Genomic DNA, 40,518 nt, shown 5'->3' with positions numbered 1-40,518 from the left:
GTTTTTTCAACGCCCCCCCGCTCTTCGCCTCGTCCCCCACACCCCTCAGGTGTGGCCCGCTCTTGGTGCGACTCGTGATGGGACCCCACCGCCAACGCAACCCTCATACGCAACAGGCAGCCGCTCAAAGCAACAGGCGTGCCATCAACCTGCCCCCAGCGCTACCCCCCATTTCAGATTGCCGGGGGTCTGGGGGCAGAGCCCCCAGGGGAAGCACGCAACGCGACCAGGCCGCACGCAAACAACCACCCGCACAAAACGGGCTACTTGTTCTTAGAAGCACCCTGATAGTCATTGGTGACGATCAAAATCACCCCGGAAGCAGCAGCCTGGATCCCGTCGAACCGAGGCTCCACCCGAGCCCGCAACACCGAAGCCAACTCCTTGGCCGCAGCCTCTTCCTCGGTCCCAGGCCGGTAGTAAACGGTGGTGGTGGGAATGGTCCCACCGGCGTAGTTGCCGGTCTCAGCAACCTCCCACCCGTTGGCCCGAACCTCATCAGAAGCCTTGGAAGCCAACCCGGTGATAGTCGAGTTGTTGTAAACCCGAACCGGAGCCTTCGTAACCCCAGGCTGCGTAACAGGCGGAGGCGGCACAGAAGAAGCAGGTGCAGTAGGCGAAGCCGTAGTAGTAACCGGCGACGACGAAGTCGAGGCCGGAGCCTCAGACGAGGAAGCAGAAGAAGAAGTAGAAGCCGGAGGCGCGGTAGACGACCCCTCCGCCACGGGTGGTGTGTCGTCGGAGGAGCCACCGCCGAAGAGCGAGACGACTCCGATCACCAACGCGACGGCGGCGACGCCGAGCAGGGCGAAGCCTGCTGCCTTGGCCGGACGGGACGGGCTTGCGGACTCGGGGGAGGTCATCAGTCCTCGGTGCTCCTGGCGCGGGCGCGAACCCTTTGGCGGCCTGTCCGGACGCCGCGCAGCCGTTTGACGAGCATCGGATCTGCGGCCAGGGCGGCTTCGGATTCAACGAGCGCGTTGAGCAACTGGTAGTAGCGGGTCGCGGACATGTCGAACAGTTCCCTGATGGCCTGTTCCTTGGATCCCGAGTACTTCCACCACTGGCGTTCGAACGCGAGCATCGTGCGTTCGCGGCTGGTCAGCCCGTCAGCGGAGGTGAGCGTCTCGGCGTGATCCATCTGGCTCCCCACGGTCGCCACACCATCTCAGGTGCGGGCAATTCAATCACGTGATCGTTCCAACGTACCGCGCGACACCGACAGTTTTGGACCGCATAAAGTTCAGCCATGGCCGTCCACCGCATCCGCATCGCCGGCGACCCCGTGCTCCACAACCCGACGCGCGAGGTCACCGAGTTCGACACCGAGTTGAAGACCCTCGTCGACGACATGTTCGAGACGATGGCAGCTGCTCGCGGAGTGGGGCTCGCGGCCAACCAGATCGGCTTCGACCTGCGGGTCTTCGTCTACGACTGCCCGGACGACCAGGGTGTGCAGCACCGCGGCGTGATCTGCAACCCGGTGCTGGAGACCTCCGAGATCCCGGAGACCATGCCGGACCCGGACGACGACTTCGAGGGCTGCCTGAGCGTGCCCGGCGAGGCGTACCCGACCGGACGCGCCCAATGGGCGAAGGTGGTCGGCGTGGGCATCGACGGCGAGCCGTTCGAGGCCGAGGGCACCGGCTTCTTCGCGCGTTGCCTGCAGCACGAGACGGACCACCTCAACGGTTACCTCTACACCGACCGCCTCACCGGCCGGTACCGGAAGGAGGCCAAGCGGATGCTGCGCGACAACGAGTGGAACCAGCCGGGCCTCTCGTGGGACCCGAACGACCCGGCCAACTTCGACGAGGACGAGGACTAAGGCCGGAGCACCGTCTCCACCTGGGCCAGTTCCTCGACGCTCAACGGACCGAACTCCAGCGCGCGAGCGTTCTCCTCGACCTGTGCCACCGTCCGCACGCCCGGGATCGGCACCAGGCGGGGAGAACGCGCCCAGAACCACGCCAGCGCGCCCTGCACCAGCGTCCGGCCACCTGACGTCAGCACGTCGCGAACGGCCTCCCGCGCCTCGAAGTACGCGGGCGTCGGCTTGCCGTCCTCGAAGAACAGCAGCCAGGCAGGGTCCGATGCGCGCACGTCGTCCAACGGCAGCTCGGAGAACGTCTCGCGCGCCAGCAGCCCCATCGCGAGCGGGCGGCGGCACAGCACCGCGTACTCCCCCGCGTACATCTCGGGGTTGTCGAACAGCACGTTGATGTCGGCCTGCGCGGCCACGCCGTGCTCGCCCTCGCAGAAGAACCGCGCCCGCTCGGGGTCGTCGGTGCTCCACCCGTAAGCGCGGATCTTGCCCGCGGCCACCAGCGCCTCGCACTCGTCGCGCAGCAGCGCCGCCTCGTCGAGCCCCAGGCCGCCGAGGTGCAGCTGGTACAGGTCGATCCGGTCGGTGCCCAGTCGCCGCAACGACCCCTCGACGGCGCGGCGCAGGTACTCGACGGTTCCGTTGTACCCCGTCAGCTCGCGCTTCGCAGGGTCGAACTCGTCGCCCCACTTGGTCGCGATCACGACCTCGTCCCGCACGTCCGCAAACGCTTGCCCCACCAACGTCTCGGAGTGCCCGCAGCCGTAGACGTCCGCCGTGTCGACCAGTCGAACGCCCAGGTCGAAGCCCCTGCGCAACGCCTTCAGCGACTCGGAGTCATCCGTCGGACCCCAGCCGACCGGCTGCCCCTCGAACGTCATCGGGCCACCCATGGCCCACGTGCCGAATCCCAGCTTCCCCAGTTCCAAGGTCATGGCACCACCGAACATCCTGGAGCGCGCTCCAGGTCAAGAAACAAGTTGCGACCACCAGCCACCATCAGAGGCATGCCACTCGAAAACATCGTCGCCTTCGTCGCGGCCTCGTTCCTCATCGCACTGTCGCCCGGACCTGGCACAGCCATGGTCCTGCGACAGTCGGTGCACGGGCGAAAAGCCGCGCTGGCGACGGTGTTCGGCATGGAGGTCGGCGTCGCCTGCTGGGCGATCGCCGCGGCCTTGGGCCTGTCAGTCCTGCTCACGGCGTCCGAGATCGCCTACCACGGCCTGAGAATCGCGGGCGCGGTCTTCCTGATCTACCTGGGCGTCAAGGCTCTGATCAGCAAGAGCCTGCCCGACGCCGAACCGCCGCCCGCGAGCCACGCGTTCCGCAGCGGTCTGGTCGTGAACCTCGCCAACCCGAAGCTCGGCGTGTTCGCGATCTCGTTCCTACCGCAGTTCGTGCCTGCCGGGGAGGCCGGCAAGGGGGTTCTGCTCTTCCTCGCCGTCGGCTGGGTCCTGATCGACACCGTCTGGTACCTGATCATCGTGTCGGTCCTGCACACCATCCGCGGCTGGCTGAGCAGGCCGCGCGTCCGTCCCGCGCTCGAGAAGCTGTCGGGCGGCGTGCTGCTGGCGCTCGGAGTCCGGCTGGTACTCGACCCGCGTTGAGTTCGGCTCACCGCGACGCCAGAACAGCTCGGGCAGCCCGGCGAGCTCGGCGAAGGTGTGGCAGGCGGCCATCGACGCGTAGCCGCCGGCCAGCACGTGCGCGCGGATGCGGTCCAGGCGCCCGAACTCGATCACCTCACCGGCGATCAGGAACGGCAGCACCAGCTGCCAGGCCTGAACGACGGCCGGACGGCGCCGGTGAGGTGCGCGCAGGGCGGCTCGGGCGACGCGCAGCAGGTGCTCGTTCGCGCTCATCGTGTACGGGTGCGCGGCATGGTCCCAGTTCCACCGGCGCTCCTCGGTGACCGCGCACCGCACGCACTCGACCGGCCCCGTGCCCAGCTCGGCGCCGCAGCGCGAGCACGCCAGCAGCGTCATCGCCCAGTCGACGCACGTCCACGGGTACTGGCCGACGTCCGCCGAGGTCACGAGTTCGGCCAGCTCCCGGTCGGCGAGCTGCGACGACGTCCTCAGCGCCTCCCAGTCGGCGAGCCAGAACTGGTCGAGGAGCTCCGCGCAGAAGCCGCAGTCGGGATAGCCCCGACCAGCGAGTTCGCCGCAGGAAGGGCATGCCGAGACCACGGCGGGTCGCTGACCGCGACGCGCGCCGGGCGGGAACGGCTGGTGATCAGCCACGGGGAAGAGATTAGGGGCAAACGACGCCCTTGGCAGCTGCGGCGCGCTCTGACTATGGTCGGTTCTCGACAACTCAACAAGAACGCGGGAGCTCGCGCCTGAAGCGGGCTGAGAGGGTGACTGGCCGTAGTGCCGGTGTCACCGACCGCCTGAACCTGACCGGGTAATGCCGGCGTAGGGAGGAATGTCGTGACGGCACTTGACGACCGTTCGGTCAAGCCCAGTGTGACCACGGGCCCCATCTCGGGCTCGCGCAAGGTGTACCGCGATGGTGTGCCTTTCCGCAGGGTGGAACTGACCAACGGCGAACATGTCGATCTGTACGACACTTCCGGTCCGTATACCGACGACAACGCGACGATCGACGTCCACAGTGGACTGCCCGGCCTGAGGTCGGAGTGGATCGCCGCACGGGAACCGATCAACGGAGCTGTCAGCCAGCTCGCGTACGCGAAGGCCGGGATCATCACCCCGGAGATGCGCTACATCGCGACGCGGGAGAACCTCGACGCGGAGTTCGTGCGCGAGGAGGTGGCCATCGGACGTGCGGTGATCCCGTTGAACCGCAAGCACCCCGAGGCCGAGCCGATGATCATCGGCAAGAAGTTCCTCGTGAAGATCAACGCCAACATCGGCAACTCCGCGGTGTCGTCGTCGATCGAGGACGAGGTCGACAAGATGGTGTGGGCGTCCCGCTGGGGTGCCGACACGATCATGGACCTGTCCACCGGCAAGCGGATCCACGAGACGCGCGAGTGGATCCTGCGCAACTCGCCGGTGCCGATCGGCACCGTGCCGATCTACCAGGCGCTGGAGAAGGTCAACGGCGATCCGGCGGCGCTGTCGTGGGAGATCTACCGCGACACCGTGATCGAGCAGGCGGAGCAGGGCGTCGACTACATGACCGTGCACGCGGGCGTGCTGCTGCGGTACGTGCCGCTGACGGCCAAGCGCGTCACCGGCATCGTCTCGCGCGGCGGGGCGATCATGGCCGGGTGGTGCCTCGCACACCACAAGGAGAGCTTCCTCTACACGCACTTCGAGGAGCTCTGCGACATCCTGCGCACCTACGACATCACGTTCTCGCTGGGTGACGGGCTGCGGCCGGGTTCGATCGCGGACGCCAACGACGAGGCGCAGTTCGCCGAGCTCAGGACGCTGGGCGAGCTCACGCACATCGCACGGGCGAAGGACGTCCAGGTCATGATCGAGGGCCCCGGCCACGTGCCGATGCACAAGATCGCCGAGAACGTCCGGCTGGAGGAGGAGTGGTGCGGCGAGGCGCCGTTCTACACCCTCGGGCCGCTGGCCACGGACATCGCGCCGGCGTACGACCACATCACGTCCGCGATCGGCGCGGCGCAGATCGGCTGGCTCGGCACCGCGATGCTCTGCTACGTCACGCCGAAGGAGCACCTCGGCCTGCCGAACCGCGACGACGTGAAGACCGGCGTGATCACGTACAAGATCGCGGCGCACTCGGCGGACCTCGCCAAGGGCCACCCCGGCGTGCAGGACTGGGACGACGCGTTGTCCAAGGCGCGCTTCGAGTTCCGGTGGGAGGACCAGTTCAACCTGTCGCTCGACCCGGACACCGCACGCTCGTTCCACGACGAGACACTTCCCGCGGAACCGGCGAAGACGGCGCACTTCTGCTCGATGTGCGGGCCGAAGTTCTGCTCCATGAAGATCACGCAGGACGTGCGGCGCTACGCCGAGGAGCGCGGACTGTCCACAGTGGAGGCGATCGAGGCGGGCATGGCCGAGAAGTCCGGTGAGTTCGCGGACACCGGCAACAAGGTCTACCTGCCGGTCGTGGAGACCACGTGACCGAGGCACCCCCTCGGGTGCTCACCATCGCCGGAAGCGATTCCGGCGGTGGTGCGGGCATCCAGGCCGACCTCCGCACGTTCTTCGCCTGCGGAGTGCACGGCTGCGTCGCGCTGACGGCCGTGACGGTCCAGAACTCGTTGGGCGTCACGGGTGTCGTCGAGATCCCGGCGGACACCGTCGCGGCGCAGATCGTCTCGGTCGCCGAGGACATCGGTCTGCAGGCGGCGAAGACCGGCATGCTGGCATCGGCGCAGATCATCGAGGCCATCACGCCGGCACTGGACCGCGTCGGGATCGGGGCGGGGAGGATCCCGCTCGTCGTCGACCCGGTCTCGGCATCCATGCACGGCAACCAACTGCTGGCCGACAACGCACTGGACGCGTTGCGCGGCCTGTTGTTCCCGCGCGCAACGCTGGTGACGCCGAACCTCGACGAGGTGCGGCTGATCACCGGAATCGCGGTGAAGGACCGCGAGGACCAGCGCGTCGCGGCGGAGGCGTTGCACGCCATGGGTCCGCAGTGGGTGCTCGTGAAGGGCGGCCACATGTGGGACGACCCGGAGTGCCTCGACCTGCTCTACGACGGACGTGAGTTCATCGAACTCCCCGGGCCTCGCTACGACACCGAGCACACGCACGGCAGCGGTGACACGTTGGCGTCGTCGATCAGTTCGGCGCTCGCGAAGGGTGCGACGGTGCCGGAAGCGGTGCGGTTCGGCAAGGAGTTCATCGTCCGCTCGGTGGCCACGGCGTATCCGCTGGGTGCGGGTTCCGGCCCGGTCTCGCCGTTCTGGCGGCTCGAAAAAACCGCTGGACCGGCCCAGCATGCTTGACAACCGTGCAGAACAACGAGGTCAGGACCGAACTGGTCATCCCGGCGCCGATCGACGACGTGTGGCGCGTGCTGATCGACTACGCGGGCTACGCGAGGTGGAACCCCGTCATGGAGTACACGCGGGTCGACGGGGTGAGGACGAAGGTGAAGGCGGCCAAGGGCACGCCGTTCGAACGCGACTTCGACGGTGAGATCACCTCGGCCGAGAAGTACGTGCTGGCCTCCCAGGGCGGCGACCCGGAGACGTTCTTCGGGCGCCACCGCTGGGAGCTCAGCGAAGTCGAGAGCGGCACGCGACTGGTGAACGTGGAGTCGTTCACCGGCACGATGGCCGCGGACGTGCTGGCGCAGACCCGCGAGGTGCTGGTCGCCGAGTTCGACGCCTTCAACCAGGCGCTGCTAGTCCGGGCACAGGCAGAAGGGGTCTGACAGACCGCCGGGATCGGGAGCCTCGGACGAGGTTCCCCACCGCGTGCCGGCGGTCCTGGACTTCGTGCGCTACTTCGACTCCTCGCCGACGAGCGTCTCCAGCGCGTCCAGGGCGCTGACCAGAGCCGCGACGTGTTCCGGCGTCAGCTGTTCGATGCGCCGCTGCAGCTCGCGCACCCGCGCGGACCGCACGCCGGACACCATCGTCTCGCCCTCGGGCGTGGGGGTGGCGAGCCACGCGCGGCCGTCCTGCGGGTCGGGTTCGCGCTTCACGTACCCGGCCTCGACCAGCGCGGCGACGATGCGGGACAGCGTCGGTGGCGCCACGCCCTCCTTGTTCGCGAGGTCGCCGAGGCGCATGGGGCCGCAGCGCGCGAGGGTGGCCAGCGCGGAGACCGCGCCGGGCCCGAGACCGGGGGAACCGGTGCGGCGCAACAACCGGCCCAGCCGGCCGATCGCCAGGTACAGGCGCGCCGTCGCGTCCTCGACCTCGGCGTCAATGGGGGCTGTCACGGCTAGTAGTCCTCCTCGGCGGAAATTACGTAGTGCTCAATCATCCCCCAACACGTGAGTACCCAAGGTAGCGACTCAGAGACCCGGCGAAGACGCTTGGGCCCAAAAGCGCTGCGGAATTCGTCCGGCCAAGCGCGCCAGCCGTCCGCCCTCGACCGCACAACGCATGGCGGCGCCCATCCGTTCCGGGTCCTGGGCTCGTGTGACGGCGGTCGCCAGAAGTACCGCTGAGCAGCCGAGTTCCATCGCCAGGGCGGCGTCGGAGGCCGTGCCGATGCCCGCGTCGAGAACTACTGGAACAGATGCCCTGGAAGTGATCAGCTCGATGTTGTGCGGGTTCCGAATTCCCAGTCCCGTGCCGATGGGAGATCCCAACGGCATGACCGTCGCGCAGCCGATGTCCTGCAGCTTCAAGGCCAGCACCGGATCGTCGTTGGTGTAGGGCAGCACGACGAACCCGTCGTTCACCAACCGCTCGGCCGCGTCCAGCAGCTCGACCGGGTCGGGCAGCAGGGTCTCCTCGTCGTGGACCACTTCGAGCTTGACCCAGTTCGTCTCCAACGCCTCCCGCGCGAGCTGCGCGGTCAGCACGGCCTCCGCGGACGTGCGGCAGCCCGCGGTGTTCGGCAGGACCTCGATTCCAAGGCGCCGCAACAACTCCAGCACACCGGTCTGCCCGGCCGCGTCGACCCGGCGCATCGCCACGGTCGTCAGCTCGGTGCCGGACGCGACCAGTGCCCGTTCCAGCACCGAGAGGTTCGCGGCACCGCCGGTGCCGGTGATGAGCCTGGACCGGAACTCCCTGCCCGCGATGATCAGCGGATCGTCCACGTCAGCCTCCCTGGACCGCGGTCAGCACCTCGACCACGCCGCCGTCCGGCACGATCGTCGAGTCCCACAACGCCTTCGGCACCACGGCGCCGTCCAAGGCCACCGCCACGCCCTTCTCGGGTGCGCCCACCAGCGTCACGACCGCGGCCACCGAAGTGCCCTCGGCCAGGTCGCGGGAGGTCCCGTTCACCTTCGCCCTCACGAACTTCCTCCCTCCAACAGCCCGACCACGAGCCGTGCGGTGTGCGGGGCCAGCAAGAGCCCGTTGCGGTGGTGGCCGGTCGCGGCGATCACGCCGGGCTCAAGCCACCGCACGACGGGAACGTTGTCGGGGCTGCCCGCGCGGAACCCCACGGCGGCCTCGGTCAGCGCGTACTCGGCGATGCCCGGCAGCACGGTTTCCGCGTCCCGCAACAGGTCCCGCACGCCCGCGACGGACACGTCGGTGTCGAATCCCGCCTCGTACTGGGTCGCGCCGACGACCAGTCCGTCGTCGCGCGGCACGAGGTACACCGGGCGGCCGGAGACCAGCGCGCGGATGGTGTGACGGGGTGGCGGCAACGCGCCGGGGCGGTGCGTGAGCCGCAGGATCTCGCCCTTGACCGGCCTGATCACGTCGCGCAGGGCCGGGTGCAGCGACCCGCTCCACGCCCCGGCGGCGATCACCGTGACCCGGCCGTCCACATCGGACAGGACACCGGCCTCGCGACAAGCCTTCCACAGTGCGGAAAGCAGCAGCCTGTTGTCGACGGCGAGGTCACCCGACGCGTACACGCCACCGCGCACGGCCGGGCCCAGCGAAGGTTCGAGCGCCCGGATCTCCCGCGAGGTCAGCAACTCCCCCGCGTGCCGCAGGTCGGCGAGGTCACCTGGCTGCGTCCCGACCGCCAGCGTTCCCGCGTCGAACAGCGGGACTCCGAGGGACGCGGCGAACGACGGCCACAGCGCGAGTGCCTCAACACCCTGCGCCACCACGGCTTCCTCACCCGGCCACGCCTCCGTCAGCGGCGCCAGCATCCCGCCCGCGACCCGCGAACCGGCGTGCGGCGACCCGTGATCGGTCACGGAGACGGAGAACCCGGCCCGTGCCGCGGCCAGCGCCGCGGACAGACCGATGACACCGCCACCCAGGACGGCCACTTCCACACTGCTCAAGGCATTCACGCTCCCTGCGCCGGCATGACCCGGATCAGGTTCGACGGTCGGAGCGAACCACGCTCCCTCTCAGCCCGGTGTTCTCCAGGCTCCCGTGCGGACCGACTTCAACATAACGGTTAACGTGCGTGCGTGCCAGGACTCGACGGAAACCTGATCAGGCAACGACTCGCCGACGCGACCCTCTACCTCTGCACGCCGAACCGGCCTGATCTGGCCGAGTTCGCCGACGCGGTCCTCGCGGGCGGCGTCGACATCATCCAGCTGCGGGACAAGTCACTGGAGGCGAAGCAGGAGATCGAGGCGATCGAACTGCTCGCCGCCGCCACCGAACGCCACGGCAAGCTCCTCGCCGTCAACGACCGCGCGGACATCGCGCACGCGGTCGACGCCGACGTGCTGCACCTCGGCCAGGACGACCTGCCCGTCCCGCTCGCCCGCAGGATCATCGGCGACGAGGTGGTCATCGGCCGCTCCACCCACGACGTCGACCAGATGACCGCGGCGGCGGACGAACCCGGCGTCGACTACTTCTGCACCGGCCCGTGCTGGCCGACCCCGACCAAGCCGGGCCGTCCGGCTCCGGGACTCGACCTCGTCCGCGCCACGAAGACCGACCGCCCGTGGTTCGCGATCGGCGGCATCGACCTCACGAACCTGGACGAGGTGAAGCAGGCCGGAGCCACCCGAGTCGTCGTCGTGAGGGCCATCACGGACGCCGAGGACCCCCGCAAGGCCGCCGAGTTGTTCAAATCCGAACTTGATCGTTGAAATTCGAACTAAAAGGCGTACGCTCGAACCCGTGAGCGCACCTGTGCTGTACCTGAGCCACGGGGCTCCCCCGCTGGCTGACGACAAGACGTGGACCAGAGAGCTCAAGGACTGGTCCGCCACGCTCCCGCGCCCGGAGGCCGTGCTCATGGTCTCCGCGCACTGGGAGGAGGCGCCGACGACCATCGGCGCGACCACCACCGTGCCGCTGGTCTACGACTTCTGGGGCTTCCCGCAGCGCTACTACGACGTGACGTACGAGGCGCCGGGCGCGCCGGAGCTCGCGAACGACGTCCGCAAGCTGCTGGGCGGGCACGTCGAGCAGGACGAGGAACGCGGTCTCGACCACGGCGCCTACGTGCCGTTGAAGGAGATGTTCCCGGACGCCGACGTGCCGGTGCTGCAGATGTCGTTGCCCACGCTCGACCCGCGCGAGCTGCACGAGATCGGCCGCAAGCTGGCTCCGTTGCGGGACAAGAACGTCCTGATCGTCGGCAGCGGGTTCATGACGCACAACCTGAGCTGCGTGAACTTCCCCGCCGGACCGGACTACGAGCCGCCGTCGTGGTCGAAGGAGTTTGACGACTGGGCGCACCAGCAGCTCGCGACCGGCGACGTGGACGCGTTGCTCGACTTCCAGGTGAAGGCACCGGCCGCCGGGATCGCCCATCCGAGGACCGAGCACTTCGCGCCGCTCTTCGTGGCACTCGGCGCCGCGAGCGACGAGAAGGCGCGGACCAGCGTCGAGGGCTTCTGGTACGGCCTGTCGAAGCGGTCAGTGCAGTTCAGCTGAGCCTTCGAGGAACAGGGTCGCGAGCCGCCGCGCGATCGCGGGCGTCCCGTTGCGGACGCCCCCGCTCGCCATCAGCAGCAGCACCACGTCGTCGACCGAGAAGTCGGCCCGCAGCCGTCCGGACGCCTTAGCCCGCCGGATGAGCTCCGCGAGCGAGCGGAACGCCGTGTCGCGCACCGACGCGAAGTCGATCGCCCTCGGGTAGGTGGCGCTGAACGCCGCCGCGAACCCGCGGTCGAGCACGTGGAGCCGGCAGATCTCCTCCACGGTGTGGCGGAACCCCTCCCAGGGGTCCGGGTGCGCCAGCCCCTCGTCGACCGCGGCCGTGCAGGCCGCCATCTGCTCCGAGAACGCCTCCACCACGAGCGCCTCCTTGGTCGGGAAGCGGCGGTAGAGCGTCGCGGGACCCACACCGGCGCGGCGGGCCAACTCGCGCATAGGAACGTCCAAGCCTTCCGACGCGAAGGCCTCCCGCGCGACCGTCATGATCCGGTCGCGGTTGTCCTGGGCGTCCGAACGCAGGTTGTGAGTCAGATTTCCCGTCACCGTCTCAGTTTCCGCTAAGCGGACGCACTGTTCCACTAATTTCGCGGCCATGCGAGCACTCCAGTTCACCCAGTACGGCCCCGCTGACCTGCTGCACGTGGCCGAGGTCGCCGAACCGCACGCGGGCCCCGGCCAGATCCGGATCGCGGTGCGCGCCTCCGGTGTCACCCCGGCCGACGCCGGCCTGCGTTCCGGGCGGTTCGGGCAGCGGCTGCCTCTCCCGCACGTGCCCGGCGTGGATGCGGCCGGTGTCGTCGACGAGGTCGGCGAGGGGGTGACCGGCGTGAGCGCGGGCAACGAGGTGTTCGGGATGGTCGACCTGGCACGGCTCGGCGGAGCGAACGCCGAGTTCGCCGTGCTGGCGGCGTGGGCGCCCAGGCCGGCGGCGTTGAGCTGGGAGCAGATTGGTGGTGCGGCGGCCAACGTGGAGACCGCCACCAGGGCGCTGGACGTGCGCGACGGCGCGACGTTGCTGGTCGCGGGCGCGGCGGGTGGCGTCGGGACGGTGGCGATCCAGCTGGCGGCGGCACGGGGCGCGAAGGTGATCGGCACCGCGGGACCGGCGACGCAGGACTTCGTGGCGGGCCTGGGCGCGACCCCTGTGGTCTACGGCGAAGGGCTGGCGGACCGCGTCGGCGAGGTCGACGCGGTGCTGCACTGCGCGGGCCCGGTGCCCGACCTGGTGGCGATCGCCGGCTCACCGGACCGCGTCGTGACGATCGCGGACCTGTCCGGCGAGCACGGGATCCGGCTGACCCACACGGCGGGCGGCCCCGGCTCCGATCCCCAGGCGCTGCACGGCCTCGCCATCGCGGCCGCACTCGCCGAGCAGGGCTCGTTCACCGTTCCGCTCGCGGGTGTCTTCCCGCTCGCTCAGGGCGCCGACGCGCACAGGCTGAGCGAGACCGGCCACGCCCACGGCAAGATCGTGCTCGTCTGAGAACGCGAAACGCCGCGACACCCAGGAGGTGCCGCGGCGCTCTCAGCTCAGGACTAGCCCCGCGTGAGGGTCAGGCCGTAGCGCGACAGGATCGGGTTGAGCGGCTGGAAGTACGTGGTGCCGCCGGACGAGCAGTTGCCCGAACCGCCGGACGTCACGCCCTGGGCCTGGCCGAAGCCGGAGCCCGCCACCCACGAACCACCCGAGTCGCCGCCCTCGGCGCAGGCGTTGGTGCGGGTGAGGCCCCGGACCTGGCCCTGCGGGTAGTTCACGGTCTGGTTCTTGGCCTGGACGGTGCCGCAGCGCCATCCGGTCGTCGAGCCCGAACGGCAGATCTGGGCGCCGACAGCGGCCTCGGTGTTGCCGCGGACGATCACGTTCGTGCCGTTGTAGCGGTTGACCCACGGCCGCGGGGTCCAGTTCGCGTTGGTGCGCACCCAGGCGTAGTCGTTGCCGGGGAAGACCGAGCCGGCGAACGTGCCCTGCGCGACGCGGTTGAAGCCGGAGACCGCGGTGCCGGTGGTGCCGCAGTGGCCCGCCGTCACGTAGCCGCCCGACACGGAGAAGCCGAGCGAGCAGCGTCCGCCGCCCATGTAGATGGCGTCACCGCCGCGCAGGTCGTACAGCGGGGTGGGGCTCTCGGTCACCTCGGCGACCTGGACCGCTCCGCTGACGGACTTCGCGGTCGCGATCCACTGGTCCGCTGCCGCGTCGCGTACGTTCTTGTTGACCTCGACGACGACGCTGTTCGACTTCTCGTCGACGCGCCAGCTCGTGATCGCCTTGGGGGCGGTCATGAGGTCGAGGACCGACTTCGTCCCGTTGAGCTGGGTGAGGGAGTTCTTCACGACCTGGGTCTCCGCGCCGGTCACGGAGAGTCCCGACTTGGTCACCGCGACGGTCAGTCTGCCGCTCGCCTGGTCGATCCACGCTCCGCCGAACGCATCGCCCAGGGACGACTTCGCCTGCTCGGCGACACCGGCCAATTGGTGGTCAGACGCCAACCGGACGCGGGCCTGGTCAGCGTTCAGGCCCAAATCACGCTCCACCGCTTGGAGCAATTCGGCCGGGTAGCTCTCCGTATCGGAACCGGTTGGGGCGACTGGTGCGGCAGGGGCGCCAAACGCCGGTACGCTGAGAGCAGTGACGACTCCGGTGGCGAGCAACACGGCACCGGTTACACGGGCCGCACTCGTGCGGTTCATCAAGACGTCTCCCTCACTTTCGGGTGCAGGGGAACCCGAGAGTCGGTTGCAGGGACCTCTCTCGGGGGCCTTAGGGGGACGGGTGGTGGGGCGGCGGCAGGGGTCGCCCCACCCCTCCCGTCCTCGGTAGCGCGGCGAAGCCACAGCAGGCGCCGGGCTCAAGCGGACGTGCCACGAGCCTCATGCGCGCCTCCTCCCGGTCCGTTCTGACCGATTTCCTTCGCCCGTTCGAGTGAAGTTGCGGAACTCTCGGCTATGACGCTCCGCCCCGAACGTGAACGAAGTGTGTCACAGCTCACGACAGATCAACTGCGGTGCGTAGCAATTGACAGTTAACTGTCGCTCAACGTAGTGAAGTGATCACCGAATGGGGTCGGCGCTGGAGGACGGCGCCGAGCTGTCCGTCGGCTGTCGGGATTCTGTCGACGTCGTGGAGGGCGCGGTGGTCGTGGAGCTGTCGGACGACGACGGTGCTGACGTGCTCGGAGGGACCGTGACGGTCATCGTCTCGGTCTTCGTCGTCTCGGTGTGCGTCTCGGTTTGAGTGCTTGTGGACGGTTTGCCCGGATCGGCCGTCACGGGTTTGCCGGTGACGAGCTGGACGCTCGTCGCTGTGAGCACGGTCACGACGAACACGAGCACGCCGCCGACAGCTATTACCTGCCAACGCTTTTCGCGTTCCATCGACCGTTGGTAGAACACGGCGCCCACGGTCGTCACAACACTCGCGAGGACCGCACCGATGATGGTGCCGACGAGGTTGAGGCGAAGGCTCAGAACGGCCGCAGTGGTGGCCGCGAGCACACTCGCGATGAGCTTGACGGGGGTGATCTTCTCCTTCTCAGACATGACACCCGTAGGACGTTGGGCACAGTTCACCGGTTGTGCCCCGGTGACGTGCATCATCGACGCATGCGCCTGGTGACCCTCGAAGACGTCCGCGCGGCCGCAGCCGCCATCGCCCCGCATGTCGTCCGCACCCCGTTGCTGCCCTTCGACTCCGGCCTGTGGATCAAGCCCGAGTCGCTGCAGCCGATCGGCGCGTTCAAGATCCGCGGCGCCGTGAACGCGTTGTCCCGCATACCTTCCGAGGACCGGGCACGCGGCGTCGTGGCGTATTCGAGCGGTAACCACGCGCAGGCGGTCGCGTACGCGGCCAAGACCCTCGGCATGCCGGCCGCGATCGTCGTGCCGGAGAACACGCCGCAGCTCAAGATCGACGCGACGCGCGCGCACGGCGCCGAGGTGTTCGTCGTCGGCATCACCGAACGAGAGTCCCGCGCGTACGAACTGGTCGAGGAGCGCGGCGCCACGCTGATCCCGCCGTTCGACCACCCGGACGTCATCGCCGGCCAGGGCACGATCGGGCTGGAGATCGTCGCCGATCTTCCTGACGTGGCAACGGTTCTGGTGCCGGTGAGCGGCGGCGGACTGATCTCCGGCGTCGCCGCGTCGATCAAGGCGCTGCGTCCGGACGTCCGCGTGATCGGCGTCGAGCCCGAACTGGCCGGTGACGCCGCCGCGTCGTTCGCCGAGGGCGAGCAGGTCCACTGGGACGCGCACGACCGCGCCCGCACCATCGCGGACGGCCTGCGCGCCGAGCCGTCGAAACTGACCTGGGCGCACATCAGCGAGCACGTCGACGACTTCGTCACGGTCTCCGAGGACGAGATCCGCGACGCCGTGAACCTGATCGCCCGCCGCACGCGGGTCGTCGCCGAGCCGAGCGGCGCGGTGCCCGTCGCGGCGTACCTGAACCGGAAGCTGCCGGACGGTCCGGCCGTCGCGGTGGTCTCCGGCGGCAACATCGAGCCCACCTTCCTGGCGTCGATCCTCGGATGATCGCGCTCCCAGACATCCGATCGGCGGCGGCGGTGATCGCACCGCACGTCGTGCGCACGCCGCTGCTGCCGTTCGGAACTGGATGGATCAAGCCCGAGTCGTTGCAGCCGATCGGCGCGTTCAAGCTCCGCGGCGCGCTGAACGCGTTGGCACGCCTGGAGAACCGCGCTCGTGGTGTGGTGGCGTACTCCAGCGGCAACCACGCGCAGGCCGTGGCGTTCGCCGCCCGCCTGCATGGCGTCCCGGCCGCGATCGTGATGCCGGACAACACCCCTGCGGTCAAGGTCGAGGCCACCCGCGCGCTGGGTGCCGAGGTCTTCATCGTCGGCATCACCGAACGCGTCGAACGCGCGGAAGCCCTGGTCGAGCAACGCGGAGCGGCCCTGATCCCGCCGTTCGACCACCCCGACGTGATCGCCGGCCAGGGCACGATCGGTCTGGAGATCCTGGACGACCTGCCGGACGTCGAGGCCGTCGTGGTGCCGATGTCCGGCGGCGGGCTGATCTCCGGCGTCGCGACGGCGATCAAGTCGCTGCGGCCGGACGTCCGCGTGCTCGGCGCGGAGCCTGAACTGGCCGCCGACATCGCGGAATCACTCAAAACGGGCGAACTGGTGCGCTGGGACCCTCTGAAACGGGCTCAGACGGCCGCTGACGCGTTGAGGGACGAGCCCTCGGCGCTCACCTGGGAGCACATCAGCGCGTACGTGGACGACGTGGTCACGGTGTCGGAGGACGAGATCTTCGCGGCGATGGTGGGGCTGGCACGGCGGGCGCGGCTGGTCGCGGAGCCGAGCGGGGCTGTCGCGGTGGCGGCGCAGGCGAAGATCGGCGGGGGTGGGGTCGCGGTGGTGTCGGGCGGGAACGTCGAACCGGCGCTGCTGGCGAGGCTGCTGAAGGCCTGAGCTGAGCGCTCAGGCGGCCGCGGGGAGTTGCGGAGTTGCGGGCTAGGGCGGCTGCCGGGCTGCGGGCTCGGACGGCTGCGGGGTTCCGGCTGGCGCGAGCGGTCCCGTCGCCCAGTCCTCCCTGCCCCCCGGCCCCTAGAGCTGCGCCTTCTCCCCACCAGACCGGATGTGCGTGGGCGGCCCCTCCACCCCGCAGTGCAGGCACTCGCCGGGATGCGGCGCCTCCTGCTGCTCAGGCGCCGCCGCCAGCACCCGGTTGTCCACACCGAACGCGAGCACACCACCAAGGATCGCCGCCACCGCGCACAGCACGAGCGCCATCTCCCACCCGGCGGTCATGACGGCCGGGTTCGTGTAGTCGTCGCCCGTCAAGCCGACGGCCGCGGGCAGCACGGCCGTCGCGAGCAGGCCGCCGGTGCGGGCCACGGCGTTGTTCACGCCGGACGCCACCCCCGCGTGGTGATCAGCGGCGGAGGCGAGCACGGTGGCCGTCACCGGGGCGACCACGACCGCCAGGCCGATGCCGAACACGAGCACGCCGGGCAGCACGCCGAGGACGTACGAGGCGCCGGGCTCGGCGTTGCGGAGCAGCAGCATCCCCAGGCCGACGAGGATCGGGCCGACGATCAGCTGCAACCGGGGCCCGTAGCGCTGGGCGAGGCGCCCGGACGTCGACGAGGCCAGCAGCATGATGATCGTGATCGGCACGCTGGCCAGGCCCGACGCCGTCGGCGAGTAGCCCAGTGAGATCTGGAGCTGCAGCACGAGCAGCACCATCACGCCGCCCAGTGCCGCGTAGACGAGGAACGTCAGGACGTTGGAGACCAGGAACGTCCGGTTGCGGAACAGCTCCGGCGGCACCAGCGGGTCCGAAGAGCGCTTCTGCACGACACCGAACGCGATCATCGCGGCCAGTCCGGCGGCGGCCACCAGGTACGACTGCTCGACGAGCCCGGCCGTCAGCAGCGCCAGGCCCAGCGCGCCGACCAGCGCGGACAGGTAGTTCGGGTGGCCCGCCTCGTCGTCCTGCGACTCCGGCACGAACCGCAGCGCGAGGAACACGCACAGGGCCGCCACCGGCAGGTTCACCAGGAACGCGAGCCGCCACGACCAGGCCTGCACGAGCAGCCCGCCGACCAGCGGGCCGACGGCGGTGGCCACGCCGGAGAGTCCTGACCACGCGCCGATCGCGCGCGAGCGGTCCTCCCGGTTGAACGACGACTGCAGGATCGCCAGCGCGCCGGGTGTCAGCAGCGCCGCGCCCACGCCCTGCAGCACACGGGCCGCCACCAGCATCGGGACGTTCCACGCGGCGCCGCACAGCAGCGACGCGACGCCGAACCAGATCACGCCGACGACGTAGACGCGCCGCCGGCCGAACCTGTCGCCGAGCGACCCGGCGATCAGGATCAGCGAGGCCAGGGCCAGCAGGTACCCGTTCAGGATCCACTGCAGGTCGGTGACCGACGCGTCGAACTCCGCGCCGATCCGGGGCAGCGCCACGTTGACGATCGTCCCGTCGAGCATCGCCATGCCCGAGCCGAGGATGGTCGTCACCAGCACCCAACGGGCTCGTGGCGTGCCCCAGGCGATCAAGACGGCCGGTTCAGCGTGGCGACGAACTTGTAGCGGTCGCCGCGGTAGACCGAACGCACCCACTCGATCGGATTGCCGTCGGTGTCGTACGAGTGCCGCGACAGCAGCAGCATCGGCAGACCGATGTCGGCGCCGAGCAGTTCTGCCTCTTCAGGCGACGCCAGCGCGGTCTCGATCGTCTCCTCGGCGTGTCCCATCTCGACACCGAACCGCTCGGACAGCACCTGGTACAGCGAGGCGCCGGGCGCCAGGTACCGGCGCAGCCCGCGGAAGCGGCCCAGCGCGAGGTGGGTCGTCTCGATGGCCATCGGCTCGTTGTCGGCGAGACGCAGGCGGTGCAGCCGCAGGACCTTGGCGCCGGGACGCACGCCGAGCAGCCGGGCGAGCTCGGCCTCCGCGGGCATCTCGGAGGCCTCGATCAGCTTCGACGACGGCACACGGCCCTGGGCGCGCATGTCCTCTGTGTACGAAGACAGCTGCAGTCTCTGGGCGACCTTCGGTTCCGCCGCGAACGTGCCTTTGCCCTGCACCCTGAGCAGCCGGCCCTCGACCGTCAGCTCGGCGAGCGCCTGGCGGACGGTCGTCCTGGAGACGTCGAACTCCGCGGCCAGCGACCGTTCCGTGGGGATCGGCGAACCGGGCGGCAGCGCCCTCAACAGGTCGAGCAGGTGCCGCTTGAGACCCCAGTACTTGGGTTCGCGTTGCGCACGCGTCCTGGCGTCCACGCCTGATGCAGGCGTCGTCTCCAGCATGGCCTCCTCCTCGCACTCCATGTCACGCATCACAAGGATGCCTTGTCCGTGTCGATTCGTGCGTCCGAACCCCCGACATCAGTCCCGAAATTCGTCCGATGACTTCGCAACGTCTTGGTCACGCGCTTGACAGACGCGGTGACGCAGCACACGCTGTTCCGCATTGGTCTACACCACTTGGACGTTCCGGCCTCGTGCCGGGCTGGTGAAAGGGCGCGAACTGTGAAGGGCTGGAGAGGACTCGCTGTCGGTGCCGCCGCGCTGGCAGTGGCCGTGTCAGGCTGTGGCACGAGCACGAGCAGCGGTGGCAGCACGGAGACCAAAGAGATCACCGTGTGGCTCATGGACGGCTCCGCGGCGCCGACCCTGACCGACGCCTTGAACAAGGAGTTCGAGTCGGCGAACGGCATCAAGGTCAAGTACGAGGTCCAGAAGTGGACCGGCATCCAGGAGAAGCTGACCACCGCGCTGGCCAGCAGCACGCCGCCGGACGTCATCGAGCTCGGCAACACCCAGACGGCGTCCTTCGCCGACCAGGGCACGCTGGCCGACCTGACCGCTGACGCGAGCCAGTTCAACGGTGGCGAGTGGCTCGGCGGTCTCAAGGACTCGCTGACGCTGAACGGCAAGCAGTACGGCGTTCCGTTCTACGCCGCGAACCGCACCGTCATCTACCGCACGGACCTGCTGCAGGCCGCGGGCGTCACGGCGCCTCCGACCTCGCGCACCGAGTGGATCGACGCGATCAACAAGCTCAAGGCCGCGAACGCGTCCAACCCGGACTTCCAGGCCCTGTACCTGCCTGGTCAGTCCTGGTACTTCCTGCTCTCCCTGATCTGGGACGAGGGCGGCGACATCGCCAAGCAGGACGGCGGCAAGTGGACCGGCACGCTGGACACCCCGCAGGCGAAGGCCGGCTTCGAGGCCTACAAGGCGATCTACGACGCGTCGGCAGCCAAGAAGGTCCCGGCTGACATCGACGAGGCGAAGCCCCAGCAGATGGAGGTCTTCGGCACGGGCAACGTCGGCATGATGGTCGGTCTCCCGTGGGAGCTCGCCGGCGCCGTGAAGGCGAAGGCGGACCTGGCCGACAAGACCTCGGCGTTCCCGATCCCGTCCAAGAAGGCCGGCTCGTCCGCTCCCGTGTTCCTGGGCGGCTCGAACCTCGCCATCCCGGCGTCCACCAAGAACGCGGACGCGGCCAAGAAGTACCTGGCCCTGCTGTCCTCCAAGAAGTACCAGGACCTGCTCGCCGAGGGCGGCGCGGTTCCGGGCACCTCGAAGGACACCGCCAAGCTGGCCACCAACGCGGTCGGCAAGGCTCTCGCGGCCTCCTCCCCCAACGGCAAGGTCACCCCGGTGACGCCGAAGTGGGCGGCCGTCGAGGCGGGCCAGAACCCGCTCAAGGACGCGCTCACCGCGTACCTGACCGGCGCGAAGTCGCTGGACCAGGCAACGAAGGACGCGAGCGACGCCATCACCAAGGCCATGGCCTAGCCAAGCTGAGATGACGGCCGTCAAAACGACCGAAACGGCAGCGCCGGCAGGGGACATCCCTCCGGCGCTGCCGCCTGCCGTGACAGGTGGGGCGCGCAAGCGCCGCCGCCGGGGCAGCGCCTTCGACCGGGCGTTGCCCTACCTGCTGCTCGCTCCCGCTCTCATCGCGATCCTCTGGCTGATCGGCTGGCCGGTCGTCTCCGTCTTCGTGACGAGCTTCCGCCAGCTGAACCTCGGCGAGCTGGTCCGCGGCGAGATCGTGTGGACGGGCCTCGACAACTACGTGACCGTGCTGCAGGACGAGCGCTTCTGGGAAGTCTCGCTGCGCACCGTCCTGTTCACCGTCTCCGTCGTCGGCGCGTCGGTGGGCATCGGCCTCGGCATCGCCCTGCTGATGCGCGTTCTGACACCGTGGGTGCGGATCGCGCTGCAGGTCGCGATGCTCTGCGCGTGGGCCATGCCGATCCTCGCGTCCACCACGGTCTACCAGTGGATGTTCGACCAGAACTACGGCATCTTGAACAAGACGCTGGTGCAGCTGGGTTTCGACTCGTTCGCCGGCTACTCGTGGTTCTCCTCCGGCACGTCGACGCTGTCCGTCGTCGGCCTGTTGATCATCTGGCAGGCGATCCCCTTCCTCGCCTTCTCGCTGTACGCCGGGCTCGTCGGCATCCCTCGTGACCTCTACGAGGCGGCGGGCATCGACGGCGCCTCCCCGTGGCAGACGTTCCGCGCGGTGACGTGGCCGGAGATCAAGTCGCTGCTGATGATGGTGACGTTCCTGTCGACGTTGTGGGACTTCAAGGTGTTCGCCCAGATCTGGGTGTTCCGCGAGGGCGGTCCCAGCGGGCAGAGCACGACGCTGCCGGTCCTGCAGTACCTGGAGGGCATCGCGAAGAGCCACTTCGGCGTCGCGGCCGCGATCTCCGTGCTGATGATGATCATCCTGGGCCTGATCACGTTCCAGTACCTGCGCAAGCTGCTGCAGACCGAGGAGGGGAAGATCTGATGCTCAAGAAGTCGGCGGCCAACGTCGTTGGTCTCGCACTCGCTCTGTTCTTCCTCTTCCCGACGTACTGGATGATCACGACGGCGTTGAAGCCCAAGGGATCGACGATCACGTCGGACTACGACCTGATCCCGTTCTCGGTGACGTTCACCAACTTCGTGACGGCGTGGACGAAGCCGGGCTTCCTGTCCTCGCTGGGCAACAGCCTCCTGGTGACGCTGACCGCGGTGCTCGCCGCGATCGTCATCGGCATCACGGCGGCGGTCGCCATGTCGCGCTTCGCGTTCCGCGGCCGCAAGAGCTTCGTGCTGCTGATGCTGGTCGCGCAGATGGCGCCGTTCGAGGCGTTGCTGATCCCGATGTTCCTGATGATGCGGGACCTGCAGCTCTACGAACACCTCTCGTCGCTGATCCTCGTGTACTTCGCGGTGACGCTGCCGTTCTGCGCGTGGACGTTGCGCGGGTTCGTCAACGGCATCCCGATCGAGCTCGAGGAAGCCGCGATGGTCGACGGCTGCGGGCGCTGGAAGGCGTTCCAGAAGGTGACGCTGCCGCTGCTGGGGCCGGGTCTCGTGGCCACCTCGGTGTTCGCGTTCATCACCGCGTGGAACGAGTTCCTGTTCGCCAAGGTGCTGATCCGCAGCCAGGACCTGGAGACGCTGCCGGTGTGGCTGTCCGGGTTCCAGACGGCGTTCGGCACCGACTGGGGTGGCGCGATGGCCGCGTCCGTCCTGTTCACCGTGCCCGCGCTGGTGTTCTTCCTGATCGTTCAACGCAAGATGGTCGCCGGCGTGACAGCCGGTGCCGTGAAGGGGTGACGCGTGGATCAGTTGGCCGCTGCCGTTCTGCTTCCCGGATTCCACGGAACGACCGCTCCCGACTGGTTGCTGCGGAGGGTCGCTGACGGCCTCGGCGGCGTTGTGCTCTTCGGGCGCAACGTCGTCGACGACGCCCAGGTGACCTCCCTGTGCGGCGAGCTCCGTTCGGTGCGCCCGGACGTGGTGATCGGCATCGACGAGGAGGGCGGCGACGTCACGCGTCTCGACGCGGGTCGCGGCTCCGAGGTGCCGGGCAACCACGCGCTGGGCGCGGCGGACGACCTGGACCTCACCCGGTCCGTCGCCGCGTCCATCGGGTCCCGGCTGGCGAAGTGCGGGATCTCGCTCAACCTCGCGCCGTCCGCGGACCTGGTGCTCACCCTCGACGACCCGATCATCGGCGTCCGCGCGTTCGGTTCGGACCCGGTGCTCGCCGCCCGGCACGTCGCCGCGTGGGTCGAGGGGCTGCAGACCGTGGGCGTCGCCGCCTGCGCCAAGCACTTCCCGGGCCACGGAGCGTCCACTGAGGACTCCCACGAGCAGCTGCCGGTGCTTCCCCGCACCGAGGAGCAGCTGCGGGCCGTGGAGCTCGTGCCGTTCCGGGCGGCCGTGAACGCGGGCGTCCGCTCGATCATGACCGGCCACCTCGTGATCCCCGAGTGGGGTCCGCAGCCGGTGACGCTGAACAAGCACGCGATCGACCTGCTCCGCACCGAGCTGGGCTTCACCGGCGCGGTGATCACCGACGGCCTGGACATGAAGGCGGTCGGCGGCGATCTCGCCCAGGGCGCTGTGCGCGCGCTGGCCGCCGGTGTGGACGCGTTGTGCCTCGGCGGCATCGCCCTGGACGACGACGACATCCAGTGGCTGATCGACTCGATCGTCGGCGCGGTCAAGTCGGGCGACCTCTCCGAGGAACGCCTGACCCAGGCTGCGGCGCGGTCGCTGGCGCTGGGCCTCCCGCCGTCCACAGTGGACGCGCACGACGCCGAGATCGGTCTCACAGCGGCTCGACGCGCCGTCGAGGTGCGTGGCCGCGTTAGTGTCGGATCGAGCCCGGTGGTCGTCGACCTCGTCGTGGATCCGTCGATCGCGGTCGGCGACGTCCCGTGGGGCCTCGGCCCGTACCTGCACGAGGTGCTGCCGGGCACGGAGATCATCGCCGTGCGCGACGTCTCCGCGGAAGAAGTTGCGAAAGTCGCGGGTGACCGCACGATTGTGGTCGTGACCCGGGACGCGCACCGCCACACGGCGGCTCGACAACTGGTAACAAACTTAACTAATCTGGACCTGGACGTCGTGCACGTCGAAACCGGCGTGCCTGGTCCGGACCTGGGCAGCGTCGCCCGCATCGACACCCACGGCGGTTCTCGGGTGAGCCTCCGAGCCGCGGCCGAGCTGATCCTGAAAGGCACGACATGACCACGCCAGGCCGTCACATGGCAGCGGAGATCGCCGCACAGCCGTCGATCTTCTCGTCCCTCTACGAGTCGCGCTCGGCGATCGCCGAGGTGGCGGCCGTGATCCGCGAACGCGCGCCGCGCTTCGTGCTGTTCGCGGCCCGCGGTTCGAGCGACCACGCCGCGATCTACGCGAAGTACCTGACCGAGATCCTCCTCGAACTCCCGGCGGGCCTGGTCTCCGCGTCGACCACCACGCTCTACGGCGCCGAGCCCGACCTGCGCGACGTCCTGCTGGTGACGGTCTCGCAGTCCGGCGGCTCGCCCGACCTGCTGGAGGTCACCGCCTCCTACCGCAGGCGCGGCGCGCTGACCGTGGCCGTGACGAACACGCCCGACTCGCCCCTGAACGCGGCCGCCGAGCTCTCGGTGGACGTCTCGGCGGGCGTCGAGCACGCGGTCGCCGCCACGAAGACCTACTCGGCGACGTTGCTGGCCCTGTACCTGCTGATCGACGCGGTGCGCGGCGGCAACGGCGAGGCGGCCGCGTCGCTGGGCGAGCTGGCCCAGGTGACGCTCGACGCGTCGGCCCCGACCGTGGACGAGGCCGTGCGCCGCTACCGGTTCGTGGACAGGGTCCTGACGACCGGCCGCGGCTACTCCTACGCCACGGCACTGGAAGCGTCCCTGAAGCTGGCCGAGACCTCGTACCTGGCGGCCCGCGCGTACAGCGGCGCCGACCTGCTGCACGGCCCGGTCGCCGCCGTCGACGGCGAGACCGCGGTGCTGGCCGTCACGTCGCTGGGCAAGGGCGGCGACTCGCTGCGCGACGCCCTCGACGTGGTGCACCAGCGCGGCGCGGACGTCGTGGCGGTCGGCTCGGCCTCGGAGAAGGTCGGGGCGACGCTGTCGATCCCGATCCCGGAGACGGCCGAGGAAGTGGCTCCGGTGCTGGAGATCCTGCCCGTGCAGCGCCTGGCGTACGGCCTGGCGCTGGCCCGCGGCGGCGACCCGGACAGCCCGCGCGGCCTGAACAAGGTCACCCGCACGCTCTGAGCCGCACCACCGGAAGAGCCCGCCTGGTCCCCCCAGGCGGGCTCTTTTTTCCTTATCCGAACACCTCTTCGACGAGGTTCTTCGTGACCTCCTGGAACGCCTGCGCCAGCGACAGGTCGGCGTCGTCGACGTAGTTCAGCGCGGCGGTCAGGGTCTTGCTGCCGTCTGCGGTGGCGTACATCAACGCGCCGTGGCCGATCGCGCCGCCGTTGTGGCTGATCACCTTGCCACTGCCCGTTTCCATCACGAACACACCCAGGCCGTACGGCACCTTCGGGTGCGGTTCGAGCATCTCGGCGAGCAGCGGGGCCGGCAGGAGCTCACCGCGCGCGAGCGCCGTGATGAACGTCCGCAGGTCCGCGGTCGTCGAGATCATGTCGCCGCCGCTGGAGATCCACGACGGGTCGATGCGCGTGACGTCGACCGTCTGCTCACCGCCGTCGTCGTAGCGGTAGTAGGCGTGGGCGTGCGGCTCGGGGATCTCCGGACCGGCCGGCACCGACGTGTCGTTCAGCCCGAGCGGTCCGAGGACCAGCTTCCGCAGTGCGTCGGCGAGCGGCGTGCCGGTGACCTTCTCGACCAGCAGCCTGGCGATCACGTAGTTGGTGTTGGCGTAGCTCCAGTCGGTGCCCGGCTCGAACCGCGCCGGCTTGGACAGCGCGAACCGCACCAGGTCCGCCGCCTCGTGGGTCTGGAACCGGGCTTCCACGAACTCCTTGCCCTGCCAGAGGATTCCCGGCGCGACCGTGCCGTCCTCGTAGTACTCGCCGGTGTGGTTGAACAGCCCGCTGGTGTGCTGGAGCAGCATCCGCACGGTGATCCGGCGGTCGATCCCGAACTCGGGCAGGTGGTCGTCCACCGGTCCGTCCAGCTCGACCAGGCCGTCCGCCACGAGCCGCAGCACGGCGACCGCGACGAACGTCTTGGTGTTGCTGCCGATCCGCACGTGCCCGTTCGGCGGGGGTTCCGCGTTCCCGTCGATCTCGCTCAGCCCGGCCCTCCAGGTCCGGTCACCCGTTTCGTCGTGCAGGCGGAGCTCCACACCGGTGAAGCCGGCGTCGACCATCTGCTGGGCGATCTTCTGCATCGTCGTTCTCCTTGTGGTTTCGGCGGTTCAGAGGCTGCGGGCGGTGATGTCGCCGTACGACGTGGTGGCGCGGATGGTGATGCCGTCCGTGCCGTCGTTGCGCAGCGAGTTGGTGACGCGGCCGTAGGAGGTGCCGGCGTCGAGCGAGGCGGAGCGGTCGGTGGCGACGGTGATGTTGCCCTTGAGGGTGGTGATCACAGCGGAACCGTTGAGGCGGCCGACGGTGACGTCACCGGCCTGGGTGTTCAGCCGCACGTCGGCGGCCTCGTCGATCTTGATGTCGCTCTGCGCGGCCTCGAAGGCGATGTCACCGAGGCGCCCGACGCCGCGGAACTCGGCGGCCGCGGCCCTGGCCTCGACCCGCGACCCGGCGGGCAGCTGGACGGTGATCTCGACCGACCCGGACGAGCCGAGGAGCTTGTGACCGGCCTCGGACCTGATGCGCAGGACGCCGTCGGCGAAGTCGACGCCGACCTTCTCGGCGGCCTTCACGTCGCGGCTCTGCGCGGCGTTGGCGGGGAGGACCTCGACGGAGGTGTCGGCGCGGTCGGCGGCGATGAACCGGACCCGGCCGGCGGGGATGTCGAGGACGGTGGCGATCGGGGCGGGGGTGGCGAAGGTGTGCATCTCGGGCTCCTGTGGCTCGTTGTTTCTGATAGCCGAAACGCTACGTTGCGTTTCCACATCCAGACAACAAGCTCGTTGCACAGGAGTTGAGTTCAAGCAGCTCAAAGCCACATTATCATTGCAACGAGCTGGAGATCTAACGCAACGTTGCGTTGCAATGGATTGAGATCGAACACCAAAAAGGGCGCCTCCCCCGATCCACCGGGAGAGGCGCCCTTCTCGTCGTGCTGAGTTCTACTGACCCGCGGTGGCGTACCCGGCCGCGACAGGCGCCGCCACGGGCACCTCCGCGTCGAACACGACCCTGCCGTCGACCCAGACCTTCTTGGGCCGCAGGTCGTCGTCCCACCACACCAGGTCCGCGACGGCACCCGGTGCGAGACGGCCCAGACCGGACTCGCCGATGACCTCGGCGGGCACGATCGTCGCCGACGCGAGGGCGTCGGCCACCGGAACACCGACGGACACGATGTTCCGCACGGCGCGGTCCAGCGTGAGCGCCGAGCCCGCGATCGTGCCTTCCGGCGAACGCGGGACGCCGTCCTCGGTGAGCAGCACGTCCGCACCACCGAGGTGGTAGCGGCCGGGCGGCATCCCCGCGGCGGCGACGGCATCGGTGACCAGCGCGACCCGCGCCCCGGCCGCGTTGAACACGAGCCGGCACACGTCCGGGCCCACGTGGGCCAGGTCCGCGATCAGGCCGAGGGTGAAGCGTTCGTCGACCAGAGCCACGCCGGGCACACCGGGTTCGCGGTGTCCCAACGGCCTCTGGGCGTTGAACAGGTGCGTCACCATCCGCGCCCCGGCGTCCGCGGCGGCCCGCGTCTGCTCACCGGTGGCGTCCGAGTGGCCGACGGCGACGAGCACCCCGGCCTCGGCGAGCCGGCGGACGGCTTCGAAACCACCCGGCTGCTCGGGTGCCATCGTCACCATCCGCAGCGCCCTGCGGATCAGGTCGTCGTCGAGCAGTGCCGAGATCTGGTCGGGACCAGGCTCGACCATGAACGACGGGTCGTGCACCCCTGCCCGTTTGGGCGACAGGAAGGGGCCTTCGAGATGTACGCCCAGCGGCCGGGCACCCACTCCGTCCGGCAACGCGGCGGAAGCGGCGAGCACGGCACGGGCCTGCCTCAGGACCACGTCGACCGGTGCGGTGATCAACGTGGGCAGGAACCGGGTCACACCGGTCGACGGCAGAGCTTCGGCCACGGAACGCATCCCGTGGGCGTCCACCTCGGCGAAGTCGACGCCGACGGCGCCGTTCACCTGCACGTCGACCAGGCCCGGCGTCAGCAGGCCGTCGGACAGGACCTCCGCGCCGGGTGGTGCTTCACCGGTGGTCACCTCGACGATGCGGCCGTCCCTGATCCGCACCGAGGCAGGACCGACGATCGTGCGACCGAGCAATGCGCGCGGTGCTGCGACAACGGCGTCCAAGATCCCTCCTTGAATGGTCCAGACCATTATGGCCACAACTGGGGTTCACGTCACGTGTCGTTAGTAGATAACCATCTCACAAGATAATTGGTGAATGAAGCCCGAAATGCCCGGGATGCCACGAAGATGACCATCCGTGGCGCATACTGGACACCAGACATCCGAGGTCTACGACGAGTTGAGGGTGCTGTGGCAGTCACCGACGATGCGATCCTGCGCGTCAAGGAGATGATCGTTTCGGGCGAGCTCAAGCCCGGCGACCGCCTCCCGCGAGAGGCTGACCTGGCAGAACGCCTCGGACTGTCCCGCAACTCGCTGCGCGAGGCCGTCAAGGCCCTGTCTCTCGTGCGCGTTCTCGACGTCCGCCAGGGCGACGGCACGTACGTCTCGTCGCTGAGGGCTGACGACCTGCTCGGTGCTCTGTCGTTCGTGCTCGACCTGCACCGCGGCGAGGACTCGGTCCTCGAAGTGCTCCAGGTTCGCCGGATTCTCGAACCGGCGGCGGCCGCGATGGCCGCCCAAAGGGTGGAACCGGACGAGATCGTGAAGCTCCGCGCCCTCTGCGACGCGGCCGAGAGCGCCAGGTCCGTCGAGGAACTGGTCGAGCACGACCTCGACTTCCACCGCGCCATCGCCCAGTGCTCGGGCAACGCCTACCTGGCCCAGCTCCTCGACACGCTGGCCGGCCCCACCGTGCGGGTGCGGATCTGGCGCGGCATCACCCAGTCCAACGCCGTCGACCGGACGGTCGCGGAGCACCGCGCGATCGTGGACGCGCTGGCCGCCCACCAGCCGGAGCTCGCACGCAGCTGGTCCACGGTGCACGTGGCCGGCGTCGAGCAGTGGCTGTCGGACCTGGCCTAGTCGAAGTCGCCGCGTTTGACGGCGTCCAGGAACACGCCCCAGCCGGGAACCTCGACGGTCGACGGCTTGTTCTTGGAGTCACGCACCAGCGCGGCGGAGCTGTTCAGCGACACCTCGACGCAGTCGCCGTTTCCCCCGCTGTTGCTGCGGCTGCTCTTGCGCCACACGACGGACACTTCGACTCCTACCTCTCGGCAGCCAGCCTCCCGATCAACGCGGCGGACTCCTCAGGGATCAACGCCAGCTTCGAGAGGTGCTTGAAAGTAAGCGTAGCCGACTTCACCCGAGCCGGATCTTCGATGTGGATCGACCCCTCGGTGTGCTCGACGTACAGCACGCGGGGGTCGCTGGGGTAAGGAAAGTCCAGCAGGGTGAACGAACCGTTGTACCCCTCGTGCAGCCCCACCGAGTCCAGGATGACCTGCACGGTGACGGTGGGCAGCCCTGCCACCTCGTTGATGTACAACAACTGTTCACGGTCTGCGTGGCGAAGCGCGGACTCCGTGATGATCGCGTGGTACCGGACCGGCTTGTCGCATTCGAGGCGCTGCCGTCGGCGTGTTCGGATCGCGATCTGATCCTCGATCCACCTCTTCGACCGCGGTGCGCGCACGCTGGCGAACAGCGCGCGCATGTACCTCGTCGTCTGCAGCAGGCCGGGGACGTAACTCGCCTGGAAGGCCAGGATCACCGTGGCGTCGTGTTCGAGGCTGATGTATCCCTGGTCCTCCAGCCGGTACTGGTGCCACCAGGCCTTCTCGTCCGCGAGCTGCCACATCTCGACGTACGGCTCCTGGTCGTCGGCGATCACGCCGTACACGTCGAGCATCGTCTCGAACGCGGAGTAGTCCGGCACCTGGCCGTTCTCGATGCGGCTGACCTTCGCGATGTTGTAGCGCAGCCGCTCGGCGATGTCCTTCTGGCTGAGCCGTGCCCTCTCGCGCAGCGCCTGGAGAGCCCGGCCGAGGCGCCGCTGCCGGAAGGTGGGTTCGGACACGAATGAGACGTTATCGGCGTGATCTGGAATCTGAGATTCTCACTGCGCCTAGACCTGCCGCAGCTGTTCCAGGACCACTCGAACGGCTGGTTGTCCGTCCGCCCGGTTCCGCACGACGGCCGACACCGTCCGGAACACCTGCTGGGTCAACGGCCGCAACGCCACGCCGGGCCGCCGCGCCACCGAGGGCACCAGCGCCACCCCGAGCCCCGCCTCGACCAGCCCGCACATCACCCCGAAGTCGTCGCAGTACGCCTGCGCCCGCGGCACGAACCCGGCCGCCCCGCAGGCCCGTTGCGTCAGCTCGTGGCACGACGCGTCGGTGCGCGGCATGATCCACGGCCGGTCGGCCAGCACTGACAGGTCCACGGAATCCTGCTGCACCAAGGGATCCGACAACGGCAGCGCCACGTTCACCGGTTCCACGAACAGTTCGAACGACTCGCAGGACTCCGGCAGCGAGCGCGGCATGATGTTGTACGAGTGGATGACCGCGATGTCGATGTCCCCGCGCCGCAACGCGGGCAGTGACGCCTCCGGTTCCATCTCGTGCACGAACAGGTCCACATCGGACCCGTGCTCGGACCGCAGCACCTGGATCACCCGTGGCAGCAAGGCGGCGACCGACACGAACGCCCCGACGCGCACCACACCGGAGACGGAAGTCCGCAGTGAAGCCAGATCCGCTTCGGCGGCGGCGAGTTGGTCCAGCACGAGCTGCGTGTGGGCTGCCAGCACGTGCCCGGCGCGCGTCAACGCGAGGCGGCGCCCGTCCCGTTCGACCAGCGCGACACCGGCCTCGCGTTCCAGTGCCGCGAGCTGCTGGGACACGGCCGGCGAGGTCACGTGCAGGGCCTCCGCGGCGGCCGTGACCGTGCCGTGGACGGACAGGGCGTGCAGCAGCCGAAGACGGCGAACATCCAACACAAAGCTCAGCTTAACGTTCCAAGCAGAACTTCTAACTGGAACTTTGCGAAAACTGGAGCCACGCTGGAGTCATGTTCGGACGAGTGCTGGTAGCGATGGTCACCCCGTTCACCCCCGACGGTGACCTGGACCTCAAGGGTGCGCAGGAGCTGGCGGCGCACCTCGTCGACAAAGGTGGCGCCGACGGCCTGGTCGTCAACGGCACGACCGGTGAGGCGCCCACCACGACCGACGCCGAGAAGGCGCAGGTCATCAAGGCCGTGAAGGAGGCCGTCGGCGACCGCACGCAGATCCTCGCGGGTGTCGGCACCAACTCCACGCGGCACACCATCGAGCTCTCCCACCAGGCCGAGGAGAGCGGCGCCGACGGCCTGCTGGTCGTGACGCCGTACTACAGCAAGCCCACGCAGGAGGGCGTCGAGAACCACTTCCGGCAGGTGGCGAACGCGTCCGGGCTGCCGGCGCTGCTCTACGACATCCCCGGCCGCACCGGCACCGCGATCGACACCGAGACGCTGCTCAAGCTGGCGGAGCACCCGCGGATCGTCGGCGTGAAGGACTGCAAGGTCGACCTGCTCGCGACCGCCCGCGTGATCGCCGAGACCGGCCTCGACTACTACTCCGGCAACGACGAGCTGATCCTGCCGCTGTACTCGATCGGTGGCGTCGGCACGGTCAGCACCGTCGGGCACGTCGTCGGCAACGAGATCAAGGCCATGCTCGACGCCTACGACGAGGGCGACAACAAGGAAGCGCTGCGCCGCCACCAGGCCCTGCTGCCGGTGATCACCGCGATCATGACCCGCGAGCCCGGTGCCGTCGCGGTCAAGGCCGCTCTGAACCTGCTCGGCCTGCCGTCCGGACCGGTCCGCGAGCCGCTCGTCGGAGCGACCCCCGAGCTGATCAACGAGCTGAAGGCCCTGTTCTAGAGCCCGTAGACCCGGCGAGCGGTGTCCGCGAAGATCGCGGCCTGCTCGCCGGCTGTCAGTTCCGACACCAGTTCCCGTGCCGCGCCAAGCCATTCGTCGTAGGTGGCGGCCAGCAGGACGACCGGCCAGTCCGAGCCGAACATCAGCCGCTCCGGCCCGAACGCGTCCAGCACGACCTCGAAGTACGGCCGCAGCTGCGAGACGTCCCACGACGTCCAGTCGGCCTCGGTGACCAGCCCGGACAGCTTGCACGTCACGTTCTCGTGCGCCGCCAGCGACCGGACCAGCTCGGCCCACTCCCCCGGATCCGTGCCGATCGCGGGTTTGGAGCAGTGGTCCACCACGAACCGGACCTGCGGCAACGCGGCCACGGTCCGGCGCGCGGCGGGCATCTGGTGCGGCAGCGTCAGCAGCTCGTAGACCAGCCCGTGCGCGCCGACCTGCTGCAGGCCGTTCCAGACGTCCTTGCGGCACAACCACTCCGGGTCCGGCTCACCCTGCACCTGGTGCCGGATCCCGCGAAGCCACGAACCGTCGGGGCTGTCGACCAGCTCGGCCAACGCATCGCCCACCCCAGCCGACGTCAGGTCGACCCAGCCCACCACCGCTCCGACAACGTCCGAAGACGCGGCGATGGCGAGGAACTCCGGCGTCTCCTCCGGCACGCACACCGTCTGCACCAGCACGGACGTCGACACCTCCGACGCCACCGCGACGAAGTCCGGCTCCAGGAACGACCGTCGGATAGCTCCCATCGGCGGGTCGGTGATCCAGTCCTGGTCCCGCACCGACAGGTCCCACAGGTGGTGGTGAGCGTCGACGATCACGGCGTCGGAACCTCCGCACCCAGGAGGCCCGACGACTTCAGTTCCTCCCACAGCCCGTCCGGGATCGAGGCCGAGAAGTAGGCCGCGTTCGACGTCATCTGCCCGGCGTTGCGCGACCCGATCACCACCGACACCACGGCGGGGTGGCCGAGCGCGAACTGGATCGCCACCTCGGGCAACGTCACCCCGTGCCGTTCGCAGACCGCGGCGATGTCCCGCGCCCGCACGACCAGTTCGGCAGGCGCGTCCTCGTAGTTGTACTTGGCGTCGGCGGCCACGACGGGCTTCGACAGCAGTCCGGAGTTGAACACCCCGCACGCCACCACGGACACACCGCGCTCGACGCACGCAGAGAAGAACGACGGCAGCGAAGGCTGTTCCAGCAACGTGTACCGGCCGGCCAGCATCACCACGTCGATGTCGGTCTCGCGAACGAACCGCTCCGGCATCTCCCACTGGTTCATGCCGACGCCGATCGCCCCGACAACGCCCTGTGACCGCAACGACTCCAGCGCCGGGTAGGCCTCGGAGAACGCCACGTCCCAGTAGTCGTCCGGGTCGTGGATGTAGACGATCTCCACCCGATCCGTTCCGAGACGCTCCAAAGAGGACTCCAGCGAGCGCTTCACGCCGTCGGCCGAGTAGTCCCGCACACGACGGAAGTTCCGCGGCACCGCGAACCCCTGGTCGTCGAACCCGGACCCGTCGAACGGCTCCAGCACCCGCCCGATCTTGGTCGAGAGCACGTACTCGTCGCGCGGCTTGCCCCGAAGAGCCTCACCGATCCGCCGTTCCGACAGCCCGAGCCCGTAGTGCGGGGCGGTGTCGAAGTACCGGACGCCGGTCCGCCACGCCGCCTCGACCGCCCCGATCGCCTCGTCGTCGGAGATCTCCCGGTACAGGTTGCCGATCGGCGCACCGCCGAAGCCCAGACGAGACACAGCGACCTTCACGGCAGCTCCCACACGAGTCGCACAGCGGGTTCGGCGCCGGAGTAGTCGTCCTCGACCTCCAGCAGTTCGGCCATCCGAGCCTGCCACGGAACGTTGGCGGGGTGCTCGGCCAAATAGGCGCGCATCGCGCGGTAGTCGTCAACCTCGACGAGGTGGAACAGCTCGCGACCGGAACGCCAGATCCGCCACGACCACACCCCTGCCTCGCGCAACGCCCCGTCCAGCTCGGCCGGGATCGTCGCGTGGATGCGGTCGTAGTCGGCCTCGCGTCCCTCGCGCAGCCGGGTGTGCAACGCAACGGTCTCCAACGCTCACTCCTGCTTCTGCCCGGTGGCGAACCGCGTCACGATCAGCGCGAGGATGATCACCGCACCGTACGAGGCCTTGATGTAGAAGCCGGAAACCCCCTGCAACCGCAGGATCTGCTCCACCAGCCCCAGCATCAGCACGCCCGACAGGGCACCGAACAGCGTGCCCTTGCCGCCGTTCAACGAGATGCCACCGATCACCGCGGCCGCGAAGACCTGGAAGATCATGCCCTCGCCCTGCGTGGCGGCGACGGACCCGAGCCGTCCGGTCATCAGGATGCCCGCGATCACGGCCAGCACCGACCCGATGATCAGCACGGTCCACACCACCCGGTCGACCCGGATGCCTGCCGCGCGAGCAGCCTCCGAGTTGCCGCCGATCGCGTACAACGAACGGCCGGCCCGCAGGTACTTCAGCACGAAGATGCCCACCGCGTAACAGACGATGCAGATCCACACCGCCGCCGGCAGGCCGAGCCACGTCGTGGAACCCAGGTACAGGAACGACTCCGGCACGTCGATCAGCGACTTGCCCTCGGTGATCGCGAGCTGCAGGCCGCGCAGCATCGTCAGCATGCCCAGCGTCACCATGAACCCGGACAGCCCGACCTTCAGGATCAGGAACCCGTTCAGGCCACCGATCGCGACGCCGATCAGGATGCACAACGGCAACGCGAGCCAGGCCGCGAGACCGACGTCGAGCCCACCGGCCGACGACGGGATGATCAGCGCGACCGCCAGCGCGGGCGCGAGACCGACCGTCGACTCCAGCGACAGGTCCATCTTGCCGACGATCAGGATCATCGCCTGGCCCAGCACCAGCAACGACAGCTCGCTCTGCTGGGTCAGCACGGCGATCAGGTTGTTCGGCGTCAGGAAGATCGGCGACAGGATCGCCCCGATGATCAGCAGCAGGATGATCACCGGGACCAGCGCGAGGTCCTGGTAGCGCGCCAGCCGGAACCTCTGCTTCTCCGGCGCGGGTGCGGTGACCGGCGGTGTCATGGCCTTCGTCATTCCATTCCCTCAATCGCCGAGATCAGTTCCTGGTCACGCCAGCCGCGGCCGAACTCCCGCACCACCTGGCCGTGGAACAGCACCAGAACGCGATCGCAGACCCGCAGGTCGTCCAGCTCGTCCGAGACGACGATCGCGGCCTTGCCCCGCCGCGCCTGCGCGTCGACGACCCCGAGCAGCGACTCCTTGGACTTCACGTCGACACCCGCGGTCGGGTTGATCAGCACCAGCACCGACGGGTCGCCCGCCAGTGCCCGTGCCATCACGACCTTCTGCTGGTTGCCGCCGGACAGGTCGGACACCGGCTGGTCCGGCCCGGCGGCCTTGACGTCGTACGACGCGATCGCCGTGCTGCCCGCCGCCCGTTGCGCCGACGGCCACACGAACCCACCGGCCGTGCTCATCGTCGCGTTCTCCGCGATCGACAGGTCCAGCACGAGCCCCTGGTGGTGCCGATCCCTCGGCACACAGCCGATTCCGGCCCTCAGAGCAGCCGGAACGTCACCGCCGCGCACCGCGGAACCGTTCACCGAGATCGAACCCGAGACCGGCTTCCGCAACCCGTAGACGGTCTCCGCGAACTCGTGTTTGCCCGACGACGCGCTGCCCGCAAGCCCGATGACCTCGCCGCGGGTCGCCGACAGCGAGATGTCCGAGAAGTGGTCGCCGCTCAACGACGACACCGCCAGAACAGTCTCGTCAGAAGAAGGCCGGTCGTCCCCGGAAGGCACGTTCAGCCCGCCGGCCTCACCGGTCATCGCCTCGATCAGGTCCGGCTTCGACATCTCCGCGACCGGCGCGGTGACGACGTGCCGGGCGTCGCGGTAGACCGTCACCGTCTGGCAGACCTCGTAGACCTCCTGCAGGTGGTGGGAGATGAACAGGAACGTCACCCCCTTGTCCTGCAACGACCTCATCCGGTCGAACAACCGCTCGATCGCCGGGCCGTCGAGCTGCGCGGTCGGTTCGTCGAGGATCACGAACCGCGAGCCGATCGACAGCGCCCGCGCGATCTCGACGAGCTGCCGCTGCTCGACGGTCAGCGTGGACACCAGCGCGTCCGGCCGCACCGCCACGTCGTAGGTCTCCAGCAACGCCGAAGCCTCGGCGCGCAGCTTCTTCCAGCTGATCAGGCCGCCGCCGAGGTCCTGCCGGTTGATGAACAGGTTCTCGGCGACGGACAGCTCCGGCACGACCGTCGACTTCTGGTAGACGCAGGCGACGTGCCGGCGCCAGGCCGCGCTGTCGGCGACGGGTGGCGCGGGTTCGCCGAAGAAGCTCACCTCGCCCGCGTCCGGCGCCTGCATGCCGGTGAGGACCGAGACCAGCGTCGACTTGCCCGCGCCGTTGCGACCGACCAGCGCGTGCGACTCACCGGCGCGGACCTCGATGCCCACGTCGTCCAGCGCGAGCGTCCGCCCGAACCTCTTCGTCACGCCCCGCGCGACGGCTGCGTAGGAGCTCATCAGATCTGGTTGCCCCAGAACGCCTTGTCGTCGACGTTCTCCTTGGTGATCAGCGGCGCGGGCAGCTGGTCCTCCAGGCGGCCGCCGCCGGTGTCCACGATGGTGGAGTCGTGGTCGGTCGGACCGGGCTGGAACGTCTTGCCCTCGACGGCGGCCTTCGCGTAGAAGAGCGCCCACTGCGCGTAGAGGTCGGCCGGCTGCGAGACGGTCGCGTCGATCTCGCCCTTGCGGATGGCTTCGAGCTCCTGCGGGATGCCGTCGTTGGAGACGATGAAGATGTGCTTCGGGTCGGTCGGCGGCACGATGAGGTTCTTCTGCCGCAACACCTGCAGCGTCGGCGTGAGGAACGCGCCACCGGCCTGCATGTAGATGCCGTTGATGTCCGGGTGCTGGTTGAGGCGGGTCTGCAGGGCGGCGGACGCCTTCGGGCCCTCCCAGTCGGTCGGCTCCTCGAAGACCGTGATGCCGGGGTAGTCCTTCTTCATGCAGGCGGCGAACGCCTCGGAGCGGTCGCGGCCGTTGACCGACGCCAGCGCTCCCTGGAACTCGACGACCTTGCCCTTGCCGCCCAGCTTGTCGCCGAGGAACTTGCAGGCCTTCTCGCCGTACGCCTTGTTGTCCGCGCGGACGACCATGTAGGTCTTGCCCTTGTCCGGACGGGTGTCGACCGTGACGACGGGGATGTTCGCCTTCTCCAGACGGTCCAACGTGGACGCGATGGCACCGGTGTCCTGCGGCGCCATGATGAGCGCCTTGGCGCCCTGCGACTGCAGCGACTGGGCGTTGGCGACGAGGTTCTCGACCTTGTTCTGGGAGTTGGTGGGGTTCAGCAGGTTGACGCCGAGGTCCTTGGCCTTCTCCGGGAAGTACTTGATGTAGGAGTTCCAGAAGTCGGTGTCGGCACGGGGGTGGTCGGCGCCGATCGGGCCGACGCCGCCCGCTCCGGATCCGGTGGCCCCTCCACCGCAGGCGGACAGGGTCAGAGCACCGGCGAGGGCGAGGCACACCGCGGCGGTGAGGTTGCGACGCTTCATCGTTGAGTTGCCTTTCACTGCTGGGGACGCAAGCGCAAGCCGTGCATGCCGCCGTCGACCGCGAGGATCGTGCCGGCGGTGGAACCCGACAGCGGGCTCGCCAGGTAGGCGATGGCGCCCGCGACCTCGTCGGCGGAGACGAGCCGGCCGTGCGGCTGGCGCGCCTCCAGCGCGGCCCGTTCGGCGGCGGGGTCCGGCGCGGAGTCGAGCAGACGGCCCACCCACGGGGTGTCCGCCGTGCCGGGGGCGACCGCGTTGACGCGAATGCCTTCGCGCACGTGGTCGGCGGCCATGGCGAGGGTCAGCGAGTACACCGCGCCCTTGCTGGCCGAGTAGAGCGCACGCTGCGGGAGCCCGGCCCAGGCAGCGATGGAGCAGGTGTTGACGATCGCCGCGGACGGCGATTTCCGCAGGTGCGGCAGCGCGGCCCGCGACACGCGGACCATGCCCAGGACGTTGACGTCCAGCACCTTGGCCCACTGGGCGTCGTCGTTGGCCGTGACGTCGCCCTGCGCGCCGATGCCCGCGTTGTTGACCACGACGTCGAGCCGTCCGAACCGCGCGACGACCTCGTCGATCGCGGCCTTGACGCTCTCGTCGTCGGAGACGTCGGCGCGGATCCCGACCAGCGGTTCCGCGACGTCCGGGGTGAGGTCGAGCGCGACGACCGCGGCGCCGCGGCTCGACAGCAGGGTCGCGGTGGCCAGGCCGATGCCGGACGCGCCGCCCGTGACGACGGCGACCAGTCCCTCGAAGTCGCTCACCTCCCGCCCTCCAGTTCCGTCCACACAGGACCGTCCGGGTAGACGTAGTCGGTCAGCGTCTGCTCCTTGAGCTGCGCGGAGAACCCGGGCTCGACAGGTGCCAGGTAACGGCCCTTCTCGACGACGGCCGGGTCGAGGAAGTGCTCGTGCAGGTGGTCGACCCACTCGATCACGCGCTCGCCGATCTCACCGGAGATCGACACGTAGTCGAAGAACGACAGGTGCCTGACCAGCTCGCACAGGCCGACACCACCGGCGTGCGGGCACACCGGGACGCCGAACTTCTTGGCCAGCAACAGGATCGCGATGTTCTCGTTCACGCCCGCAACCCGGCAGGCGTCGAGCTGCAGCACGTCGATCGCACCGGACTGCAGGAGCTGCTTGAACACCACGCGGTTCTGCACGTGCTCGCCGGTGGCGATCCGGATCGGGGTCAGCGCGTCGGAGATCGCGCGGTGCGCCAGCACGTCGTCCGGCGAGGTGGGCTCCTCGATCCAGTACGGGTGGTACGGCGCCAGCTCGCGCATCCAGCGGACGGCCGTGTCGACGTCCCAGCGCTGGTTCGCGTCCACGGCCACGCGCACGTCGTCACCGACGACCTCGCGGGCGAGCTTCATCCGGCGGACGTCGTCGTCGAGGCTGCCGCCGACCTTCAGCTTGATCATGTCGAAGCCGTCGGCGAGGGCCTGCCGCGCCAGTCCGGCGAGCTTGTCGTCGGAGTAGCCGAGCCAGCCCGGTGACGTCGTGTAGGCCGGATATCCCTCGCGGGCAATGGTTTCCACCCGTTCGGCCTTGCCGTCCTCCGCCTCGCGCAGGATCCGCAACGCCTCGTTCGGCGTCAGCGCGTCGCTCAGGTACCGGAAGTCGACGAGGCTGACGATCTCCTCTGGCGACATCCGGGCGAGGAACCGCCAGACCGGTAACCCGGCGCGGCGGGCGGCCAGGTCCCAGGCCGCGTTGACGACGGCGCCGATCGCCATGTGCGCGACGCCCTTCTCGGGCCCGAGCCAGCGGATCTGCGAGTCGCCGATCAGCTCGGAGTACAGCGCCGCCAGCGCTTTCGCGTCCTCCGGCACGTCCTTGCCGACGAGGTGCGGCGCCAGCGCCGTGATGGCGGCGGCCTGCACGTCGTTGCCGCGGCCGATGGTGAACGCGAGCCCGTGGCCCTCCGGTCCCTCGTCGGTCCGCAGCACGACGTAGGCGGCCGAGTAGTCCGGGTCCGGGTTCATCGCGTCGGAGCCGTCGAGCTCGCGCGACGTCGGGAACCGGATGTCCAGGACGTCCAGCGCGGTGATCCTGGGCATCACGCCTGCCCGAGGATCTGCCGCTGCCTGCCGAGCCCCTCGATCTCCAGCTCGACGACGTCACCGGCGCGCAGGTACGGCTTCGGCTCCGGCTGCCCGAGCGCCACCCCAGCGGGTGTACCGGTGTTGATGACGTCACCCGGTCGAAGGACAAGGAAGTGGCTGAGGTAGCGCACGATCTCGGCGATCGGGAAGATCATGTTCTTGGTGGACGAGTTCTGCCTGATCTCGCCGTTCACCCAGAGCCGCATGTCGAGGTTCTGCGGGTCGGCGATCTCGTCGGCGGGCACGAGGAAGGGACCGAGAGGGTTGAACGTCTCGCAGTTCTTGCCCTTGTCCCACGTCCCGCCGCGCTCGATCTGGAACTCGCGCTCGGAGACGTCGTGCGAGAGCACGTACGCGCCGACGCACGCCAGAGCGTCCTCTTCGGACTCCAGGTAGCGGGCCGTGCTACCGATGACGACGCCGAGCTCGACCTCCCAGTCGGTCTTCACGGACCGGCGTGGCACGAGCACCTGGTCGTACGGGCCGATGATCGTGTCCGGCGTCTTGAGGAACACCACCGGCTCACCGGGGATGTCGGCGCCGGTCTCCTCCGCGTGGTCGCGGTAGTTGAGGCCGATGCAGATGATCTTCCCCGGATGCGCGAGCGGAGGCCCGACGCGCAGGTCCGCGGCGTCCAGGACGTCCAACTCACCGCCTTCGAGGGCGGCCCGCACGCGCGCCACGCCGTCGTTCGCGAGGAACGACCCGTCGACGTCCGGCGTGATCGGCAGGAGGTCGTACGTGATCCCGTCGTCGGTCCTGACCGCTGGACGCTCATCGCCGACCGGCCCGAGGCGCAAGAACTGCACGGCCGTTCCTCCTCTGCTCACACCCATGAAATACATCGGATGTATAGCCCTGCGAGGGCGCCTGCGTCTAGGGCTTGGCGTGAAGTCGTCCGATGAATAGGAGGAGTAAGACATGCATCTGCTGACCACGTCTCTCCTGGTCGGCGCACTGCTCGCGCCGGTCGGACCCAGGGAGAACGTAACCGTTTTCGTCGAGCTGACCTCGGCCGCGGCGGTTGATTCGGGCTCGTCGGCGCAAGCGCGTTCCGCACGGGACAGGACCTCGGAGCACGCGTCCCGGGTCGTCTCACGGTCCGGTGGCCGGGAAGTCGCCCGAACGAGCAACG

At 69.1% G+C, this 40,518-nt stretch carries 45 protein-coding genes and 2 riboswitches (1 of these 47 cut by a window edge); of the genes, 18 read left to right on the top strand and 27 right to left on the bottom strand.

The features are described from left to right. Positions 1-263: 263 nt before the first annotated feature. Both ACFWN2_RS41920 and ACFWN2_RS41915 read right to left on the bottom strand, forming a co-directional pair. On the bottom strand, positions 264-863 hold the full coding sequence (locus ACFWN2_RS41920; RefSeq protein WP_382436201.1) for a LytR C-terminal domain-containing protein: 600 nt from the start codon (positions 861-863) through the stop codon (positions 264-266). Then, positions 863-1,141, bottom strand: a complete 279-nt coding sequence (locus ACFWN2_RS41915) for a DUF3263 domain-containing protein (RefSeq protein ID WP_089910320.1) — start codon at positions 1,139-1,141, stop codon at positions 863-865. The genes ACFWN2_RS41920 and ACFWN2_RS41915 overlap by 1 nt, the downstream gene beginning before the upstream one ends. A 108-nt stretch (positions 1,142-1,249) precedes the next feature. Here ACFWN2_RS41915 and ACFWN2_RS41910 point away from each other — a divergent pair, with 108 nt between their 5' ends. Next, positions 1,250-1,828, top strand: coding sequence for a peptide deformylase (locus ACFWN2_RS41910; protein WP_382436200.1), 579 nt, complete (start codon positions 1,250-1,252; stop codon positions 1,826-1,828). Here the strand turns inward: ACFWN2_RS41910 and ACFWN2_RS41905 are convergent. Further along, positions 1,825-2,760 (bottom strand): aldo/keto reductase, encoded by a 936-nt coding sequence (locus tag ACFWN2_RS41905; protein WP_382436199.1) that lies wholly within the window; start codon positions 2,758-2,760, stop codon positions 1,825-1,827. The genes ACFWN2_RS41910 and ACFWN2_RS41905 overlap by 4 nt on opposite strands. A gap of 72 nt (positions 2,761-2,832) precedes the next feature. On the opposite strand from ACFWN2_RS41905, the gene ACFWN2_RS41900 reads away from it, so the two are divergent. The 4 genes from ACFWN2_RS41900 to ACFWN2_RS41885 all read left to right on the top strand — a co-directional run bounded on the left by ACFWN2_RS41900 (position 2,833) and on the right by ACFWN2_RS41885 (position 7,168). After that, positions 2,833-3,435: a LysE family translocator gene (locus ACFWN2_RS41900; RefSeq protein ID WP_382436198.1), complete on the top strand. Its 603-nt coding sequence runs from the start codon at positions 2,833-2,835 to the stop codon at positions 3,433-3,435. Between the two features lie 710 nt (positions 3,436-4,145). Continuing rightward, positions 4,146-4,269: riboswitch (TPP riboswitch) on the top strand. Continuing rightward, positions 4,261-5,901, top strand: a complete 1,641-nt coding sequence (thiC, locus tag ACFWN2_RS41895) for a phosphomethylpyrimidine synthase ThiC (RefSeq protein ID WP_382436197.1) — start codon at positions 4,261-4,263, stop codon at positions 5,899-5,901. It overlaps the preceding riboswitch by 9 nt. Next, positions 5,898-6,737 carry a bifunctional hydroxymethylpyrimidine kinase/phosphomethylpyrimidine kinase gene (thiD, locus tag ACFWN2_RS41890; RefSeq protein ID WP_382436196.1) on the top strand — a complete coding sequence of 280 codons (840 nt, stop codon included), beginning with the start codon at positions 5,898-5,900 and terminating at the stop codon, positions 6,735-6,737. The genes thiC and thiD overlap by 4 nt, the downstream gene beginning before the upstream one ends. Before the next feature lie 5 nt (positions 6,738-6,742). Continuing rightward, entirely contained in the window at positions 6,743-7,168 is a 426-nt protein-coding gene (locus ACFWN2_RS41885) for an SRPBCC domain-containing protein (protein WP_382436195.1), read from the top strand. Between the two features lie 69 nt (positions 7,169-7,237). Here the strand turns inward: ACFWN2_RS41885 and ACFWN2_RS41880 are convergent, their stop codons facing one another. The 4 genes from ACFWN2_RS41880 to ACFWN2_RS41865 form a co-directional block, all read right to left on the bottom strand. Beyond that, positions 7,238-7,681, bottom strand: coding sequence for a MarR family winged helix-turn-helix transcriptional regulator (locus tag ACFWN2_RS41880; protein WP_382436194.1), 444 nt, complete (start codon positions 7,679-7,681; stop codon positions 7,238-7,240). A gap of 75 nt (positions 7,682-7,756) precedes the next feature. Continuing rightward, a complete protein-coding gene (locus ACFWN2_RS41875; RefSeq protein WP_086662571.1) occupies positions 7,757-8,512 on the bottom strand; it encodes a thiazole synthase in 756 nt (251 codons plus the stop codon). 1 nt (position 8,513) lies between these two features. Beyond that, positions 8,514-8,714 carry a sulfur carrier protein ThiS gene (gene thiS, locus ACFWN2_RS41870; RefSeq protein ID WP_382436192.1) on the bottom strand — a complete coding sequence of 67 codons (201 nt, stop codon included), beginning with the start codon at positions 8,712-8,714 and terminating at the stop codon, positions 8,514-8,516. Next, positions 8,711-9,658: an FAD-dependent oxidoreductase gene (locus ACFWN2_RS41865; RefSeq protein WP_382436204.1), complete on the bottom strand. Its 948-nt coding sequence runs from the start codon at positions 9,656-9,658 to the stop codon at positions 8,711-8,713. The genes thiS and ACFWN2_RS41865 overlap by 4 nt, the downstream gene beginning before the upstream one ends. A gap of 3 nt (positions 9,659-9,661) precedes the next feature. Next, a riboswitch (TPP riboswitch) is annotated at positions 9,662-9,773 on the bottom strand. Between the two features lie 26 nt (positions 9,774-9,799). Here ACFWN2_RS41865 and thiE point away from each other — a divergent pair. Beyond that, entirely contained in the window at positions 9,800-10,438 is a 639-nt protein-coding gene (gene thiE / locus ACFWN2_RS41860; RefSeq protein WP_382436191.1) for a thiamine phosphate synthase, read from the top strand. A gap of 31 nt (positions 10,439-10,469) precedes the next feature. Beyond that, the gene (locus ACFWN2_RS41855; protein WP_382436190.1) at positions 10,470-11,231 is read left to right on the top strand and encodes a dioxygenase; all 762 of its coding nucleotides are present in this window, start codon (positions 10,470-10,472) and stop codon (positions 11,229-11,231) included. Here the strand turns inward: ACFWN2_RS41855 and ACFWN2_RS41850 are convergent. Beyond that, positions 11,214-11,777 (bottom strand): TetR/AcrR family transcriptional regulator, encoded by a 564-nt coding sequence (locus ACFWN2_RS41850; RefSeq protein ID WP_382436188.1) that lies wholly within the window; start codon positions 11,775-11,777, stop codon positions 11,214-11,216. The two genes, ACFWN2_RS41855 and ACFWN2_RS41850, sit on opposite strands and share 18 nt — an antisense overlap. 49 nt (positions 11,778-11,826) lie before the next feature. Between ACFWN2_RS41850 and ACFWN2_RS41845 the strand changes: the two genes are divergently transcribed. After that, on the top strand, positions 11,827-12,717 hold the full coding sequence (locus tag ACFWN2_RS41845) for an NADP-dependent oxidoreductase (RefSeq protein WP_382436187.1): 891 nt from the start codon (positions 11,827-11,829) through the stop codon (positions 12,715-12,717). A gap of 53 nt (positions 12,718-12,770) precedes the next feature. Here ACFWN2_RS41845 and ACFWN2_RS41840 read toward each other — a convergent pair whose 3' ends face one another. Beyond that, complete coding sequence (locus ACFWN2_RS41840; protein ID WP_382436185.1) at positions 12,771-13,754, bottom strand: S1 family peptidase; 984 nt, start codon at positions 13,752-13,754, stop codon at positions 12,771-12,773. A 528-nt stretch (positions 13,755-14,282) separates the two neighbouring features. After that, positions 14,283-14,771: a hypothetical protein gene (locus tag ACFWN2_RS41835; RefSeq protein ID WP_382436184.1), complete on the bottom strand. Its 489-nt coding sequence runs from the start codon at positions 14,769-14,771 to the stop codon at positions 14,283-14,285. A 63-nt stretch (positions 14,772-14,834) separates the two neighbouring features. Between ACFWN2_RS41835 and ACFWN2_RS41830 the strand changes: the two genes are divergently transcribed. After that, positions 14,835-15,764 (top strand): threonine/serine dehydratase, encoded by a 930-nt coding sequence (locus ACFWN2_RS41830; RefSeq protein ID WP_382436183.1) that lies wholly within the window; start codon positions 14,835-14,837, stop codon positions 15,762-15,764. Further along, complete coding sequence (locus ACFWN2_RS41825; protein ID WP_382436182.1) at positions 15,761-16,669, top strand: threonine/serine dehydratase; 909 nt, start codon at positions 15,761-15,763, stop codon at positions 16,667-16,669. The genes ACFWN2_RS41830 and ACFWN2_RS41825 overlap by 4 nt, the downstream gene beginning before the upstream one ends. A gap of 135 nt (positions 16,670-16,804) precedes the next feature. Here ACFWN2_RS41825 and ACFWN2_RS41820 read toward each other — a convergent pair whose 3' ends face one another. Then, a complete protein-coding gene (locus ACFWN2_RS41820; RefSeq protein WP_382436180.1) occupies positions 16,805-18,232 on the bottom strand; it encodes an MFS transporter in 1,428 nt (475 codons plus the stop codon). Between the two features lie 29 nt (positions 18,233-18,261). Beyond that, on the bottom strand, positions 18,262-19,017 hold the full coding sequence (locus ACFWN2_RS41815) for a GntR family transcriptional regulator (protein ID WP_089910302.1): 756 nt from the start codon (positions 19,015-19,017) through the stop codon (positions 18,262-18,264). A 222-nt stretch (positions 19,018-19,239) separates the two neighbouring features. Between ACFWN2_RS41815 and ACFWN2_RS41810 the strand changes: the two genes are divergently transcribed. The 5 genes from ACFWN2_RS41810 to ACFWN2_RS41790 are packed head-to-tail and all read left to right on the top strand — an operon-like array spanning position 19,240 to position 24,797. Continuing rightward, a complete protein-coding gene (locus ACFWN2_RS41810; RefSeq protein ID WP_382436178.1) occupies positions 19,240-20,514 on the top strand; it encodes an extracellular solute-binding protein in 1,275 nt (424 codons plus the stop codon). A 10-nt stretch (positions 20,515-20,524) separates the two neighbouring features. Further along, positions 20,525-21,523, top strand: a complete 999-nt coding sequence (locus ACFWN2_RS41805; protein ID WP_382436177.1) for a carbohydrate ABC transporter permease — start codon at positions 20,525-20,527, stop codon at positions 21,521-21,523. Then, the gene (locus tag ACFWN2_RS41800; RefSeq protein WP_382436175.1) at positions 21,523-22,341 is read left to right on the top strand and encodes a carbohydrate ABC transporter permease; all 819 of its coding nucleotides are present in this window, start codon (positions 21,523-21,525) and stop codon (positions 22,339-22,341) included. The genes ACFWN2_RS41805 and ACFWN2_RS41800 overlap by 1 nt, the downstream gene beginning before the upstream one ends. A 3-nt stretch (positions 22,342-22,344) precedes the next feature. Further along, complete coding sequence (locus tag ACFWN2_RS41795; protein WP_382436173.1) at positions 22,345-23,763, top strand: glycoside hydrolase family 3 protein; 1,419 nt, start codon at positions 22,345-22,347, stop codon at positions 23,761-23,763. Next, positions 23,760-24,797, top strand: coding sequence for an SIS domain-containing protein (locus tag ACFWN2_RS41790; protein WP_382436172.1), 1,038 nt, complete (start codon positions 23,760-23,762; stop codon positions 24,795-24,797). Before ACFWN2_RS41795 ends, ACFWN2_RS41790 begins: the two co-directional genes overlap by 4 nt. Positions 24,798-24,849: 52 nt before the next feature. Here the strand turns inward: ACFWN2_RS41790 and ACFWN2_RS41785 are convergent, their stop codons facing one another. The 3 genes from ACFWN2_RS41785 to nagA all read right to left on the bottom strand — a co-directional run bounded on the left by ACFWN2_RS41785 (position 24,850) and on the right by nagA (position 27,948). Continuing rightward, positions 24,850-25,884, bottom strand: coding sequence for a serine hydrolase domain-containing protein (locus tag ACFWN2_RS41785; RefSeq protein WP_382436171.1), 1,035 nt, complete (start codon positions 25,882-25,884; stop codon positions 24,850-24,852). 27 nt (positions 25,885-25,911) lie between these two features. Next, positions 25,912-26,511, bottom strand: a complete 600-nt coding sequence (locus ACFWN2_RS41780) for a hypothetical protein (protein ID WP_382436170.1) — start codon at positions 26,509-26,511, stop codon at positions 25,912-25,914. 234 nt (positions 26,512-26,745) lie between these two features. Continuing rightward, the gene (gene nagA / locus ACFWN2_RS41775; RefSeq protein WP_382436168.1) at positions 26,746-27,948 is read right to left on the bottom strand and encodes an N-acetylglucosamine-6-phosphate deacetylase; all 1,203 of its coding nucleotides are present in this window, start codon (positions 27,946-27,948) and stop codon (positions 26,746-26,748) included. Positions 27,949-28,137: 189 nt separating this feature from the next. Here nagA and ACFWN2_RS41770 point away from each other — a divergent pair, with 189 nt between their 5' ends. Further along, positions 28,138-28,812 carry a FadR/GntR family transcriptional regulator gene (locus tag ACFWN2_RS41770; protein ID WP_382436167.1) on the top strand — a complete coding sequence of 225 codons (675 nt, stop codon included), beginning with the start codon at positions 28,138-28,140 and terminating at the stop codon, positions 28,810-28,812. Here ACFWN2_RS41770 and ACFWN2_RS41765 read toward each other — a convergent pair. The 3 genes from ACFWN2_RS41765 to ACFWN2_RS41755 are packed head-to-tail and all read right to left on the bottom strand — an operon-like array spanning position 28,809 to position 30,736. Then, entirely contained in the window at positions 28,809-28,988 is a 180-nt protein-coding gene (locus tag ACFWN2_RS41765) for a DUF397 domain-containing protein (protein WP_382436166.1), read from the bottom strand. The genes ACFWN2_RS41770 and ACFWN2_RS41765 overlap by 4 nt on opposite strands. Before the next feature lie 8 nt (positions 28,989-28,996). Then, positions 28,997-29,809 (bottom strand): helix-turn-helix domain-containing protein, encoded by an 813-nt coding sequence (locus tag ACFWN2_RS41760; protein ID WP_382436164.1) that lies wholly within the window; start codon positions 29,807-29,809, stop codon positions 28,997-28,999. Between the two features lie 48 nt (positions 29,810-29,857). Continuing rightward, a complete protein-coding gene (locus ACFWN2_RS41755; protein ID WP_382436163.1) occupies positions 29,858-30,736 on the bottom strand; it encodes a LysR family transcriptional regulator in 879 nt (292 codons plus the stop codon). Positions 30,737-30,807: 71 nt separating this feature from the next. Between ACFWN2_RS41755 and dapA the strand changes: the two genes are divergently transcribed. Further along, on the top strand, positions 30,808-31,665 hold the full coding sequence (dapA, locus tag ACFWN2_RS41750; protein WP_382436162.1) for a 4-hydroxy-tetrahydrodipicolinate synthase: 858 nt from the start codon (positions 30,808-30,810) through the stop codon (positions 31,663-31,665). Here dapA and ACFWN2_RS41745 read toward each other — a convergent pair. Genes ACFWN2_RS41745 through ACFWN2_RS41705 form a run of 9 tightly spaced genes read right to left on the bottom strand, consistent with a single transcriptional unit; the run spans position 31,662 to position 40,192 of the window. Continuing rightward, positions 31,662-32,492: an amidohydrolase family protein gene (locus ACFWN2_RS41745; RefSeq protein WP_382436160.1), complete on the bottom strand. Its 831-nt coding sequence runs from the start codon at positions 32,490-32,492 to the stop codon at positions 31,662-31,664. The two genes, dapA and ACFWN2_RS41745, sit on opposite strands and share 4 nt — an antisense overlap. Further along, complete coding sequence (locus ACFWN2_RS41740; RefSeq protein WP_382436158.1) at positions 32,489-33,445, bottom strand: aldo/keto reductase; 957 nt, start codon at positions 33,443-33,445, stop codon at positions 32,489-32,491. The genes ACFWN2_RS41745 and ACFWN2_RS41740 overlap by 4 nt, the downstream gene beginning before the upstream one ends. Beyond that, entirely contained in the window at positions 33,442-33,753 is a 312-nt protein-coding gene (locus ACFWN2_RS41735; RefSeq protein WP_382436157.1) for an L-rhamnose mutarotase, read from the bottom strand. The genes ACFWN2_RS41740 and ACFWN2_RS41735 overlap by 4 nt, the downstream gene beginning before the upstream one ends. Positions 33,754-33,756: 3 nt before the next feature. Next, entirely contained in the window at positions 33,757-34,770 is a 1,014-nt protein-coding gene (locus ACFWN2_RS41730) for an ABC transporter permease (protein ID WP_382436155.1), read from the bottom strand. Further along, positions 34,767-36,236, bottom strand: coding sequence for a sugar ABC transporter ATP-binding protein (locus ACFWN2_RS41725; protein WP_382436154.1), 1,470 nt, complete (start codon positions 36,234-36,236; stop codon positions 34,767-34,769). The genes ACFWN2_RS41730 and ACFWN2_RS41725 overlap by 4 nt, the downstream gene beginning before the upstream one ends. Continuing rightward, positions 36,236-37,270, bottom strand: a complete 1,035-nt coding sequence (locus ACFWN2_RS41720) for a sugar ABC transporter substrate-binding protein (protein WP_382436153.1) — start codon at positions 37,268-37,270, stop codon at positions 36,236-36,238. Before ACFWN2_RS41720 ends, ACFWN2_RS41725 begins: the two co-directional genes overlap by 1 nt. Before the next feature lie 14 nt (positions 37,271-37,284). Beyond that, the gene (locus ACFWN2_RS41715) at positions 37,285-38,034 is read right to left on the bottom strand and encodes an SDR family NAD(P)-dependent oxidoreductase (RefSeq protein ID WP_382436151.1); all 750 of its coding nucleotides are present in this window, start codon (positions 38,032-38,034) and stop codon (positions 37,285-37,287) included. Then, a complete protein-coding gene (locus ACFWN2_RS41710) occupies positions 38,031-39,338 on the bottom strand; it encodes an enolase C-terminal domain-like protein (RefSeq protein WP_382436150.1) in 1,308 nt (435 codons plus the stop codon). Before ACFWN2_RS41710 ends, ACFWN2_RS41715 begins: the two co-directional genes overlap by 4 nt. Continuing rightward, the gene (locus ACFWN2_RS41705) at positions 39,338-40,192 is read right to left on the bottom strand and encodes a fumarylacetoacetate hydrolase family protein (RefSeq protein WP_382436149.1); all 855 of its coding nucleotides are present in this window, start codon (positions 40,190-40,192) and stop codon (positions 39,338-39,340) included. Before ACFWN2_RS41705 ends, ACFWN2_RS41710 begins: the two co-directional genes overlap by 1 nt. Before the next feature lie 112 nt (positions 40,193-40,304). Here ACFWN2_RS41705 and ACFWN2_RS41700 point away from each other — a divergent pair, with 112 nt between their 5' ends. Further along, positions 40,305-40,518: the beginning of a S8 family serine peptidase gene (locus tag ACFWN2_RS41700; RefSeq protein ID WP_382436148.1), read on the top strand. The gene runs 2,603 nt beyond the window's last position; only the first 214 of its 2,817 coding nucleotides appear in the window; it begins with the start codon at positions 40,305-40,307; its stop codon lies beyond the right edge, outside the window.

This window comes from Lentzea sp. NPDC058436 (assembly GCF_042721515.1).
Classification (GTDB): Bacteria; Actinomycetota; Actinomycetes; order Mycobacteriales; family Pseudonocardiaceae; genus Lentzea.
The sequence above is the reverse complement of the archived record's forward strand: the minus strand, read 5'-3'. Positions and strand labels throughout refer to the sequence as shown.

Coding starts and splice junctions, on each gene's coding strand:
- ACFWN2_RS41920 (WP_382436201.1), bottom strand. CDS start 863: ATGACCTCCCCCGAGTCCGCAAGCCCGTCCCGTCCGGCCAAGGCAGCA.
- ACFWN2_RS41915 (WP_089910320.1), bottom strand. CDS start 1,141: ATGGATCACGCCGAGACGCTCACCTCCGCTGACGGGCTGACCAGCCGC.
- ACFWN2_RS41910 (WP_382436200.1), top strand. CDS start 1,250: ATGGCCGTCCACCGCATCCGCATCGCCGGCGACCCCGTGCTCCACAAC.
- ACFWN2_RS41905 (WP_382436199.1), bottom strand. CDS start 2,760: ATGACCTTGGAACTGGGGAAGCTGGGATTCGGCACGTGGGCCATGGGT.
- ACFWN2_RS41900 (WP_382436198.1), top strand. CDS start 2,833: ATGCCACTCGAAAACATCGTCGCCTTCGTCGCGGCCTCGTTCCTCATC.
- ACFWN2_RS41845 (WP_382436187.1), top strand. CDS start 11,827: ATGCGAGCACTCCAGTTCACCCAGTACGGCCCCGCTGACCTGCTGCAC.
- ACFWN2_RS41835 (WP_382436184.1), bottom strand. CDS start 14,771: ATGTCTGAGAAGGAGAAGATCACCCCCGTCAAGCTCATCGCGAGTGTG.
- ACFWN2_RS41830 (WP_382436183.1), top strand. CDS start 14,835: ATGCGCCTGGTGACCCTCGAAGACGTCCGCGCGGCCGCAGCCGCCATC.
- ACFWN2_RS41825 (WP_382436182.1), top strand. CDS start 15,761: ATGATCGCGCTCCCAGACATCCGATCGGCGGCGGCGGTGATCGCACCG.
- ACFWN2_RS41815 (WP_089910302.1), bottom strand. CDS start 19,017: ATGCTGGAGACGACGCCTGCATCAGGCGTGGACGCCAGGACGCGTGCG.
- ACFWN2_RS41805 (WP_382436177.1), top strand. CDS start 20,525: ATGACGGCCGTCAAAACGACCGAAACGGCAGCGCCGGCAGGGGACATC.
- ACFWN2_RS41800 (WP_382436175.1), top strand. CDS start 21,523: ATGCTCAAGAAGTCGGCGGCCAACGTCGTTGGTCTCGCACTCGCTCTG.
- ACFWN2_RS41790 (WP_382436172.1), top strand. CDS start 23,760: ATGACCACGCCAGGCCGTCACATGGCAGCGGAGATCGCCGCACAGCCG.
- ACFWN2_RS41785 (WP_382436171.1), bottom strand. CDS start 25,884: ATGCAGAAGATCGCCCAGCAGATGGTCGACGCCGGCTTCACCGGTGTG.
- ACFWN2_RS41780 (WP_382436170.1), bottom strand. CDS start 26,511: ATGCACACCTTCGCCACCCCCGCCCCGATCGCCACCGTCCTCGACATC.
- dapA (WP_382436162.1), top strand. CDS start 30,808: ATGTTCGGACGAGTGCTGGTAGCGATGGTCACCCCGTTCACCCCCGAC.
- ACFWN2_RS41730 (WP_382436155.1), bottom strand. CDS start 34,770: ATGACGAAGGCCATGACACCGCCGGTCACCGCACCCGCGCCGGAGAAG.
- ACFWN2_RS41725 (WP_382436154.1), bottom strand. CDS start 36,236: ATGAGCTCCTACGCAGCCGTCGCGCGGGGCGTGACGAAGAGGTTCGGG.
- ACFWN2_RS41720 (WP_382436153.1), bottom strand. CDS start 37,270: ATGAAGCGTCGCAACCTCACCGCCGCGGTGTGCCTCGCCCTCGCCGGT.
- ACFWN2_RS41710 (WP_382436150.1), bottom strand. CDS start 39,338: ATGCCCAGGATCACCGCGCTGGACGTCCTGGACATCCGGTTCCCGACG.